Annotated in this window: 43 protein-coding genes and 3 tRNA genes (2 of these 46 cut by a window edge); 9 read left to right on the forward strand and 37 right to left on the reverse strand. The window is 31.1% G+C overall.

Going from position 1 to position 57671, the window contains the following annotated elements:
* The 34 genes from VJY32_RS01305 to VJY32_RS01470 all read right to left on the reverse strand — a co-directional run.
* Positions 1–1108: the 5' portion of an ABC transporter permease gene (locus VJY32_RS01305; RefSeq protein WP_353676069.1), read on the reverse strand. It extends 122 nt beyond the left edge of the window; 1108 of the gene's 1230 nt are visible here — the first part of the coding sequence; the start codon lies at positions 1106–1108; the stop codon falls past the left edge of the window.
* Positions 1108–2343, reverse strand: coding sequence for an ABC transporter permease (locus VJY32_RS01310; protein WP_353676070.1), 1236 nt, complete (start codon positions 2341–2343; stop codon positions 1108–1110). The genes VJY32_RS01305 and VJY32_RS01310 overlap by 1 nt, the downstream gene beginning before the upstream one ends.
* Positions 2344–2464: 121 nt before the next feature.
* Entirely contained in the window at positions 2465–3697 is a 1233-nt protein-coding gene (locus VJY32_RS01315) for an ABC transporter permease (RefSeq protein ID WP_353676071.1), read from the reverse strand.
* Entirely contained in the window at positions 3697–4935 is a 1239-nt protein-coding gene (locus tag VJY32_RS01320; protein ID WP_353676072.1) for an ABC transporter permease, read from the reverse strand. Before VJY32_RS01320 ends, VJY32_RS01315 begins: the two co-directional genes overlap by 1 nt.
* An 8-nt stretch (positions 4936–4943) precedes the next feature.
* Positions 4944–5666, reverse strand: a complete 723-nt coding sequence (locus VJY32_RS01325) for an ABC transporter ATP-binding protein (RefSeq protein ID WP_353676408.1) — start codon at positions 5664–5666, stop codon at positions 4944–4946.
* A 16-nt stretch (positions 5667–5682) separates the two neighbouring features.
* Positions 5683–6951 (reverse strand): efflux RND transporter periplasmic adaptor subunit, encoded by a 1269-nt coding sequence (locus tag VJY32_RS01330; RefSeq protein ID WP_353676073.1) that lies wholly within the window; start codon positions 6949–6951, stop codon positions 5683–5685.
* 23 nt (positions 6952–6974) lie between these two features.
* A complete protein-coding gene (locus tag VJY32_RS01335) occupies positions 6975–8315 on the reverse strand; it encodes a TolC family protein (protein ID WP_353676074.1) in 1341 nt (446 codons plus the stop codon).
* Between the two features lie 94 nt (positions 8316–8409).
* Positions 8410–9825, reverse strand: a complete 1416-nt coding sequence (locus VJY32_RS01340) for a CCA tRNA nucleotidyltransferase (protein ID WP_353676075.1) — start codon at positions 9823–9825, stop codon at positions 8410–8412.
* 39 nt (positions 9826–9864) lie between these two features.
* A complete protein-coding gene (locus VJY32_RS01345) occupies positions 9865–12057 on the reverse strand; it encodes a hypothetical protein (protein WP_353676076.1) in 2193 nt (730 codons plus the stop codon).
* The gene (gene murA, locus VJY32_RS01350) at positions 12029–13294 is read right to left on the reverse strand and encodes a UDP-N-acetylglucosamine 1-carboxyvinyltransferase (protein WP_353676077.1); all 1266 of its coding nucleotides are present in this window, start codon (positions 13292–13294) and stop codon (positions 12029–12031) included. The genes VJY32_RS01345 and murA overlap by 29 nt, the downstream gene beginning before the upstream one ends.
* A 9-nt stretch (positions 13295–13303) precedes the next feature.
* On the reverse strand, positions 13304–15211 hold the full coding sequence (locus VJY32_RS01355; protein WP_353676078.1) for a protein kinase domain-containing protein: 1908 nt from the start codon (positions 15209–15211) through the stop codon (positions 13304–13306).
* A gap of 119 nt (positions 15212–15330) precedes the next feature.
* Positions 15331–16341: a 3-dehydro-L-gulonate 2-dehydrogenase gene (gene yiaK, locus VJY32_RS01360; protein WP_353676079.1), complete on the reverse strand. Its 1011-nt coding sequence runs from the start codon at positions 16339–16341 to the stop codon at positions 15331–15333.
* 297 nt (positions 16342–16638) lie between these two features.
* The gene (locus VJY32_RS01365) at positions 16639–17871 is read right to left on the reverse strand and encodes a pectinesterase family protein (RefSeq protein ID WP_353676080.1); all 1233 of its coding nucleotides are present in this window, start codon (positions 17869–17871) and stop codon (positions 16639–16641) included.
* A 108-nt stretch (positions 17872–17979) separates the two neighbouring features.
* Entirely contained in the window at positions 17980–19599 is a 1620-nt protein-coding gene (locus tag VJY32_RS01370) for a pectate lyase (protein WP_353676081.1), read from the reverse strand.
* A 44-nt stretch (positions 19600–19643) separates the two neighbouring features.
* Positions 19644–21341: a glycoside hydrolase family 28 protein gene (locus VJY32_RS01375; RefSeq protein WP_353676082.1), complete on the reverse strand. Its 1698-nt coding sequence runs from the start codon at positions 21339–21341 to the stop codon at positions 19644–19646.
* 93 nt (positions 21342–21434) lie between these two features.
* Entirely contained in the window at positions 21435–23366 is a 1932-nt protein-coding gene (locus VJY32_RS01380; protein WP_353676083.1) for a glycoside hydrolase family 88 protein, read from the reverse strand.
* Positions 23367–23383: 17 nt separating this feature from the next.
* Positions 23384–24397: a PorV/PorQ family protein gene (locus VJY32_RS01385; protein ID WP_353676084.1), complete on the reverse strand. Its 1014-nt coding sequence runs from the start codon at positions 24395–24397 to the stop codon at positions 23384–23386.
* 21 nt (positions 24398–24418) lie between these two features.
* Positions 24419–26569 (reverse strand): hypothetical protein, encoded by a 2151-nt coding sequence (locus VJY32_RS01390; RefSeq protein ID WP_353676085.1) that lies wholly within the window; start codon positions 26567–26569, stop codon positions 24419–24421.
* 26 nt (positions 26570–26595) lie between these two features.
* Positions 26596–29877, reverse strand: a complete 3282-nt coding sequence (locus VJY32_RS01395) for a TonB-dependent receptor (protein ID WP_353676086.1) — start codon at positions 29875–29877, stop codon at positions 26596–26598.
* A 31-nt stretch (positions 29878–29908) separates the two neighbouring features.
* Positions 29909–31675, reverse strand: a complete 1767-nt coding sequence (locus VJY32_RS01400; protein WP_353676087.1) for a glycoside hydrolase family 43 protein — start codon at positions 31673–31675, stop codon at positions 29909–29911.
* A gap of 6 nt (positions 31676–31681) precedes the next feature.
* Positions 31682–33379 (reverse strand): T9SS type A sorting domain-containing protein, encoded by a 1698-nt coding sequence (locus VJY32_RS01405; RefSeq protein ID WP_353676088.1) that lies wholly within the window; start codon positions 33377–33379, stop codon positions 31682–31684.
* A gap of 351 nt (positions 33380–33730) precedes the next feature.
* Positions 33731–34492 carry an SDR family oxidoreductase gene (locus VJY32_RS01410; RefSeq protein WP_353676089.1) on the reverse strand — a complete coding sequence of 254 codons (762 nt, stop codon included), beginning with the start codon at positions 34490–34492 and terminating at the stop codon, positions 33731–33733.
* 35 nt (positions 34493–34527) lie between these two features.
* Positions 34528–35361 (reverse strand): 5-dehydro-4-deoxy-D-glucuronate isomerase, encoded by an 834-nt coding sequence (gene kduI, locus VJY32_RS01415; RefSeq protein ID WP_353676090.1) that lies wholly within the window; start codon positions 35359–35361, stop codon positions 34528–34530.
* Between the two features lie 156 nt (positions 35362–35517).
* Entirely contained in the window at positions 35518–35754 is a 237-nt protein-coding gene (locus VJY32_RS14310; protein ID WP_434968523.1) for a transketolase-like TK C-terminal-containing protein, read from the reverse strand.
* A gap of 41 nt (positions 35755–35795) precedes the next feature.
* The gene (gene tkt, locus VJY32_RS01425) at positions 35796–37790 is read right to left on the reverse strand and encodes a transketolase (RefSeq protein WP_353676092.1); all 1995 of its coding nucleotides are present in this window, start codon (positions 37788–37790) and stop codon (positions 35796–35798) included.
* Between the two features lie 112 nt (positions 37791–37902).
* A complete protein-coding gene (gene gnd, locus VJY32_RS01430; RefSeq protein ID WP_353676093.1) occupies positions 37903–39354 on the reverse strand; it encodes a decarboxylating NADP(+)-dependent phosphogluconate dehydrogenase in 1452 nt (483 codons plus the stop codon).
* Positions 39355–39373: 19 nt separating this feature from the next.
* A complete protein-coding gene (locus VJY32_RS01435; RefSeq protein WP_353676094.1) occupies positions 39374–40642 on the reverse strand; it encodes a nickel-dependent putative hexonate epimerase in 1269 nt (422 codons plus the stop codon).
* A 60-nt stretch (positions 40643–40702) separates the two neighbouring features.
* Positions 40703–41785, reverse strand: coding sequence for a PfkB family carbohydrate kinase (locus VJY32_RS01440; RefSeq protein WP_353676095.1), 1083 nt, complete (start codon positions 41783–41785; stop codon positions 40703–40705).
* A 170-nt stretch (positions 41786–41955) separates the two neighbouring features.
* Entirely contained in the window at positions 41956–42801 is an 846-nt protein-coding gene (locus tag VJY32_RS01445) for an SDR family oxidoreductase (RefSeq protein WP_353676096.1), read from the reverse strand.
* An 11-nt stretch (positions 42802–42812) separates the two neighbouring features.
* On the reverse strand, positions 42813–43460 hold the full coding sequence (locus tag VJY32_RS01450; RefSeq protein ID WP_353676097.1) for a bifunctional 4-hydroxy-2-oxoglutarate aldolase/2-dehydro-3-deoxy-phosphogluconate aldolase: 648 nt from the start codon (positions 43458–43460) through the stop codon (positions 42813–42815).
* A complete protein-coding gene (locus VJY32_RS01455; protein WP_353676098.1) occupies positions 43460–45007 on the reverse strand; it encodes a tagaturonate epimerase family protein in 1548 nt (515 codons plus the stop codon). Before VJY32_RS01455 ends, VJY32_RS01450 begins: the two co-directional genes overlap by 1 nt.
* A gap of 22 nt (positions 45008–45029) precedes the next feature.
* Complete coding sequence (uxaC, locus tag VJY32_RS01460; RefSeq protein ID WP_353676099.1) at positions 45030–46442, reverse strand: glucuronate isomerase; 1413 nt, start codon at positions 46440–46442, stop codon at positions 45030–45032.
* 19 nt (positions 46443–46461) lie between these two features.
* Entirely contained in the window at positions 46462–47790 is a 1329-nt protein-coding gene (locus VJY32_RS01465; protein WP_353676100.1) for an MFS transporter, read from the reverse strand.
* Between the two features lie 260 nt (positions 47791–48050).
* Positions 48051–48138, reverse strand: a tRNA-Ser gene (locus tag VJY32_RS01470).
* 789 nt (positions 48139–48927) lie between these two features.
* On the opposite strand from VJY32_RS01470, the gene VJY32_RS01475 reads away from it, so the two are divergent.
* Positions 48928–49016: transfer RNA gene (locus VJY32_RS01475), tRNA-Ser, on the forward strand.
* 55 nt (positions 49017–49071) lie between these two features.
* The gene (locus VJY32_RS01480; RefSeq protein ID WP_353676101.1) at positions 49072–49506 is read left to right on the forward strand and encodes a surface-adhesin E family protein; all 435 of its coding nucleotides are present in this window, start codon (positions 49072–49074) and stop codon (positions 49504–49506) included.
* Here the strand turns inward: VJY32_RS01480 and mtgA are convergent, their stop codons facing one another.
* Positions 49507–50202, reverse strand: coding sequence for a monofunctional biosynthetic peptidoglycan transglycosylase (gene mtgA, locus VJY32_RS01485; RefSeq protein WP_353676102.1), 696 nt, complete (start codon positions 50200–50202; stop codon positions 49507–49509).
* A gap of 92 nt (positions 50203–50294) precedes the next feature.
* Here mtgA and VJY32_RS01490 point away from each other — a divergent pair, with 92 nt between their 5' ends.
* Entirely contained in the window at positions 50295–50783 is a 489-nt protein-coding gene (locus VJY32_RS01490) for a ferritin (RefSeq protein WP_353676103.1), read from the forward strand.
* Positions 50784–50856: 73 nt separating this feature from the next.
* On the forward strand, positions 50857–51096 hold the full coding sequence (rpmB, locus tag VJY32_RS01495) for a 50S ribosomal protein L28 (protein ID WP_353676104.1): 240 nt from the start codon (positions 50857–50859) through the stop codon (positions 51094–51096).
* Positions 51097–51144: 48 nt separating this feature from the next.
* Here the strand turns inward: rpmB and VJY32_RS01500 are convergent, their stop codons facing one another.
* Positions 51145–52272 carry a DUF6600 domain-containing protein gene (locus tag VJY32_RS01500; RefSeq protein ID WP_353676105.1) on the reverse strand — a complete coding sequence of 376 codons (1128 nt, stop codon included), beginning with the start codon at positions 52270–52272 and terminating at the stop codon, positions 51145–51147.
* Positions 52273–52420: 148 nt separating this feature from the next.
* Here VJY32_RS01500 and VJY32_RS01505 point away from each other — a divergent pair, with 148 nt between their 5' ends.
* The gene (locus VJY32_RS01505; protein WP_353676106.1) at positions 52421–53050 is read left to right on the forward strand and encodes a thioredoxin family protein; all 630 of its coding nucleotides are present in this window, start codon (positions 52421–52423) and stop codon (positions 53048–53050) included.
* On the opposite strand, the gene VJY32_RS01510 is transcribed toward VJY32_RS01505, so the two are convergent.
* A complete protein-coding gene (locus VJY32_RS01510) occupies positions 53022–54209 on the reverse strand; it encodes a TonB family protein (protein ID WP_353676107.1) in 1188 nt (395 codons plus the stop codon). The genes VJY32_RS01505 and VJY32_RS01510 overlap by 29 nt on opposite strands.
* Positions 54210–54361: 152 nt before the next feature.
* On the opposite strand from VJY32_RS01510, the gene VJY32_RS01515 reads away from it, so the two are divergent.
* From VJY32_RS01515 to VJY32_RS01530, 4 genes are all read left to right on the forward strand, one after another.
* A tRNA-Leu gene (locus VJY32_RS01515) sits at positions 54362–54444 on the forward strand.
* A 29-nt stretch (positions 54445–54473) separates the two neighbouring features.
* Positions 54474–55775: a trigger factor gene (gene tig, locus VJY32_RS01520; protein WP_353676108.1), complete on the forward strand. Its 1302-nt coding sequence runs from the start codon at positions 54474–54476 to the stop codon at positions 55773–55775.
* Positions 55768–56430, forward strand: a complete 663-nt coding sequence (locus VJY32_RS01525) for an ATP-dependent Clp protease proteolytic subunit (RefSeq protein WP_353676109.1) — start codon at positions 55768–55770, stop codon at positions 56428–56430. Before tig ends, VJY32_RS01525 begins: the two co-directional genes overlap by 8 nt.
* 123 nt (positions 56431–56553) lie before the next feature.
* Positions 56554–57671, forward strand: the 5' portion of a protein-coding gene (locus VJY32_RS01530) for a S9 family peptidase (RefSeq protein WP_353676110.1). Its footprint extends 1036 nt past the window's final position; the window shows 1118 of its 2154 coding nt (coding positions 1–1118); its start codon is at positions 56554–56556; its stop codon lies off the right edge, out of view.

A 57671-nucleotide genomic window follows, 5' to 3' on the forward strand; every position in this document is an offset into this window, starting at 1 on the left:
TGTAAACAGGGACACCAAGTTGAACAGCAACAATATTCCCTCCAATTAATCCAAAGAAAATTCCAATCAAGCCACCAATCCAGCTCAATGCTGTTGCTTCGATTACAAATTGAGTAAGAATAGTTTTCTTTTTGGCTCCAACAGCTTTTCTAATTCCTATTTCCCTGGTTCTTTCAGTTACGCTTACAAGCATAATATTCATAATTCCGATTCCTGCTGCAATAATAGCTATAAAAGCGATCACACCTGCTCCAAGTTTAAAATATTTTGTCAGGTCATTAAATTGCTGAATAAGCTGGTCATTAGTTACAATTTCAAAATCATTTTCCTGAGAGGCTTCAACTTTTCTAATTTTTCTCAGAGCACCAATAACTTCATCTTTTGTTTCTTCAAACAAGTCTTTATTTTTTGCCATAATTAAAAAGAATGCACTTCTTTCTTCTCCAAAATATTTTTGAAATACGGTCAATGGAATACAAACAAATCCATCTTGTGATCTTCCTAAAACTGAACCTCTTTTAGCAAAAACACCAATCACCTGAAAATTGAAATTATCAATCTTAATTGTTTGTCCAATTGGATTTAAATTTTTGAATAATTTTTCTGCTACATCTGCTCCCAGTACAGCAACTGGACGCCCAAGATCTTCATCAGATTTTGAATAAATTCTTCCTTCAGCAATTTTCATATCGAGTGCAACAAAATAATCTGCATTAGTTCCAGAAATAATTACATCAGGATTTGTCTTTTCATTTCCAAATTTTACAACTTTTCCACCAATATTAAGACCTATTCCAACAGCAACAGGAAGTTCTGTCATCTCACGCAGTTTTTCCCCTTCTTCAACTGTTAAATCTTTTCGATTTCTATATTGTCTTCTTGCATGAGGTCCGCCTGCTTGAAAAGCCGGATATTTCTGAATGAAAAAATTGTTCGTACCGATTGAATTAAATACATCCTCTATATTCTGCTGAATTGCACTAATAGCAGTCATAACAATAATTATTGAAAACAATCCAATAGCAATTCCAAGAAGTGTAAGAATTGAGCGAAGCTTACTTCCCATAATTGAATGATAAGCCAATTTTATACTTTCAATTACCTGCATTATTCATACCTCAATGAATCAACCGGGTTTAAACGAGATGCTTTCCATGCTGGAACAAAACCGGAAATAACTCCGACAAAAGCGGAAATCATTAAAGATAAAATCACAATGTTTAATGGTAATGCTGTAGGTAAAAATTGATTTATAATCAAACTTAACGGGAATGAAATCATAATACCAATAATTCCACCTATCATACAAATAAGTGCTGCTTCAATAAGAAATTGCAAGAGAATTGACCATGTTTTGGCCCCCACAGCTTTTCTGATTCCAATTTCTTTTGTTCTTTCTGTAACAGAAACAAACATTATATTCATAATTCCAATTGCACCAACAAACAATGACAATGCTGTAATCACAATTCCTGCAATAGCAATCACTCCAATTGTCTGGTCATACATTTGCTTAAAAGCTTCCTGTTGATTAATTGCAAAATCATCTGGTTTATCTGGCGGAACTTTTCTAATAATTCTCATTGCTGCTCTTATTTCTTCTTTAGCATCTTCAAGTCTTGTAATATCACCAATTTTAATATCGATTCTCATTCTATTACGAGCTTCACCAATTATTGATTCAAAAGTTTTTAGAGGAATAATAATCTGGCCATCCATACTGAAAGAACCAAGAAATCCACTCCCCTGTTTTTCCAGAATTCCAATAACTCTAACAGGTACATTATTAATACGAATTTCTTTACCGATTGGATTTTCTGATGGAAAAAGTTCATTTTGAATATCTTTCCCGATAATGCAGACTCTTCTTGCTGATTTCACTTCAAGTTCGTTTAAAAATCTTCCTTCTTCCAGTACCAATTGACTGGTTCTTTGATATTCATCAGTAGTTCCAATTATTAATGCTGCTTGAACAGCTCTGTCTTTTCTTTTAACAGATGCATTAAAAGTCCTTTTAGTAGGAGCCATAGCTTCATAATTTTTTAGCATTAATTTGAGTTTTTCATATTGTTCTATTGTAATATCTTTTCTATTTCTATATTGGTCCCATCTATCCATAGCAAACCATGGAAATTTATCTACATAAAGTACATCACTGCCAAGAGAAGAAATTGAGTTCATAAATGCTTCTCTTAATCCCACAATTGCTGTAGACATAGTTGTCACAGCTACTATCCCGATAATAATCCCGAGTGTAGTAAGTACGGAACGTAATTTATTTGCCCTTATAGCCTGAAAAGCAATTAATAAAATTTCTCTAAACTCGATAAAGAAGTTTTTCATCACATTATGGATTATGAATAATGCAATATAAATTATTCAGTGAAAAATAAAAAATCTAGTTAATGTTTAAATTGGAAGTTCAAGCAGGATTATTTTACAATGTGATAAAAAAACAGAAATATTATTCATATCTGAGTGATTCTATAGGATCAAGATTAGCAGCTTTATAAGCAGGATAAGTTCCAAAACCAACTCCAATAAATATACAAAGCAAAACGCCAATAACTACCCAATCAATTGGAATAACTGCTGTAGCGTTTAGGTATGAGCCGGCAATATTTCCAGCAATAATACCAAGTATAATTCCAATTAATCCTCCAATTAAAGAAAGAGTTATAGCTTCTATCACGAACTGAGTAAGAATATTTATTTTTTTTGCTCCAACAGCTTTTCTAATACCAATTTCCTTTGTTCGCTCCGTTACGGAAACAAGCATTATATTCATTATTCCAACTCCAGCTGCAAGTAAAGCTATTGCAGCAACAACAATAGAACCAATTCTTACCCCTGATGTAATTTCATTTATTCTTGTTAATAATTGTTCATTAGACCAGATATCAAAATCATTTTCTTGGCCCGGAGGAACTTTTCTTATTGCTCTAAAATGTCCTTCAGCTTCTTCAATTAAATCATTATAAGAAGTTCTATCGAAGGACATTACAGTTATATTTATACTATGATTTCTTTTACCGTATAATGATTGGAATGTAGTTATCGGGAGTATTACAAAGTTATCGCGGCTTTGACCGAAAAATTCTCCCTGTGATTCAAGAATTCCAATTACTCTAAACTTATGACCTTCCAATGTAATAAATTGATTTAATGGGTTAGAAGTTGGAAAAAGTTTTTTTGCAATATCAACTCCAATAACTACAAAATTTTCATATCGCTGAACATCACGTTCATTTATTGCTCTTCCTTCATCAACTATCCATTGATTATTTGGAAAAGCTTCGGGTGTAACACCAGCTACCATTACATTTGGATTTGTTTCTATATTTCCTACTTTTAGTAATTTACCATACTCCCACTCTTCAGCGGCAACATATTTAGCTTTGTTCAATTTTTCTTTCAAGCTATAAAATTGTTCTAAAGTTATGTCAGCACGATTGCGATATTTTAAGCCGGAACCAGGACCCCCTGTTTGGACAGCAGGCCATTTCTGAATTTGAAATGTATTCTGTCCCAGCATAGCGGTGCCTTTTTCAATACTTGTTTGCATCATTTCAATTATTGTACTTACAGCTATTATTGAAAATATCCCTACTACAATTCCAACAATTGTAAGTATTGACCTTAACTTATTTGCTTTAAGAGAATTAATAGCAACTTTTAAAATTTCTAATATTCCCATTATTCATACCTCAATGCTTCTACAGGGTCTAATTTGGCTGCTGTATATGCAGGTGCAAATCCAGAAACTATACCAGTAACAATTGAAATAGAAATTGCAAGAATTATAGTTTCTGCTTGAACAGATGTTGGTAAAAATTGATTAACAATTTTGCTTAGCAGTATTGCAATGAACAATCCAATCAATCCACCAATCAAGCAAATAATAGCTGCTTCTGTGATGAATTGGCTTAATATAGTTCTTCTTTTTGCTCCGATTGCTTTTCTTATTCCGATTTCTTTAGTTCTTTCTTTCACAGAAACAAACATAATATTCATAATTCCAACGGCACCAACAAACAATGATAAACCAGTTATAAATAAACCTGCAATTTGAATTACACCTACAGTTTGATTAATATTTTTTAATAATCCTTCCTGTTGATTAATTGAAAAATCATCTTCCTGATTGTATTTCAAACCACGAATCTTTCTCATTATACTAATTGCTTCTTCTTTGGTCTGTTCAACCATCTGATTATTCTTTGCTTTTACAGTAATTGTAATTGTTTTATTATTTTCGTTAGCAAAGTATTTAAAAATATTTTGTATCGGAATAATTATTTGTTTATCTGGATTGAATTCCCCCATTATCCAGCTACCTTGTTCTGCAAGAACTCCAACAACAACAAACTTATGACCTTTTATTCTAATTTCTTCTCCAATTGCATTAGTATTATTAAATAAATTTTTTGCAATTTCACTTCCAAGCACTGCAACATTTCTTCCACCATTGCTCTCCAATTCATTAAAAAATCTTCCCTCTCCTAAAACTAAATTTGTTGCTCTAACATAATCGCTATTTGTTCCACGAACAACAACAGCTTCCACAGTTTTATTTTTGTATTTAACTGTTTGAGCAGTCCATGTATCTGGTGCTACAGCAGCTGGTAATTTAGCCAGCTCCTTAAATTGTTCGTAATCTTTCATTGTTATATTTCTTCTATTCCTTAATTCCCACCAGGGTTTATCATTACTAAACCACTCCCATTTATCAATATAAAGATTATCAGACCCTAGAGAAGACATTCCTGTTTGAAAGGCATTATCAATTCCATTAATTGCTGTTGACATCAAAACTACAGATGTAACACCAATAACAATTCCAAGTGTTGTTAAAATTGACCTGATTTTATTGCTTCGAATTGCATGAAATGAAATTAATAAACCTTCTTTTAATTCATATAAAAATGTTTTCATTTTTATTCCTAAAGTTTTGAAGCACCATTTTTTTGTGGGATAAATCGATTTACAACTTTTTCATCATTTTCAATTAAACCATCACGAATTCGAATAATTCTTTCTGCATGTTCTGCAATATATTCTTCATGAGTTACAAGAATTATGGTATTCCCCTGTTCATATATTTCATTGAATAATGCCATTATATCTTCGCCTGTTTTAGTATCAAGATTTCCAGTTGGCTCATCTGCAAGAATGATAGAAGGATTTGTAACGAGAGCTCTTGCAATTGCTACTCTTTGACGCTGTCCTCCTGAAAGTTCATTAGGTTTGTGATAAATTCTATCTCCTAGTCCAACATGTTCTAATGCCAATCTTGCTCTTTCTTTTCTTTCTGAGGCAGGAACACCGGCATAAATTAAAGGCAGTTCAACATTATGAAGTGCATTTGAACGTGGAAGCAAATTAAATGTTTGAAAAACAAATCCAATTTCTTTATTACGAATTTTTGCTAGTTCATTATCATTCATCTGGCTTACATTGACTCCCTTAAATTCATATAAACCATGAGTTGGAGTATCAAGACAGCCGAGTATATTCATTAAAGTTGATTTACCAGAACCGGAAGGTCCCATAATGGCAACATATTCACCTTTATTTATCCTTAGTGATACATCTCTTAAAGCATGAACTTCTTCGCTTCCTACCTGATAAATTTTTGCAACATGTTCAATGTTTATAATATTCATATTGTTACCATTCATTTTATTTCATATTTCTTTTAGTTGAAGTTATGGAAATTTTTTTGCCATTTTCTAATTCTCTTGATACTGCTCTATAAGGACCACTAATAACCTCTTCATCTCCTTTAAGACCTTCGATTATTTCAATATAATTATCATCGCTTATGCCTGTTTTTACCTCAACCATTTTTGCTTTTCCGTTATCTACTATAAATACTACTTCTTTAGGTTTATTTCGTTTTCCATTCTTTGAATTATTTTCAGGATTATCTTCTTTGTTTTGAGATGGATTTGGTTTTTCTTCTAATCTTGCTGTAACACTTTGAATTGGTACAGCAATGACATTATATTTTGTTTCAGTTTCTATATCAGCATCGCAGGACATTCCCGGTCTAATCTTATTATCAACATCGAGCAATTTAATTTTTACTTCGAAATTTACAACTTCTTCTTGTGTTCCTAATCCAGTTGTTTTTGCACTATTACCAATTTGTGATACTACACCTTTAAAAACTTTATCACCAAAAGCATCAATATGAATTCTTGCAGTATCACCAATTGAAACAAGAACTACATCATTTTCATCAACATCTACAGTAGCTTCCATATTACTCAAATCTGCAACTGTCAACAACTCAGTTCCTGTAAATGCACTACCAATAACTCTTTCACCTAATTCCACAGAAAGTTTGCTAATAGTTCCATTCATTGGAGAATAAACATAAGTTTTATTCAAAGTTTCAATTGCTTCTTTTAATGCCGCTTCGGATTGTGATACAATTGACTTTTGAGATTCATAATTACCAAGAGTTTGAAGATAAGCTGATTTAGCAGCTTCGAGGTCTGCATCACTTGCAAGTCCTTTTTGAGCCAAACCCTGAACGCGTTTATATTCAGATTCTACTTTTTCGAGTAAAGCTTTTGTGGCATTCAAAGTAGCTTTTGCTTGAGCAAGACGTGCTTCGGCACTATTTTTTTGTGCTTCATAGATATCAGGTTTGATTCTTAATAATAATTGACCTTTTTTAACTTCATCCCCTTCACGAACAGCCAGATAAACAATTTCACCTGTTGCTTCTGCAATAATTTTAACCTGATATTCTGGATTAATTTTACCCGTCGCAGTCACAACTTGTGTAATAGTTCTTCGTGTAACTTTTTCTGTCTGGACAGAAATTACTTCTTCTTTATTACCGCTGAAAGCAACAAGTAAAATCAAAATAAGAAGTAATAATCCAAGTCCACCAAATATGAAAAGCTTTTTCTTTGATTTCTTTTTGCCATTAGCCATTTTATTTAACTCCCTGAAATATTTTATTCATATTTTTTGTATTCGAGTTTACCAAGTGAATTACTGAGTTTATCGCGTTTAGTATAAAAATCATAAAGTGCATTAATTTTACTTCTTAATGCTTCGGTATAATCTCTGTCTGCCTGCAAAACATCAAGTATTGTCCCCGAACCAAGATTATATCTTTCCTGATTGATTTTTCTGTTTTCTTCGGCTGCAACAACATTCTTAGTTGCAACATCAAGACTTTTCTTAGCAGCTACTAAATCAAGATAACCTTGCTTAATTTCTATTTTTATTTGTCTTTCAAGAGCAAGCAAGTCTTCCTGAGCATTCATGTAATTTACTTGAGCAAGTTGAATTTGATTTTCTGTAGCCCAATTAGAAAAGATTGGAAAACTTAATGTCATACCAACATAAAATATTTTTCGATTAAAGAGTTTATTCATCTCAACTGCTGAAGTTGACCAGGAATAACTTCCAGAAAGCGAAGGATATAATCCTGAGCGTGCTATTGATAAACCTTTCTTTGCAGCGTTAACCGTTAATTCTTGACTTTTGAAGTCAAATCGATTATCAAGAGCAACACTCACCATAGTTTGAATATCTTCAAAATCTTTCATATAAGAATCGGTATCAACAGCTCTCTGACCACCAAATGGGTCAACAAGAACATAATCATCGAGAACATTTAAACCGAGATAGTTAAGCAAATTACTCATGGCTGTCTCATAAGCATTTTGAGCTTGAATTAAAAGAAGTTCTGCATTCCCAAGTTGAACTTGAGCTGTATAAACATCAGCTTTTGCAACTGAACCTAATTTATTTCTCTCTTGAACTGTTTCATAAAATTTTTGATAATATTTCACATTATCTTCACGAACTCTTTTTAATTCTTCTGCATTCAATACCTGATAATACAGGTCTGTAGTTTGATAAACTACATTTTGTTTAGCTTTTTCAAGATAAAATTCAGCAGCTTTTAAACTATACTCTTTCTGATTGATATAAGAAATATTTGCAAGCCCATCAAAAAGTGTAATTCCACCCCCAAATCCAAGAGAATAACTTCTACTATCAGTTTGTGAAGGCGGAATAGTCACAATGTTGCCAAAATAATCGCGTTGTGTACCTCCTGCATCATTAACTCTCTGCCAGTTCCATTGAGCCTGAGCATTTAATGTAGGAAGTAATTCTCCATAAGCATTTTTTAATTGGGATTGATTTGTTAACAAATTATTTTTTGTTTTAATAAGCGCTGTGTTTCTCTGAAGTGCTATTGAAATTGCATCTTCTAATGTTAATTTTTTTTGTGCAAACAATGGTGATATTAAAATCAAAAATAACAATACTATTTTTTTCATTGCAGCTCCTTTTTGTGCATTAACATTTAGCACTTTTTATTTTCTGGTTATTGAGACGAAATTAATTATACGAAAGTTACAAAATATTTTTCCCTCATTGTAATTTATTTTCAGCAAGATATTTATCTTTGATTGAAAGAAAATACTCATAAGCATCTTCATAAGTGTTTGGGATTTTACCATCAAGTATAGCTTCTTCAATAGCTTTTTTAATTTTTCCTACTAATTTAGAAGGAGGAATGTTACAAACTCTCATTATTTCATCACCACGCACTGGAGACTGAAAAGCTCTTAATCTATCTTTTTCCTGAACTTCTCTAACTTTTTGCATAACAATATTATAGTTTTCAAGATACTGATTAACTTTGACAATATTTTTGCTGGTTACATCTGCACGACACAAAGTTATTAAATCATCTAGATCTTCCCCCGCAGCTGCAGCAAGTCTTCTTATTGCTGAATCTGTTACATTTTCATCAACAAGTGCAATAGGTCTTAAATGTAAACGAACTAATTTTTCAACATAAGGAAGTTTATTAAAAGGTAATTTCATTTTAGTAAAAATTCCTTTCATCATTCGTGCACCAATTTCTTCATGTCCATGAAATGTCCAACCGATACCTTCAACAAACTTTTTAGTTAATGGTTTAGCAATATCGTGAACTAATGCAGCAAATCTTAGCCATAAATTATCACTTACTGCTGCAACATTATCTACAACAATACAGGTATGATAAAAAACATCTTTATGATGATAATCCTGTCTTTGTTCTACACCACCTAAATTATGTATTTCTGGAAAAATTACTTTCATAATTTCATTTTCATACAACAATTTTAATCCAATTGAAGGTTGTGGAGCAGATAAAATTTTCAAAAACTCATCTGTTATTCTTTCCTGAGCAACTATTTTAAGACGTTCTTTCATTTCTTTTGCAGCACGCAAAGTATTTTCTTCAATATTAAACTCTAATTGTGCAGCAAATCTAAAAGCACGCATTATTCTCAATGGGTCATCGTCAAAAGTTTTATATGGATCTAAAGGAGTTTTAATTATTTTATTATGAATATCTTCAATGCCATTAAACTTATCTAATAGTTCTCCAAATGAATTTTCATTCAAAGATATTGCAAGTGTATTGATTGTAAAATCTCTTCTGCTTATATCATCATCAAGAGTGCCTGGCTGAACAACAGGATTTCGGCTGTTTCTTTTATAAGATTCTTTTCGTGCCCCAACAAATTCAAGCGATATATTTTTGTATTTGAAATGTGCTGTCCCAAAATTTTTGTAAATGACTATATCTTCTATTCCTAATTGATTGGCAAATTCTTTTGCAAAAGCAGGGCCATCACCAACTATCAAGAAATCAAGTTCATCCCTTTTTCGATTAAGAATTATATCACGAACAAAACCGCCTACAAGATAAATTTCTTCTTTTCTATTCCTTGCAATTTCGGAAGCTGTTTTTATAAAATCATATTTATTTATTATTTCTTTGAAGTCCATATTTCATCTTTATAAAATTATTAAGACCGAATAAATTTTTTATTCCAAATTATTTACCCAATTAATAATTTTTAGATTGTTAACAAGTGTTTCATAAAAAAATTCATCAGCTTTATAGCTTAATGATTTAATAGCAAATTCTTTTGCGGTTTTATAATCTCCTATCACTAATGCAGCATTAGACAATTTAAAGCCAGCATAACAAGAAAAGAAATCATTCACTGTAAGCTTATCCTTAAAAAAATTTACTACTCTTTTAAGTTTAGTATAATCCGTTTTGCTTAATTCTAAAATATATGGTACAGTAAAATAAATAATATCTTTTTGATTTAAGTCCAATAGATAATTTATTTTATCATCGTATTTCATTTTCAAGAAAATTTTTAATTTTTCAACCTCACTCTTTATTATCATTTTTCTTATCAATGCATGATTAACATATTCTATATGGGGATTCTGAGTAATCAGACTATCTAATAATTTTTCTGCTGATTCAACTTTATTATTAATCAAATAAATATCAGATAATGTTAATTCTAAATTATAAAAGTAAGAACTACCCTTAAATTTATTTATCTCTTTTGCAAGAAGTTCTTCTGCTTCTATATTTTTATTTTGCTTCACTAGAGAATTAACCAAACCTGATAATGATTCATAAGTTCCTGCATAGTTATAAATTTTTGAAAAAAGTTTTTCTGATTGATTGAAATTTCCCTTCTTATAATAATTCATTGCTCGCTTTGTTTCTTCTGCTGCTGTTCTTGGACAAATTTTTTTGAATATAGGTTTATCTCCAAAATATAACTGTGCTTTACTTAGATTCTTCTTAATATTTAATTTACTTAGAAATCTGAAATATTCATTTTCTAAATCATCAACATTTTTTTTGAATGATGCATTGAAATCAGAATTTTTATAGAACTGTTTAACATTTTCAATTCCATAATTATCAATCAGATATCTAACAAATGAACCTGCATACACATACGATATTGTTGAATAATTAGAAAAAAAATTAATACCACTGAATAATTTTTTTAACTGAACTTTTATGCCTGAATCATAAGCAATTTTAGCAGCATAATGAATTGGATAATCATCAAAATTATTTTCGATTGCCATAGCAATTCCTTCAATAATAGAAGGATTGAAATTTTTGTTTATCTTAAAAATTGTAGCTCCAAATTCAGAAGCTAAGGCATGAACCATTTCGTGTTTGAGTGCACGAGTATAAGAATTAAAATCTACATAAATTTGATTGAGCCATGGTTTTGAAACATTAGCTTTGGCAGAACCGAATAATTTTCTTTTTTCTTCTTCATCATAAAAAATAAATGAAATAATTTTTCGATTGCTTTTTAGTTTTAATTCATCTTTAATTTGTTCATAAAAGTAATCGTGCATTATTCCCAAAAGTTTTATCTGATTTTCATCTTTAATTTTGCTTGAATAAAAAATAATTGAGTGTTCTGTGGTTAGAGATTTCCCTAAATTTTTTATTAGCGAACTATAAGTAGTTGAATAATGCAAAGCAGGTTTAATTAATATGAAGAGTAAAGTAAAGACCAGTACAATAAACAGAAAAATATTTTTAGTAATTCTTTTCTTTGTTAATAAAAAATCAGATACAAATGCGAGTAAAGAAAAAAAAATAATGTTAAGCAATCGATAAGATATCAGTAAAAAGTTTACTGAAATTTCTTCATCATAAATTGTCCCTGAAAAATATCCGAAGATAGGATTAAAGAAAAATAACTGTGGATTAAAATAAAATTCAAGGAATGGTATTAATAGAATAAATAAAAAAGAAATAATAAAAATTATGTATCTGAATTTTTCAAAAATTACACATATAAACTTACCAGTAACAATTCCAAAAAATGCAGCGGGAATTGTTATAATAAAATAAAATATCAATCCGTTCCATACAGGACAAACAGAAAAAAACAAGGAAGATATTAATCCAATTGCAAAGGGAATAAAACAGATAACTATTAAATAATTTTTAATGCTTTTTAATACTTGAAGAAAACCTGCACTATTATATGCATTAATATTCCAGATAGTTAATAATCCACCTGCAACAAAAAGAAGAATTGAATTAGCAACTGAATATTCATAATTAAATGTTTTTAGAAGCGGTATATTAATTAACAAAAGATTAACAAAAAATATTGTAACTATAATTATTGATGGGAATGAATTAATATTCTTCAGTTTGAACTCTTTCAATATCGGCCCCCAAAGCTCTCAATTTTTCTTCAATTCTTTGATACCCTCTGTCAAGATGATAAACTCTTAAAACTTCAGTTGTATTTTCTGCAGCTAATCCTGCTAAAACAAGACATGCACTTGCTCTCAAATCTGTTGACATTACTTTTGCTCCCTTTAGATTTTTAACACCTCTTACTATAGCACTATTATTTATCACTTCAATATTTGCTCCAAGTCTATTCAACTCTGGGACATGATTAAATCTATCAGGATAAATCGTATCGGTTATTGTAGAAATTCCATTTGCAATTGACATATAAGCAATCCATTGAGCCTGCATATCAGTAGGAAATCCCGGAAAAACTGCAGTTGTAACATCAACATTTTTAATACTAAGATTTTCTGCATCTATTATTAATAATCCATTTTCTGAAGATAACTTAGCTCCGCTTTCTTCAATTTTATTTAGCACTGCTTCAAGATGCTCTTTAACCACATTTTCAAGTTCAATTTTACTACCTGTAATAGCACCTGCAAGTAAAAGAGTTCCTGCTTCAATTCTATCAGGGATATTAATAATTTCCGAGTTACTTAATTCTTCCACACCTTCAATTTCCATAATAGTTGTCCCAATTCCAGAAATTTTTGCTCCCATTAATTGTAAGAATTCGGCAAGCAATGAAATTTCGGGTTCTATTGCTGCATTTGATATAATAGTAGTTCCTTTAGCCAATACAGCTGCCATTAAAGTATTTCCTGTAGCCCCGACTGAAGGAACATCAAAATGAATTTTTGCTCCTTTCAATTTATTTGCTTTAGCAATTATATAACCTTGATCAATTTCTATTTCAGCACCTAATTTTTTCATTGCTTCAAGATGAAGATTAATGGGACGTGGGCCCCAAGCACATCCACCTGGCATCGAAACTTTTGCATACCCAAAACGCGAAAGAAGTGGTCCTAAGACATAAATGGAAGCTCTCATTTTTTTTACAAGTTCATATGGAGCAACTTGATTATTAATGTTCGTTGTATCAATCTTTAAGTTGTTTTCAAAAAAATTAATTTTAGCACCAAGTTGTTCTAAAAGTTTTATCATAGTAAAAATATCGTTCACTTCAGGAACATTATAAATTGTGCTGATTCCAGATGTTAATAAAGTGGCAGGCATAAGTGCAAGTGAAGAATTTTTAGCTCCACTTACTGATACTCGCCCACTTAATTTTTTCCCACCTTTTATAATGAATTTATCCACAATTTCCCCTTAATGAATTTTTAACATCTGCCCATTATATCCAACCAAATAAAGATGACCATCAGGATTTAAAGTCATATCATTCATATTAGTAAAACTGTGAGTGTCAATTAAACTCCAGCTTACTCCTCTATCTTTAGAAATCATTAACGTTCCCTTACTTCCAATTAAATAAACATAATTCTTCGAAAGAAAATATACTTTTTGTAATCCACCAATATCAGCAATTCTTTTTAATTCCCATTCCTCTCCGTAATTTGTAGTTCTCAGCACAGTTGCATCTCCACCGGCAATAATTCCAAAGCCATTATTTTCGAGGTCAATTGATTTTAAGTAATTATCTGTAGAAATATTATCAACTTTCTGCCAGGTTTCGCCTCCATTTGTTGTTTTGAGAAGCAGTCCATTCCAGCCGACTGCAAATCCTCTTCGAGAATCAAAAAAATCAACATCAAAAATTAATGAGTATGTATTTGTAATTACTTTATACCAATTAATACCGCCATTAATTGTTTTTAAAATTAATCCTTTATTTCCAGTTATAAAGCCTGTTTGTTCATCAATAAATTTAATTCTAAAAAAAGTATAACCTTTTTGAACTGGAATTAATTGAAGAGTATCTAACAAATTTTTACTGTAAAAAATTGATGATGAATCTCCAACAATAATTATTTTTCCTGTAGGGAAACAGTATAAATCACTTAAATTAATTTTCTTATCAATTTGTTTTTGAAGCCAGGTATTTCCTCCATCATTAGAAAATATTATTGTTCCTGAATCTCCAACTGCAATTGCATTTTTTTCATCAATAAAAAAGATTGAATTAAGATTGTGTTTCACATTACTTTCTACTTTGTCTATCGAAGTAAATTTGAATTCATCTTCTTTTGATGAAAAGAGTGATTGTATATCATATTTCTTCAATGATTCTAATTTGTTGCTCTTAATTAATTCGTTCACCTGCTTATAAACAAAATATGAAAGCACAATTAACAATATGAAAAAAAATGCAAAAGCAGATGCAGAAGCTAACTTATAAGTTTTACTTCTTTCCTCTGTCTTCTTAAAATAACTTGTATAAACTTTTGAAATTGCTTTATCAAGCTGCTGAACATCTTCATACATTTCTTCACATGTTGCATATCGATTCAAGGGATTTTTTTCCATAGCTTTCAATATAACCTTATCAACTTCTTCTGGAATCCCTGTCAATATAGAAGAAATTTTTTGTGGTGTTTTTCTCAAGTGACTTTCCATTACTTCATATTCACTATCGTTTTCAAATGGTGGATGTCCAACAATCATTTCATAAGCAGTACAGCCAATTGAATAGATGTCGCTTCGATTTGTAACATCTCCTCCTTTAATTTGTTCTGGACTCATATAATATACTGTTCCAATCTTTGCCCCAGGTTTTGTAAAATCTTTATCATCGAACATTGATTTAGAAATTCCAAAGTCCATTATTTTGGCTATGCCTTCTCTGTTCAATATAATATTGGAAGGTTTAATATCGCGATGCACAAATCCTTTTGAGTGGGCATAACCAAGACCAAGCAAAATTTGTTTTAATATATACATTACATCATAAAGATTAAATCTGCCCTGCCGCTGAAGAACTTTCTCAAGACTCTCTCCCTCTACATATTCCATTACAATACCGAGTAAATCTTCATATTCTATAAATCCATAAACTGTAACAATATTTGGATGAGATAATTTTGCCTGGTTTTTTGCTTCTCTTTTGAATCTTTCTATAAATCTCGCGTGGTCATAAGTGTCTACATTTAACATTTTTATTGCAACATATCTATCGAGCTTAGTATCGTAAGCCTTATAAACTATACCCATCCCCCCTTTACCAAGGATAGATACAATTCTATAATTATCAATAAGAATACCGATTAGATTTTCCATTGAAAAGATTTATTCTTTGTTAAGAAATATAAAAATCTTTTTATAATATTGCTGAAATGAAAAACTCAATATATATGTAAGCCAAAAGTGTAGCGAAGTAAAATTATAATATAAATCTACTAATTCATTTTTAAACTAATTACTGCTTCCCAAATTTTTTCTTCAATTAGAATTCCATTTTTAAAATTTTCATTTCTGGTTATTAATGTTCTTTCTCCAGGATATAAAATTTGTTCTCCTTCTAATCTTTTTGAGCTTTTATAAAAAGTAATAATTTTTTCTGCTATTAAATCAATTTCTTTCTGAGAAGTAAAAACATTAGGATTAATTGCAATAAAAATTTGTGACATCCCATAATCATCATCAAACTTGCTTAAGTCTGCTGTTGAATTTCCTCCAGCTAAAACTGTTGCAAATAAATCTAATAGAAGTGATAAACCAGAACCTTTCCAAAATCCAATTGGTAAAGGTCTTTGTGTTTTATAAATTGCTTCAGGGTCATCTGTTAAATTACCATTCTCATCATAACCGCCAATAACAGGTAATTTCTTTCCTTCATATATAAATGTGGCAAGTTTACCATAAGAATACTGCGATAAAGCCATATCAAGAACAATATTACCATTTGAACATGGTAAAGCAAAAACGATTGGATTATTCCCTGTTTTAGGTTCTATTCCACCCCATGGAGGCATATTCGGAATTGTATTTGTCCAGCATATAAATAAAAATCCTTCATTTGCAGCTTTCCAGCCATAAGTAGCAGCACGCATCCAGTGATTTGTATTTTTTAACGCTATTAATCCTATTCCGTATTCTTTTGCTAATTCAATTGCTCTCGCGGTCATTCTCCATGCATTTAATGGTCCAGCTCCATAATTCCCATCCCATCTTTCTATTGAATTAAATGAAATAATCTTTTCTAATTTTGACTTAGGATTAATTTTCCCTTTTTGAACTAAATCAATAAACAAAGGAAATCTATTAATGCCGTGCGATAAAACTCCACTTAAAGTATTTTCCGTGAAAATTTCAGCACATAATTCTGCATCATCTTCTTCAAAATTATATTTCAATAAAATTTCCTTGAGTGTGGTTTTTAATTCTATATAACTAACATATATCTTCATTTTATATTTTTTTGTTTTAATTTGATGCTAACAAATTAGTAAAAGTAATCTATAAAAATCTGTTATCGAATCAGACAAGCCAGTTGAATGTTTGCGTTGTGCATCCCATTTTTAATTGTAAACAGCTCCTAATTACAAAAAATATTTTCACAGTATTATTAATGAAAAAAATTCTGTTTTAAATTATCGTATGACAATTATCTTAAATATGACTATTCTATGTTTTTACTACAATCTAAAACCTGCAATTATTCAGCACAATAATTTTTATAATTTTCTGAAATAAAATTATTTACTTCAAAAACTTAGAGTTATAGTTCTTTCATGAATTGATGCAATACTACTAATTATTTTTGCTTCGTTGATTATTTTCAAACCCTTTAAATCATCTTTTGTAAAATTCTTATCAGCAATCAATTGAATTGTATCGTTTTCTCCACCAAAATTAAATTGAAGTGTAAGCCCATTATCAGTTTTAAAAACTGGTTTGCCTATCACTGTAACAGGTTCTTCAAATTGAAGTATTAATAAATTATTTTTTATAAAATAATTTTTTAATGCGATCGGCAAAGTAGATTCTGGATCCCAAAGATTATTAAATGTCCATTTAGGATTAATTTCTTCTGCTTGTGGAGAACCTTCGGCTTCATTCAAATTATTTTTGAACCAATCATAATTTACTGAATCACCTTTACAATTGTAGAAATAATATCTTGGTCCCCAAATAAATTGTCTATCTCTACTGGGGTCATCTTTATAAGTTACACGATAAATTGGTTTATCAGCCATATTTTTTGAGAAAGAACAATTGATCAAATAGAATTGTGATTCGTAATGATGTCTTCCTAATTCAAAATTTTTTACACCGTCAAAATGAGAATTTACGATTACAAATTTTTGACTTTTATCATAAGAGCCTGCATGCCAGATTGAAGCTGTTTCTTTTACTTCATAAAATTTTGAATCTCTTATAAAACACCATCCTCTTGGACAAACAAAATCGACAGCACCTTCGAAATAACAATTTGCGTGATAATACATCCCAGTTTTATAATCCCACAGAGAAACTGTATCGCCACCTTTACTTATTACATTACAATTATAAATTATCGTTCTCGTTCCAAATCCATACACTGCAAATGCATGTGGACCAATTTGCGGTTGTGAATTTTCGATTGTAAGATTTTCTAAGATAATATCATCACCATAAATATTAATTACTCCAGGACCAATTACATCCATATTTTTATTCCAATCTTCTCTCAATTGGCTGAAAATAATTTTTGTTTTTTCTCTGTCTTCTCCTTTTAATGTAATATAATCCTGTTCAATACGGATTTTTTCATTATAAGTTCCATTCTTAATATAAATCACAACTCGGTGATAATTAAACATAGGAAGCGATGCAATTGCCTCTGTTATTGTTTTAAAGTTTCCACTTCCATCAATTGCAACAATAATATCATATTGTATTTGCGAAAAACAAGTAAGATTAAATAAAAAAATAAAAAGGATGATATTCTTTTTCATAACTCTATCTCACTAAGTTATTTTTTCTCTCGCAGATTTCGCAGATTTGCACTGATTTATGCTGATTAATTTTATCTCTGTGAACATCTGCATGATTCTAAGTGAAATTTAATTAACAGTTTTAAGATATCTCAATAAATATGATACATTCTCTATAAACAATCTTGTTGAAATAAATTTTTCATCGGTATCGTTTGGGAATGGAGATGTATCAAATTTATCACCAGCATATGTTTTGCTGTACATTTCAGAATTTTCATCTCCTGTAATTTCTCCTTTAATATACGGATTAGAAATAAATACATTTTTAGTCAACCATCTATTTCTATCATCAAGTTGAGAAATTATTTCATTAACTTTTTCGATCTTGATATCGCTATTAAAATTATTAAAGATTTTTTCACTTGGTAATCTCAGGTAATCATTAATAATTTTATAAACCTCATTATTATTGAACATTTTAATATCGAAAGGAAATTTCAAATCATTATTACTGATAAGATTTAGTTCTTTTGCTGCATTAAATTGTCTGTACAAATCTTTTATATTAATTATTCTTTTACAGGGATAGTGTATTGGTGTATTTTCATTATTATAATCATAAAAATATTTTCCAGATTTTACATTTGTTCCTTTACGGTGGATATACAATGGTTTATTAGAACCAATTTCAACAAATTTAGGAATTATTACTAATGAATCTCTCCTTTCAAGAATAGTAGATTCAATCCAATTCAATGCGTCAGGAATTCTTTCAATAAATTTTTTATCACCAGTCATTTCATAAAATTTAATCAGTATTTCAATATGTCTTGCTGTGTATTGTGGGTCAAGAGAAGCAGGTTCATAAGTTCTTGCTGAAGCAGGTTCTAAATTAAAATTATATTGTTGAGCCCAGCCAGCTTGTGGATTTTTATATTGTGAAAGAAGATAAAAATTCATCCCTTTCTTAATTGGTTCAATCAAATTTTTGTAGTCTAATGTTTCATAACACAAAATCAAGAATTTTATGTTATTCCATATGACATTATCATTGAAAGTATAATAACAAGTATAATTTTTTTGACAATTTACATTATTGAGTGGAAAACGCTGAGGCCAAGCTCCATTGGGATACTGACTTCTCAATATAAATTTAATTGCTTTATTCAGAGCTTTTTCAACTTGTCTATCTTTCTTCAATAAATAAAATCTCAATAAGAATTTTGAAGCTCCAGCAGTTACATCATCATCAAAAGTAGCATTGCCATAATAATGTTGAAATTCTTCTAATCTCCATGCATTAGCCCCAATAGTTGAATACCATTTTCTCAATGATTTCTCTCCAGCAAAATCAATCATATAATTCCAGCCACCGCATTTCAATTGACCTTGAATTAATGCGAAGGCAGATTTCTTTGCTAAGTTGTAATAATATTCATCTTGAGTTATTTCATAAGCATCAAGAAAAAGATGTCCCATTTCAACAGTTCCAGGTCCTTGTACCCAAACCATAGATGGATAAGCTTCCATTTCACCCCATCGACGAGATAAATCCTTTTTGTAGACCCAAACATAGCCACCATTTACAGAAAGATTTTTATCAAAATATTCTGCAGCTTTTTTAATTACATCTCTAATTTGATTTTTTATATCATATTCTGTTTTTGCAAATAAATTTACAGTAATAATAGTATTAATAATAACAGCGAAAATAAATTTTAACAAAAAAGAGAAATATTTTTTCATAAAAATATTTTATCTTAAGATTTTATCACGAAGAATTAATTAAATTATTTCACAATTAAAACATCTTTTTTAACATCATCAGCAAATTTTGTTTTATTCATTATTTCACTTGCATTAATCCCTTTTAAATAAATCGCAGCTGTTTTATCTCCTTGCAATTGTAATAAGACATTATTCAAACTTGGTGAATCAAAATTTTCAATTGTTACATTTTTACTCTGGCTTATTTTAATAACAGGTTCGTTAGAAATAATTTTGGTGTCTTTAATAATAATTTCTTCAGCATCAAACATTGAAATTCCTTTTTTAGAAGTCATAAAGACATTATTCAAGACAATATTTTTAATTGGCATTTCGGGTAAACCTTGAAGAACTACAGCATCTTCAGCTCCAATGCAATAAATATTCTTTAAGAATATATTTCTGAAAATTGGGGTACCTTCATTAACTTCAAATGCAACAGCTTGTTTTGATTTTTCTTCTAGTGGGATATCTTCTGTAGGTGCTGCACCACCATAATACATGTTAAAACTTACAGCTTGAGTAGGAATATCTTTCATATAAATATTTTCGATAAAAATGTTTTCAACTACTCCACCTCTACCACGTGTGCTTTTGAATCTTAGTCCCACATCAGTTCCAATAAAATTGCAATTCATTACTTTAATATTTTTTACTCCACCTGACATTTCACTTCCTATTGTAAATCCGCCGTGACCATGATATACAATACAATCTGCAATAATTATATTTTCAGTTGGAATTCCTCTTTTTCTTCCAAACTCATCTCTGCCGGATTTCATACAAATTGCATCATCACCTACATCAAATTTTGAATTGTATATTATCACATTTTTGCATGATTCTACATCAATACCATCTCCATTTTGAGAATACCAGGGATTTCTAACTGTAACATTTCTAACAATAATGTTTTCACTCATTAAAGGATGTAAATTCCATGCAGGAGAATTTTGAAATGTAACTCCGTCGAGCAAAATATTTTTACATTTTACAAGATTAACCATTACAGGTCTTAAAAAATCTCTTACTTTTTCATAATCTTCCTTTGTTAATTGTTTTTTTGATTTTAATAATTCAGATATAATTTTTTCACCATTCATAGCCTGTTCAGTTGGCCACCAGGTATTTCCGGATTTATCAACCACACCACCTGAAGCAACTAATTCTTTCCATTGGTTTGCAGTTAATTTATATTTTTTTACTGGCCGCCATGCTTCTCCTCCACCATCAATGATTCCATAGCCAGTAATTGCAATATTTTCTAAATTAAATCCGCTAATTGGCGAAGTGCATCTATACTGCTGGGTACCTTCATAAGTTGTTTCTACGAGTGGGTAGTCATCAAAATTTTTTGTGAATTGAATGTGTGCACCTTGCAATAAGTGTAAATTAACATTACTCTTTAATGAAATTGGACCTGTAAGCCATAAGCCTGCTGGAACTATAACTTTACCGCCGCCACTTTTTGAACAAGCATCAATAGCTTTTGCAAATGCTTCTGTGTTGATTGTCAATCCATCCCCTTTTGCCCCAAAATCTGTAATATAAAATTCTCTATCTGGGAAACTTGGAACATTTAATTCCGGCATTTGAAATTCCAGTCCTCTGTAATATTTCTTAATCTCTTTTTTAATATCATACTGCTTTGACATTGCTGCCTGTGCAGAAAATAAACTTATGCAAAGAATGAACAATGTAATTAAAGTTGTTCTTTTCATTTTTATTCCCTTTCAAATGTTATTATAAAAAAGGGGAAGAGAATTTCTTTCCTTCCCCTGTATTTTTTTATTAAGTTCATCTTTCAAAGTTACTTATTTCAAGTTAGCTAATTGCAAAATCCATTTAACTAAATTTTCTGCAGCTCTTAGATTCTGAAAATCTTTTGGTAATCTCCGATTATCAATGTATTCATTGTAAAGCCATGGGTCACCAATTGCAATAACAAATCCATCCCCATATTTCTTAAATATAACTACAGGTTCATTCTCTTCTTTCAGCAAAATATAAGGGAGTTCATTAAATTTTATTGTGGATATTTCTTTCATGTAAATCTTATCAACACCAGCAAATATTGGATTGAATGGCAAATTAACAAACGCACCCATATCATATTTATCCCCTTCTACTCTATTCAAACTAACTTCGTTGAAACTAAATCCAAACTTATTTGCTAATTTGTTAAAATGTTCGAACTCACAATTGCCTTTATCATTAGCAAATAGTAAAAGTATTCCGCCTTTTTTTACAAATCTTTCAATTTCATTTATGCTTTTTTCATCGATATAATTTGGTTTTTCTGTTTCTGCTGGAGTATCGGGATCAACAATTATATATACATCAGCTTTTTGTAACTTTTTAAATTTAGGAGCTTCCTTTAATTCAGAAATTTTTGCACCATATTTTTCAAATAATTTTCCTAAAACATAAAATCCAGAATTTGTTGTATCTTCCCATATGTAATGATATCTCTCTTTTGTTCCTTGTTTGTTAGTTCTGAATTCATTATTAAAAAAATTATCGAGGATAATACTAAATTTCTTTTTAGAAAGAGCTTCTGCTTTTTCAATTTCCATTGCAGATAAGATTAAAGGGCCATAACCTTTAAAATCATTTGTTCTGGGTTTTTCACTTACATAATATTCATAAGAACCATCACGATAAGGATTGCCGCCAAGTCCAGCCCCTCTGCAAGTTCCATATAAATTGTAATAACCATCTTTATCAAGTTTAACAAATTCTTTTAATGCTCCCTTGAAAGATAGTTTTGCTTCTTCAATAAATTTTTCAGGCAGATAACCGTTGTTGTAACCTTTTGCAAAAGCATAGATATACATTAATGTAGCAGATGCTTCGAGATAATTTCCTTCACGATTTCCTTGATCTAAAACTTGATACCATACTTTTGATTTAGTATCTCTTACTTTTAATAATGCATTACAAACATTGTTAAGAATAGAAATTAATTGTTGTCTGTTAGGATGTTCAACTGGAAGAAAATCTAGGACATCAACCAGAGCCATAACATACCAGCCAATTGCACGTCCCCAAAAATGAGGTGAACGACCTGTAACAGGGTCGGCCCATTTTTGTTGTTTACTTTCGTCCCAGGCATGATAAAGTAAACCTGTTTTTTCATCAAGAGTTTTTTCATAAATCAAAATTATTTGTTTTGTTATATCATCAAAATCCTGTGGACGATTAAATACTTTAGCATACTCAGCATAAAAAGGTTGACCCATATAAATTCCATCTAACCACATTTGATATGGATAAATTTTCTTATGCCAGAATCCTCCGCTTTCTGTTCTTGGCATTCCAACTAATTGCTTATGTAATGTATCAACTGCAGTTTTGTATTTTTCTTCGCCAGTTACTTGATAAACAAAAAGAACAGCTCCTGCTGGTTTAATGTTATCAATATTATATTCAGAAAGCTTGTAAGTATTAATATTGCCATTATCATCAATATACTGGTCTAAATTTCCTTTAATGAAATCAAAATATTTTTTTTCTCCAGTGTAATAAAACATTCTTCTTAATGTTTCGAGCATTAAACCCTGTTCATAATTCCATTTTTTACTTGTCATAAAAGAATCATAAGTAACATTACCGGGATGACGAACTAAAAATGATTCGGCAAATTTAATTGACCATAAATCTTTGCTGAATTTCCCTTTGGGATAAATATTTGTAATCATCCCAAGAATCAGGAAAAACAACATTAAATTTTTTAGTTTCTTCATAATTATTATCCTTTTTTTTATAAAGCAAAGTTCAAAGAAATTCTATTAACATTATCAAATACTTTTATATGAGAATATGAATAATTAATTTCAACAAGATTACCGGCAATTTCTGTATTTAAACCAATACCAGCAGACCACGAAGCAATATCTCGATTTGTTTGATAACCAGCTCTTAATGAAATCATGTTCATAAATTTATATTCGAGTCCTAAGTTGACACGTTCAGAATAATTATTAAAATGAGCAAAATCTAAAGCAAGAGTTAATTGCTGGTTTGAATTTTTCTCGTCAACAAATTTCCAGAGGTCAATTGCTGTTCCAAGTGTAAATACTAAAGGGAGTTGTTCATCAATTTCTTCGCGTTTAATATTCGAAGAAAAATTTCTAATTGCCATACCAAATCTAAAATCTTTATAACCTGTGTTATATAAAACTCCTGCATCAAAGACAAGCTTGGTTGCGTTATTCTTTTTTGATGTTCCGTTAATAAAATAATTTTCACCTAAGTTTTGGCCGACTATCCTCGCATTTCCACCAATAGAAAATTGAGTGCTAATTCTTTTTGCATAACTTAATCCAACTGAATAAGCACCAACATTACTAAGTTTCCCATTATCTATATAACCATCAGGATATAAAGCCTGTTGAGATGGGTCAATCAAACTTGTTCCAATAATTTCACCATAATCAACTGTAAGAATATGAAAACCTAATGTGCCGTAATTTTCTAAATTATAAGTAGCTGTTCCAGCTAAATATTTTATATCAGCAATCCATTGAGTATAATTAAGACTAATATCGAATGCATTGCTTGTATTGGCAATTCCAGCAGGATTATAAAAAATTGCTTCAGAAGAATTTCCAACAGCGTAGAAAGCTTCGCCCATTGCACTTGCTTTTGGGGAGACACTGACTAACAAAAAGTTCATCGTGCTCTGTGCTAATTTATTCAAACCAACTTGTGCCTGTAAATTAATTCCAAGAACTAAAATCATAAACAAAGTCAAATAAAATTTATTTGTTTTCATTATTCTAACTCTCCCATTTAATTATCTGACTACAATAAATTTCTGATAAGAAATTTCACCATTAGGTTTTTCAAACACTGCAATGTAAACACCACTGCTGATTACCTGTTGGCTTGAAGTTAACATATCCCAGGTTTCGGAACCAGATTTAGCAGGATTATCGTGAATTATTGTTTGAATCAAATCCCCATGTTCAGTATAAATTTTTATTTTGCATTCAGGTGGTAAATTGAAAAAGATAATTCCACGCTGGTCTGTAAATCCATATGTTTTTAACAATGGGTCATTGATGTTATATGGATTAGGAACAATTCTAATTTTTGTCATATCATCATAAGCAAGTCGTGGTGGATTAATCCAGTAAATATTTGGCACAAGAACACGAGAACTATACATAATTTTTCCTCTTGTAGTTGGGTCAGCATTAGGGTCATTGCTTGCAATTCTTGCTTTTGATTGAACATAGTAATAATACTGTGCACCGAATAAAATTGATTTATCTTTATAAACATGTTCAACTGCTTTATCAGAAGCATCGGAATCATAAATTGTTTCATAAAAAACTGTATCTTGATTTGATACTCTTCTCATAATTCTATAGCCGGCAAAATTTGGCATTGCTTCTGCATCTGGACATTTCCATTTAATTTCAACACCATCACCATAACCAGTAATTGTTAATTCAGATGGTGGAGGCGGAGCTTGAGGAATTTTATAACCAGTTTTAAAATTCCATTTAGCTCTGTAAGCTGTTAACATAACAGAATCAATTCCAGAACTAATCCATCTGTCTTTCCTTTTATCAATTTCTTTTGCATCCGGAGGAAATGCAAATTCTTTTGGCAGCCAGCCTTTCTCAGGGTCAGGCATATTAGGTGGATTTTCGAGAGTTCCTTTCAACCATTTTCTTCCAACTTCTATTGCTTTTTCAAGTGATAAACCTGCAATTCCAGATGCATAAACAATTCTAATTTTTTTACCAGGTGCAAAATTTCTGTAAGGACCAAATACACTTACCATCAATGGATTAGGACCTTGTTTTGTTCCTCCAGGATAATTTGAATAATCACTCGTACCTAATTCATCAGAGTTTCCACCATGATGAGTTCCTGGATGAACATTTCCACTCATTGGGAAATAATCAGAAAATCCACCAGCTAAAGCCCAAAAGTTTTTGTTGCCATACTGGTCATTTTCTGCCGTGTATGGAATATAAGTTGCAGTTGCAGCATAAGTTACTTTCGGTTGCAAGAAATCATCTTTGTCTTCTGCAGAATTGCTAAAAGGTTGTTCTGAAGCATGAAGAATTGTATAAAAATAAATATTACTAAACAACAATCTGCCATCTTGAGATGTTACTGGAGCTCCCATATCATCACCAGGTTTATCAGGGTCATCAGCACTATATTGATAATAAACACGAGCAGTATCACCTACTCTTCCTCCATAATAATGATTCCACACACGAGTAAGCATTGGAACTTCATTAGATGGAACAGAAGGATTTATGCCAATTGAGTAATAACTATTAGCACCGTTACCTTCCATTTTTATATAAACAGAATCAAAAGTAAAATTGGATTTATTCTCAAATGTTACATCAAATATTATGTAATTATCATTATAATTTTGACTCCATGCCATAATTTTACGAGTCATTTCTATTCCATAAATATATTCATTACCTACTTCAATAATCTGATCATAAGTTCCACCAGTAAATTTTGAAGGATTGTATTCTCCAAAATCCTGTAAATCAACTGATTGGAAATTTGTAACTTGTTTGGGATACTTGTAACGAATATAATTTGTCATTGGTTTAGTTACTTTACCAATCTGTGTCCATTGAGTTGTAGGACCATAAATTGGAAGAGTATCAATAGTTCCAGAGTAAGGATTAGGCCAGTACGAAGTTGTTCCGATTTGAAAACCCGAACCAGTATTAAGTTCACGATATTGACCTCTAAAACCAACAATGTTATAATCATTTGGAAAGAACCCGGCACGGTAATCAAAATTACCTTTATCAGCATTTGCAGTAACGCCAATCCATACTCTTCCGACTTTCATCATTGCAGTTTTTGTTTCCTCAGCCTGCTGAGCTTGAATTTGAATTAGTGAAAAAACAAAAACAACAGCGAAAATTTTCAAAAATATTTTTTCTAATTTCATTTATATATCTCCTTTTATTTTCAAAATTAAAAATCAATTCTAAAGCCAACCCAGATATCGCGTGGCTGCCCATAAAGCCAGAATGAATAATTAGGATCGTTTATATAAGGTTTTTCATCGGAACGTAAATCGCCAACTTTATCATTCCCTGGAATATAATATCCGGGTTGAGATTGACGTAATTGATCAAATTCTGGTGAATCATACATAGGAAGATGCAATGATGCTAAATATTTGTTGAAGTCGTTGTTATCCTGGAATGCATATCTTCTATTCAGTAGACTAACTTTTAAATTCAGCACATTACTTATATCAACATAAAATGTAGATTTTAATCCATAGATATCAAATGACTTAGTTAGTTTTAAATCAACCATGTAATAATCGGGCCATTTCATATTATTGCTAATATGAAGTTTACTAAGCGGATTATAAGTGAAATAATCTCCCGCTCTCCATTCACCAAATATAGTCATACTCCAGCCGCCTAAAATTTTATGACCTAAAATTGAGGGACCAAAATCTCTTGGTGAACGGAATGTAATATTTGCATTTAATCTTGGTCTAGGTAAAGCTCTCGATTCCTGTCCTTGATATAATCCCTCTCTGTCATTATTAATTGTTACATCAGAAATAATTTGTTTTCCTGTTAAACCAGTTTTACTGAGCATGTAATTAAAGTTTATCCAGAAATTAATCCATGAATTATCATTTTTTGATAATGTAACTTCAAAACCCTGTATATCTTGATATTCATTGTTTGCACGACCTGTATAATTTAATGTTCCACTCGATGTTTGATAATTAACTTCTCCAGCTTGTCCAGTAATATCCTTATAATATCCAGAAAGTTGCAATAAATAATTATCAAGGAAATTATAAGCTACACCTAATTCATAAGAAATTGTTCTTGGTGGTTCTAAGTTTGGATTGGACATATCATACAATCCGTTTTTGTCGTAACGATAACGGAAAAGATACATTGTGTAATAAGGAGGATTCGAACGGAAATGTCCATAATTGAAATAAAATTTAGAATTCACTGTTACAGGGAAAGAAACACCAATACGAGGACTTATGGTAAAGAAATTTTTTACTGGTTGCAAAAATCCGGGATGAGTTTCATTATATTTTAGCCAAGTATCCCAGATGTATGAACCGCCTTTTTCAAGATAGCGATAGAGACTTGTATCAACTTTCTGAGGACGAAATACTTCTTCAGCAAATGGATCACCTGTTGGCCAAAGACCACCGCCGCCATTATAATAATCAAATCTTACTCCTAAATTAGCAATCAAACCTTCAAAACTAATCTGGTCTTGAATATAAGCTGCTGCCTGACTTGGCCATCGATGGTAATTAAATTCGTAAGTGTTATAAGCATTGTTATTCCATTTTTCCCAGAAGTTATGATTAATATCGATGTAATTATATTCGAAGCCGCCTTTAATAAAATTATGTTCATCAATCTGTGAAGCTAAATCAAATTTAACCTGAAGCTGGTTAATTTTTGTGTTGTCATATAAATCTCCTTCCTTTCCGCGAAATCTTCTTGCCATACCTGGCGGGGCATCATAGCTCGGGAAAGTAAAATAATCTTTTGTATTTGGATTATATACTTTATGTGTTGTAGCAAATTGCCACTTGCCATAAGGAGATTCATCTACATAAATTGGTCCAAAGTTAGTAATAAAAGTTGTATCTCTATTATCACCAGTAGGAGTATGATTTTTTATATGCAAATAACCTACAGTTAATTCCCAGTAAGTTTTATTGCTAATTATTTTATTAATAGTAACACCATTCATCAAAATTGTTTGATTTAAGATTGGGTAGAATGGCGGGTCATACCAGTATTCAGGATTATTATAAACATAACGAATATTATCAAGAGGCATGAAACCACCTGCATTGCCGGCATTTGGAGCATCGCCCCATGGTGGACGAATTGGGCTTAGGCCAATTTGTCTTTTCCATAAAGCATTATAAGTAACACTCAAACTTTGAACCGGCTGAGATTTAATTGTAGCAAATGTTGTGTATGATTTTTGACTTCTTAATGTAAGCGGCATTACATAATGTCTTTCGCTTGAATTATTAGAAATATAAAAAGTAGCATCTCCTAAATATTTTCCAATGAAAGGAATTGGACCGCCAAAACCACCATCAAAATTCCAATCAGAACCATCTTCTTTCATTCTGTGATTTTTAAATAATCTTTTTTGTTCTTCAGAAAGTTCGTAATAACCAATTTGTTGTTTTAGTTCAGGAGATAAATTTGCAAGTCCTTCATAATCAGGTTCTGACATATGCATCCATACAGCAAATAAATATAAATCAAATGGAGTAACCTGTTTTTCTGGAGCTTTGCCTTTATTATAAATTGATGCTTGATTAATCCATCCTGTAAACTTTGGATTCTGTTCTTTCATGTAAGGATTATTTGCCCAAGCAGCATCAGTTCCTATAAATGCTACAGAAGCATCTAAGTAAGAACGTAAAGCATCATTACGCGGGTCATAAAAAGATGCACCAAATCTTCTCATATGTGAATTATCTCTTGAAAATGAAAAACTTCCATGATAACCATCTTTTGAACCACTTTTGGTTGTAATATTAATTAAACCAGACCTGAAATTTCCATACTCAGCATTATAACCACCTGATAAAAGAGAAACCTGGTCAATTGCACTAAGAGGTATTGAAGTTTCTGCATTTCCTACAGCAGCATTAACATATGACAATCCGTTAACTAATGAACCAGTCTGGTCTGCACTTCCACCACGAATTGTTAGAAAACCATTTTCAGTTGAAACTCCCGGTAATTTAGAAAGAAACGCATTTATTTCACGCACACCAGACGCATCTTGTAACTGTCCAGATGAAACAACCATTTGTGTATTTGATACTTCTTTATGAAGTTCATCTCTTTTTGCAGTAACAACAACTTCCTGTCCTTGAATTACTGTTGGTTGAAGTGCAATTTCAAGATTTGTTACTCTATCTGCTGAAACAATTACTCCAGTTAAAATCTGGGATGTATATCCAATCATCGATACTTGAATATCGTAAGTTCCTACGGGTACATTAACAATAAAAAATTTACCATTATCATCAGTAGCTGCACCAAGATAAGTTCCTTTCACAATTACATTAGCACCAAATAATGGTTCATTTGTTTGTGCATCTCTTACTGTCCCAATAATTCTACTTTTTGTTTGGGCATAATTATCCCAAGGCATATTAATAAACATCAATAAAGCAGCAATTGAAATCAACCTAACCATTAAAATAAATTTGTTTTTCATAAATCACCCCATTTATGGTTATTAAATATTATCATTTTTTAATTGATTCAAAACGAAACCAATCAAAATCTGCATAACCAGTTTTATCAGAATTATATGGAGCTAAAGAAAATATTCCCACTTTAGCACCGACCCATTTACCTTCCCTTGCATTAAATTCCTTGCCTAATTTAATGAAATGTTTTCCATCAAAGCTATAGTAAAAAATGCATCTTGCATTTTCACCGACATCAACTCTTAAATAAATTTTATTTTGTTTTATATTTTTTGAGTCAATTATTTCCTCATTATTTTTTTCAGCATTAATATTAACAGCTTGATAAATCTTAAACCCATTTTTAATTTTTTCTATTCCTATGTATGAATAATCTAAACCAAAAATTACAAGTCCAGCTTTTTCACCAATTTGTACTAAATTGAATTCAAGTTTTGTTGTAACTCTAAATTTTTCTGCTGGGAATTTTTGCATCAATAGTTGAGGAACATTCCACAGGTTCTTTGTTGAATCTATTTGACTATAAAATCTCAGCCATCCTTTTCTTTTGGAAAGAGAAATCCACGAAGAATCAAAATTTGCCTGCCATTGCCATTGCAGTCCCAATTTTAATGAATCAAATTCATCACTTGTTTGAGGAACACAAATCGGGAAAATTTTTCCTACATCAGGCTTTTTAAATTTTGATACAGGTTCGCCAATTCCATTGCCATCATAATCAATTCCCATTAGAGGCCAATCATTTTCCCATTTAATTGGTTGAAGGTGAACAATTCTGCCATAAGCACCTCTATCCTGAAAATGAACAAACCAGGATTCACCTGTTTGTGTTTCAACCCAGCCACCTTGATGAGGTCCATTAATTTTTGTTGAACCCTGTTCGAGAACAATTTTATCTTCATAAGGACCATAAATATTTTTTGATCTTAAAACTACCTGCCAACCAGTTTTTACTCCACCTGCTGGTGCAAAGATGTAATAATATCCATTTCGTTTATAAAATTTTGGACCTTCCATAGTAGGATGTTTAATTGAATCACAGAAGACTAAAACACCTTCGTCTAAAATTTTTTCTCCATCGGGGGACATTTTATTTACAGTCAACCGATGTTTAATTCCGGCACGGCTTCTTGCCCATGCATGAACAAGGTAAGCATTTCCATCATCATCCCATAGTGGACATGGATCAATCCAGCCTTTTGCTTTCTTAATTAATTTTAATGGAGTCCACGGACCTTCTGGATTTTTTGATTTAGTCATAAAAATTCCATAATCAGGGTCACCATAGTAAATGTAAAATTCCCCTTTATGAAATCTAATGCTTGGCGCCCAAATTCCATTACCATGCTGTGGTTTATTAAATTCTTTGATTGGGTACTGAATAGCTGCATGAGAAATAATTTCCCAATTAACTAAATCTTTTGAATGAAGAATTGGTAATCCAGGAAAGTGAGAAAAACTTGATGATGTCATATAAAAATCGTCTCCAACACGAATCACATCCGGGTCAGAATAATCTGCAAATATAATTGGATTGCTGTAAGTACCATCTCCATTGTCTGGAATCCAAACAGCACCTTTCTTTTTGAGTTTTTCAATTTGATCTTTTGATGAGCTATTAGATATGCAATCATCAAGATGAATTTCATTATGTACAGAAAAATTTCTGACACGAATCCAATTATTAGATTCTTCATCACTCCTATCTATACAGGCTGGTCGCAACTCAGAATTGTAATAAAAATGATTCTCTGAAAATCCCAGGATTAAAAGCACTATTAGAATTAATTTTTTATTCATCATAAAAAATTATTTTGTTAATAACATTTTCCTTGAATAAACTTTTCCATTATAAAAAAGAGAATAAATGTAAACGCCAGAACTTAAGTTTGAGCCATCAAATTTTATTACATGAATACCAGCATTTTTTTGTTCATTAATTAAAGTAGAAATTTTTCTTCCCAATAAATCATAAACTTCTAATTTCACAAATCCATTTGCTGGAATTAAGAATTCAATACTTGTAACAGGATTAAATGGATTTGGATAATTTTGTTGTAATTCAAAATTTTCTGGTAATGATATTTCATTTTTTTTTACATCAGTAATTACATCGACCAAGCTGTTTAAGTAAACTTCAAGGTTTGTATAGCCTTCAGAATTAACAATATTTCTGTCATTAGGGTCATTGGGATTTAATTGATGAGAAATTTCCCAATCATCTGGCATTCCATCGTGGTCAGAATCAATTGGGACATTATAAGTATTAAGAACGGGCCAGCCGCCTACTTCATTTTGAGAATCAATGATACCTTTTCCGCCACCGCCAAAAGTTTTTCCATATTTTGCTGTTCCAGTTCTTACTTCTTCAATTATTCGCAAATCAACAGAATCTCTTTTAGGTAATATTGCACCAGCATATTTTAGAACTAGCTCATAAGCTTCTTCAGGTGATTGAGTAGTAACATCAGCAATTGGGAATGGAGTATCAACTTTAATTTGCTGCTTTATTGTATTTGAAACACCCTGAACACCAATGCCCCAATTATCTGCTGTTGCATCTGGATAACCAAAAACAAAATTGTCTGCTACATAAAATTTCCCATAACCTGTGTTCGTTCCGCTATCCTGAGTAGGATTCAAAATTCTTTTTACAACACCTGAATTGGTCGCTGGTCCTGGTTTATAATAATTTAACCTCACATTTTGATTTCCTTCTTCGCCACCATAAACACTGTTTCCACCCCAGTTATAAATAACGTTATTAACAAAGTCTACAATTTCTTTGGCAGGCTGTTTATGATATCGGCTACCGTTAAATCTTGGATTTCGACTAGAATGATGCGCCAATAAGTTATGATGAAAAGTTGCACCCATTCCGCCCCAAATTCCACCATAACCATGAGCACCTTTACTATGGTAAGAATTATATAATGATTCAGAAATTATGCACCATTGCATCGTAAAATTTTGATTGTCATAAAAGCTTGCTGTTTCATCAATACTCCAGGACATTGAGCAGTGGTCAATAATAATATTTTTATAAGGTACTCTTATTGAAGCCGAATCTTTACCTGTACCAGAAATTGCATCACTCTCAAGTTTATAAATATCTCCCAATCTAAATCTTAAGAATCTAATAATAACATTGTTTGCGCTAAGAATTACAGGATAATCAGCAATACAAATTCCATCACCTGGTGCTGTTTGACCTGCAATTGTTAAATCACCATTTTTAATTGATAAATTCGATTTTAATCTTATTGTGCCGGATACTCTAAATACAATAGTTCTTGGACCTTTTTGATTTATTGCATATCTAAGACTGCCGGGATTATTATTATCTTCAAGAGTGGTAACTTCATACACAGCACCACCACGACCACCAGTAGTAAATCTTCCATAACCTTCTGCACCGGGGAAAGCTAAGGTCTGGGATAAAGATTTACTGTTAATTAAAAATGATATCAGAATAAAAATTTGAATAAGGTAATTTTTACGTAACATAAATTTCTCATTTAATAATACATTTTTATTTGAAGATTCTTCAATTGATATATTAACAATTTTCTTCCAAATTTCACTGCTAACATCTGCTGTATCTGCGTAAAAATTTTTTCTTGCTGATTTCGCAGAGATTTACGCAGATTAGGATATTGTTATTTTAGATTCTTCGTCCGCCTAATGGCGGACTCAGAATGACTTTATTATATTTTACTGACCGGTATCTTTAAAGAACAAGTATAAATACTTTTATAAAAATCTTTTCTTTTACTTTTTTCCTCATACACATAATAATTAAATAGCTACATTCCAATTTATGCTTTACTTAAACGCTAAAATGATTATCGAAAAAAATTATCTTCCCATCCAGCCGCCATCAACGACAAGCACTGCACCATTAACATAATTTGAAGCATCTGAACAAAGGAATACCATAGCACCCATTAAATCTTCTGGTGTTCCCCATCTTCCTGCTGGTATTCTATCAAGTATAGCTTTATTTCTTACAGGGTCTTCTCTTAATGGACGAGTATTTTCTGTTGCTATGTAACCTGGTGCAATTGCATTAACTGTCACACCTTTTGAAGCCCACTCATTTGCAAAAGCCATAGTTAATTGTTTAACACCACCTTTAGATGCAGCATAACCAGGAACTAAAATTCCACCTTGAAATGACAACAACGAAGCAACAAAAACAATTTTGCCATAACCACGAGCAACCATATCTTTTCCAAATTCTCTTGTCAAAATAAATTGTGCTGTAAGATTAATTTCAATCACTCTATCCCACCAATCATCTGGATGTTCAGCTATTGGCTTGCGCATAATTGTTCCTGCATTGTTCACCAAAATATCAATTCGTGGAAAATCTTTTTTAACTTGATTAATAAATTCATAAGTCGATTCTCTTTTTGAAAAGTCTGCAACATAATATTTAAATTTTCTGCCAGCAGCTGTAACTAATTTTTCTGTTTCTGCAAAATCATCAACATATGATACACCTATAATATCTGCACCAGCTTCTGCTAAAGCTTGGGCATATTTTTGCCCTATGCCTTGATTGGAACCAGTTACAATTGCAACTTTTCCATCCAATCTAAATAAATCTAATATCATAATTTATTCTCCTTTTTAATTGACAATATTGATTTCTATCTTAAATCTGTCATTGCAATCCAATCCATATCATCAAATACTTGATTTTCACCGCCCATTGCCCAGATGAAAGAATAACTTTGAGTTCCACAACCTGAATGTAATGACCAGCTTGTTGAAAGCACTGCCTGTCTATCTCGGATTATCAAATGTCTTGTTTCTGTTGGTTCTCCAATTAAATGAACAACAAATGCATCAGGTTTTAAATTAAAATACATATAAACTTCCGATCTTCTTTGATGTGTGTGAGCGGGCATAGTATTCCAGACACTTCCATCTTCAAGTTCTGTTAATCCCATCGCAATTTGACATGTGGGTAAAATCTCTGGCAAAATATATTGATGAATTGTTCTTTTATTTGATGTCTCTACAGAACCAAGATGACGATGAATTGCATCGTCATATTTTATATGTTTTGATGGATATTCCTTATGAGCTGGATAACTTACAAAATAAAATTGAGCTGGATTTGATTCATTATCGCTTTCAAAAATTACCTCTTTAGTTCCTCTTCCAATATACAAAGCATCTTTGTTGTTCATTTCATATTCTTTACCATCAAGAATAATTTTACCTTTGCTGCCAATATTAATCACACCAATTTCCCTTCTTTCACAAAAATATTCAGCAGCCATTTCTTTTTTCGAGGCTGTTAATTTTAACGATTGACCAGATGGTACTGCAGAACCTGTAATTGAACGGTCAATATCTGAGTAAACCATTGGAATTTGATTTACTTGAAATAAATTTTCTATTAAAAAAGATTTACGAAGTTCATCAGTTGTCATCTTTTTAAATCCATTAGGATCAGGTGAGTATCTTACTTCCATAATTTTCCTCTCAATTATTATTAAAATGTTGGAACACAGATGACACTGATAATACAAGATTTACACAGATTTATCCTGTGGTCATCTGTCTAATCTGTGTCATCTGTGTTCTATTTTTATAACCAGTTTTTAATTTTTCAGCTACTTGCTTCCCAGTCAAACCAAATTTTTATGCTCTCCCCATCCTGTCATACTTGCTGCTTCAATAATTACCACAGGAACATTATTCGGGAACAATGATTTTTTATATTCATCACTTTGCTTTTCAAACAATTCTTTTGATGGAATTGACACAACTCTTATTGATAAATCATTCGAAAGAATTTTTTTAGCTTCAACAGCAACTGGGACTTCACAGATGACACTGATAATACAAGATTTACACAGATTTATCCTGTGGTCATTTGTCTAATCTGTGTCATCTGTGTTCTATTTTATAACCAGTTTTTAATTTTTTCAGCTACTTGCTTCCCTGTCAAACCAAATTTTTCTGCTAAGATTTTATAAGGTGCTGATGCACCAAATCTTTCTATTCCTACTCTTAATAATTTTTGTCTGAATAAATCTCCCCATCCTGTCATACTTGCTGCTTCAATAATAACCACAGGAACATTATTCGGGAACAATGATTTTTTATATTCATCACTTTGCTTTTCAAACAATTCTTTTGATGGAATTGACACAACTCTTATTGATAAATCATTCGAAAGAATTTTTTTAGCTTCAACAGCAACTGGGACTTCAGAACCACTTGCCGCAATAACTAAATCAAGTTTACCTTCTTTTTCTCTGGAAACTATATATGCACCTTTTTGAATATCCTTTGGATTAAAATCAGAATCTCTTTCAAAAGCATCAATTTTTTGTCTTGTTAAAATTAAAGCAACTGGACCTTCTTTGTGTCTTAATGCAATTGACCAAGCCATAGCAGTTTCAATTCCATCAGCAGGACGAATAACTGTAACATTAGGAATTGCACGCAATACTGCTAAGTGCTCAACTGGTTGATGAGTAGGTCCATCTTCACCAACAAAAATTGAATCGTGTGTAAAAACATAAATTACTGGAATTTCCATAATTGCAGCAAGACGAATAGTTGGTCGCATATAATCAGAAAATACAAAGAATGTTGCACCAAAAGGTCTAAATCCACCATAAAGAGCAATACCATTAATTATAGCACCCATAGCATGTTCACGAATTCCGAAATGGAAATTTCTTCCGTTAAATTTGTTTGGTGCAATTGACTCAAAATCTTTCATGTAAGTATTTGTTGATGGAGCTAAATCTGCAGAACCACCTATAAAATTAGGAACTAATTGAGCAATCTTTTGAATTACTTTACTTGAAAGTGAACGAGTAGCATTTGGTTCTTTTGGAGCAGCTGCTAATAATTCTTCTTCAAGATTTTCTGGCAGCCAGTTATTTAAATATTTATTCAGCAATTCTGCTTTTTCAGGATTTGATTTTTTCCAGTTATCAAAATCATTTTGCCATTGGTCATAAATTTTTTTCAGTTCATTTTTTCTATCTTCAAAAAGTTTTTTTACTTCATCAGGTACATAAAATTCTTTATCAATTGGCCAACCAAGATTTTTCTTTGTAGCTAATAATTCATCTTCACCTAGCGGAGCTCCATGAACTTCTGCAGTATCAACTTTATTTGGACTGCCGTAACCAATGTGAGAACGAGTGATAATTAAAGTTGGTTTTTCTTTTTCATTCTGAGCTTCGATAATTGCTTTTCGAATTCCATCGTGGTCATAAGCATCAGTTTTTAAAACCTGCCAGCCATATGCTTCAAATCTTTTTTGAATATCTTCGGAAAAAGTTATTTCAGTGTTACCTTCTATAGTTATATGATTATCATCATAGAAATAAATAATATTTCCTAATTTTAGATGACCGGCTATTGAAGCAGCTTCGTGAGAAATTCCTTCCATTAAATCGCCATCGCTAACTATAGCATAAATATAATGATTGCCAAACAATTGATTTTTTTCATCATTAAATCTTGCAGCAATCATTTTAGCTGCTATAGCCATACCGACACCATTTCCAAAGCCTTGACCAAGAGGACCAGTTGTAGTTTCAATACCAGGCAATAAACCATATTCAGGGTGTCCAGCAGTTCTGCTTCCCCATTGTCTAAAGGATTTTAAGTCGTCAATTGTAACATCATAACCGCTCAAATGAAGTAAAGTATAAATTAACATTGAACCATGACCAGCAGAAAGGATAAAACGGTCGCGATTATACCACTTTGGGTCATCTGGATTGTGTGTAAGAAATTCAGTCCACAAAATCATAGCAACATCAGCCATGCCCATTGGCATACCAGGATGACCAGAATTTGCCTTTTGAACACCTTCTGCAGCTAAGATTCTTATAGTATTTGCTGCTAATTTTTTTAACTCGGTATTAGTCATTATTATAGTCTCCTAATTTTAATAGATAAATCACACAAATCTAATAATTTTATCATTTAGTCAGAACCTAAAACATAAATTCAATAATAATTTTTATAAAAAAGTGTCAAAATTACACATTATATGTTGTTGAAGAAGTAGTTCCACCTCTTCCTGTCCAATTTGTATGGAAGAATTCACCTCTTGGTCTATCAACTCTTTCATAAGTATGAGCACCAAAATAATCACGTTGAGCTTGCAATAAATTAGCAGGCAGTCTTCCATTTCTATAACCATCAAAGAAATTTAATGCAGTCGATAAAGCTGGAATCCAGATTCCATTTGATATAGCTGTTGTTACAACTCTTCTCCAGGATTCTTGAGAAGATTCAACTTTTTCTTTAAAGAATGGGTCAAGAATTAGATTAGATAGATTTGGATTTTTATCAAATGCTTCTTTAATTTTTCCCAAAAATATAGAACGAATAATACAACCACCGCGCCACATCAAAGCTATTCCACCATAATTTAAATTCCAGCCGTATTCTTTTGCAGCTTCGCGCATAAGCATAAACCCTTGAGCATAAGATATGATTTTGGAAGCATAAAGTGCTTTTCGCAAATCATCAATAAATTGTTTTTTATCTCCATCAAATTTGGGTCTAGGACCAGAAATTACTTTTGAAGCCTCAACTCTTTCTTCTTTTAATGCTGAAAGAGCACGAGCATAAACAGCTTCGCCAATTAATGTTAAAGGAATTCCGGTATCAAGAGAAGCGATTACTGTCCATTTGCCTGTACCTTTTTGTCCTGCGGCATCAAGAATTTTTTCTACAAGTGGTTGACCATCTTCATCTTTATAAGCAAGAATATCGCGGGTAATTTCTATCAAATAACTTTGGAGTTCACCTTCATTCCATTCTTTAAATATGTTATGCATTTCTTCATAACTTAACCCGAGCAAATCTTTCATAATTTGATAAGTTTCACAAATTAACTGCATATCACCATATTCAATTCCATTATGAACCATTTTAACAAAATGACCTGCACCATTTTCACCAACCCAATCACAGCAAGGACTGCCATCTTCAACTTTTGCTGCAATAGCTTGAAAAATTGTCTTTACATGTTCCCATGCTTTTGGTGAACCACCTGGCATAATTGAAGGACCTCTTAATGCACCTTCTTCGCCACCAGATACTCCAGTACCAATAAAAAGAAATCCTTTTTCTTCCAAATATTTTGTTCTTCTAATTGTATCAGGAAAATGTGAATTACCACCGTCAATGATTATATCACCTGGTTCTAAATGTGGAATTAATAATTCAATAAAATCATCAACTGGTTTACCAGCTTTGACCATTAACATTATCTTACGAGGCTTTTTCAAATTAGCAACTAATTCTTCAATTGAATGAGTACCAATTATATTTTTTCCTTTTCCTCTGCCATTAATAAAATTATCAACTTTTTCAATTGTACGATTATAAACTGCTACAGTAAAACCGTGACTTTCCATATTCAAAACTAAATTTTCTCCCATCACTGCAAGACCAATCAATCCAATATCTGCTTTACTCATTATTATCCTCCTTTATTTTTTAATTAAATTTTCCTTTATAAGCCCATAAACCTAAGGCTGGATTAGATATAAAAAATATTTCTTCACCATCAACTTCATTAAAGCCATCTTTTAATTTTTCTGGATTATACTTTTTAATCATAGTATTCAAATCAGCATAATTGAAATTAACGCTTTCAATTTCTTCTTTTGATAAATGACCTGGACAATAAGTTATTGTAAATCTATTTTCAGAAGAACCATGAATTAAATGAGCAGCTGCACTTAAATTATTTTTTAAGTCATCATTTTCTTCAACATACTTTAATATTTCAGGAGTTGTTTTATAGCCATATTTTCTAATCAATCGATCAATTTCTTTATCTTCTCCAAATTCCTTTAAGCCAGGAGCTAATACGATTAATTCACCATTATCTGCAATTGCCATTCTTGTTCTATAAATGCTTTTATTGCCAAGCCAAGTACTTTTAAATTCATGAGGGTCGAGATACACAACAATTTTTTTCAGTGGTTCATCGAGCATTTCAAAATTTACCTTCAATGAAAGTTCAGATGCAAGTTTGAAGCATTCAAAATCATCACCTATGTATAATCCCCGCATTACTAAATTGTCATTTTCATCTTTTCCGATTACAGTAAGTATATAGATAATTGGAAGATTATTAGCAAAATTTTCAGATGCATAATTCAAAACTTGACGGACAGGATTTTCAGCTCTTCCCATTATTCTTTCCATTCCATAAACAGCTCCAAGGAAATGGCTTTTGTTAATTCCTTCCTTGCCACCTGTACCAACAAAAATATTTTTATTATAATTAGCCATTCCAATTACTTCATGTGGCACAACTTGACCAATTGATAAAATTAAATCAAAGTTACCTTCCACAAGTAATTTATTAACTTGAGCCGGCCAGGAATAATTCAATTTGCCTTCTGAAACTTGATAAACAAATTCATAAGGAACTTCACCTAAAGTTACTAAATCTTCTCTCCATCTATGCACTCTAAATAAATTTTTAGGAACATTGCCAAACATGGTTTCAATTTCATAATCAGTCATTGGGGCATGAGTTCCTAAAGCTGGAAGAATATCAGTTAAATTATTTCGATAATATTCGTAAACATAACGAGTTATATCTCCAGCCTTAGAGTGATATCGAGTGAAATCTGGAGGAATAGCAAGTACTTTTTTCTTTTTGCCTAATTTATCTAAAGCTGAAAAAAGTCCATGTATAACATCATTTTCAGAAAGTATTGTATCAATTGAACCACATGCAAAATAAATCATAGCTGCCTCATAAAATAGAGTTGCTCCCAATAATTTTATGTAAACAACTCTTTTCTAAAATTATCTTTGAATACGAGCAGAACCACCTTTAGCAAAGGCTTTAACTTCTTCCAAGGTAGCCATTGTTGTATCACCTGGATAAGTAGTCAATAATGCACCGTGAGCCCAACCAAGTTTTACAGCTTCTTCTGGTTCCGCTCCAGTTAAAATGCCATAGAAAAATCCAGCAGCAAAACCATCGCCACCACCTACACGGTCATAAACATCAAGTTCTGCAGTTGGTGCTAAATAAGTTTTTCCATTAATCCAGGCTACTGCACTCCAGCTGTGTCTATTTGTTGAATGAACTTCTCTTAAAGTTGTTGCAACTACTTTTACATTTGGATATTTTTTAACAACATCATCAATCATTGCAATAAAAACTGATGGGTCTAATTTTGACTTAGCAGTCACTTCAGGACCAGGAATTCCTAAGCCTTTTTGCAAATCTTCTTCGTTCCCAACCAATACATCAACATGTTCAACAATTTTATGAATTACTTCCGCTGCTTTAGATTCTCCACCCCAAATGTTCCATAATTTAGCTCTATAATTCAAATCGAAACTTGTAACTGCACCGGATGCTTTAGCAGCTTTCATTCCTTCAATTATGAGTTGACCTGTAGTTTCTGATAAAGAAGCAAATATTCCCCCACTGTGAAACCATTTTACACCCTGAGTGAAAATGGAATTCCAGTCAATATCCCCGGGTTTTAACAATGCAGCAGCTTCATTACTTCTATTATAAAAAACAACTGGAGCTCTTGAACCAAATCCACGGTCACTATAAACAGTTGCCATATTAGGACCATTAACACCGTTATGTTGAAATTCTTTTGCAAATAATTTTACACCCATTGCACGAACACGTTCTGCAATTAAATCACCAATTGGATATTTAACAATCGCTGTTACAATTCCAGTATTCATTTTAAAACAATCAGACAAATTAGCTGCAACATTATATTCACCACCGCTTACATGAATTTTGCATTCAGTAGCTTTTCTAAATGGAATTATTCCAGGGTCAAGACGATGAACTAGGGCACCTAATGAAACAAGGTCAAATGCTGCTTCCTTTTTAATATTAAATCCATAACTCATTTTATTTAATCCTCATTTTTTTATTGCATTACATTTGAATTGTATTCAAAAGCATTATAAAAGTTTTTGAAAATCTATTAATTTATTGTCAACTGCCTGATTCAGGCAGGTATGTGTTTTAATTTTTATTTTAATTTTAGGGTAAATAGTTTATCAAAAAAACTTAATTCTTAAACGCCACAAAACGCATTGAATCCTCCGTCAACAGGGATAACAACACCTGTAACAAATTTTGAGATATCAGAAATCAAATAAAGAAGAGTTCCAACAATTTCATCAGGTTCACCAAAGCGTCCCATTGGAGTATGAGCAATAATTTTTTTACCTCTTTCTGTTAATTGATTTGTTTCTTTATCAAGAAGTAGGAATCGATTTTGTTCGGTTAAGAAAAATCCTGGAGCTATAGCATTAACTCTAATATTTAATTTTGCTAAATGAACTGCTAACCATTCTGTTAAATTATTAACTGCAGATTTTGCTGCCGAATATGCCACTACTCTCGTAATCGGTCTATAAGAACTCATAGATGAAATATTAATAATAGAGCCACCACGACCAACCATATCGTTGGCAAAAATCATTGTTGGTAAAACTGTACCTAAGAAATTCAAATCAAAAACCTGACGGAAGCCATCAAGTTCCAATCCAAAAAATCCTTTTGACAAATCATTTATATCATCATTAGTAAGAAATTCAGCTTGTGTAGTAGCAGCAGGATTATTACCACCAGCGCAATTAACCAACACATCTATCACACCAAGTTTCTCATTAATTTCCTTTTTTGCATTTATCAATGCTTCCTTATCAAGTACATTAGAAATCACAGCAATTGCAGAATTGGGATACTTATTATTTATTTCTTGAACAACTGCTTCGGCTTTTTCTTTTTTTGTCCCAATAACAGCAACTTTAGCTTCAGCTTCAGCTAAACCAAAAGCCAAAGCCCGTCCAATTATTCCACTGCCGCCTGTTATTACACAAACTTTCCCTTTAATATCATCCATTGAATATTTCATTTGTGTTCCTCTTATTTGTTGATTACTTCATTAATGGATTTCATAACAAGTTTTGCATTTTCTGTTAATATTTCATATTTCTCATTTTGAATTGCTTCTTTATCAAGCAAAGCAGAGCCAATACCAACTGCACAAGCACCAGCTTTTAACCATTCACCAGCATTTGTTAATGTAACACCTCCAGTAGGCATCAATTTGAGATGAGGCATTGGAGCTAAAATTCCCTTGAAGAACGCCATTCCTAAAACATCAGCTGGAAAAACTTTTATAATGTCTGCACCTTCTTCGTAAGCTGTCTGAATTTCTGTTGGTGTAAAACAACCTGGCATTGCAGGTACATCATATTTGTGTGCTGTTTCAATTATTTCTTTTTTGAATATAGGACTTACAACATACTTTGCACCAGCTTTTATTGCATCTTCAGCAACTTGTTTATTGAGAACAGAACCTACTCCAACAATAATATTTTTATCCAGTGCATTACTCATCTTTTCAATTAACTGAATTGCATTTGGAACAGTCATTGTAATTTCTGCAATTGTAATTCCGCCATCTGCTAATGCTTCGATTACTTTTTTTAATTTTTCAGATTCTTTAATTCTAAGAACTGCAACTGCTTTTCTTTTTAATATTTCTTCAATTATTAATTGTCTGTTCATTACTTAAAAGGCTCCAAATGTTTTTTGAAATGATTAACAATAAATTCATAGTGAGTATCTTCGTTTTCAATTAAGCATTTAAGAATTTTATCTTTGAATAAAAATTTTCCTTCTGAATCTTTTTCGGTTAATACTTTTCCAAATGTAACATGAAGCACTTGTCGAACATCATTAGAATTAAACAGATTTAATATTTCTTCATCAGAATATTCTTTCCCTGCTTTTATTTTATTAATATCAGCTGAAACATGATAACTTCTTTTTTCGGTTTCATAAAGACCTTTGCTGAAATCTAAGATTTCTCTAAACAAATTAGGCTCTTTTGCTGCAACAACTCTCAATGCTTCGAGATAACTTGTACCTGCAGTTTTAACATGTGTATATGCATCTTTCAATGAACCAATAACACGATATGCAGAAAACTTATCACTTCCTGAATGTAAACTAATTTTATATTTACCAAAATATTTTGTTATTGCAAGATGTTTTTCATATTCTTTTTTAAATAAATCTAAATCACCTTTATAATCAATACCCTTTTCAAAATCACCAACAAATCTTGGAGCCAGGCTGATATATTTTACACCAAGTCGATTTAGTTCATTTGCAAAAAAGAAATGTTCGAATGGAGATGTAACAGATTCAGTTTCATCAACAGAAACTTCAACTTCGAATTTACCACTTTCACATTTAGAAGCAAGATAATCATACATTTTTTTAATATGAATAATTGCTTTGCCATATTTTGCATAAGCTCTAAGAAAATTTTCTTTTGTAACTTCGAGAGTTAATTTATCAGAAATATCAAATTTCATATTAACATATCGTTTCTCTGCTTCTTCATAAGAATCTTTCAATTCATCCCAATTAATTGATTTTACTTTTTCAATTAATTCATTTTCGTTGTAATGGTCTGCATTATTATCAACATGTTCGCTTGGATCAAAAGTAAACATTGTAAAATTTGCACTCAGCATTAAATCAATATCATCAAAAGTTTTAAGATGGTCAGCGTCTGAACCAAATCCATCTTTGTAACCTTCTTGAAATACTGCCCAAACAGCAGCATCCATTACTTCTTGAGGAGTTCTTTGAGTACGGGTTAATTCTCTAATTGATTGTTGAGCTAAGATTGGTTTAAAATGGGAATCTTTTACTGCACGAATGTGTCCTGGATTTGCAAGTCCTAACCTATCGCCACAACCAAATGAATTACATAGTCCAAGTGGTTTAGCTACAGTAAAGTCAAATAAATTTTGTAATTCAATTCTATTTTTAGTAATAAGATTACATTTTTTCAAAAATATTTGTTTTCCTGCATCAATAACTTCACCTTCAAATTTTTTTGCAATACTATCATCTGAATAAACAATAAAAAGAAATTTTTCAAAATTTTCTTTACCCATAAAGAAAAAAGTATCGTCAAGTTTATTTACTGAAAATGGGTAAGCTTTTATTTTAATTGAATCTCCAATTTGAAGTTCTACTAATTGATTGTTTACTATATTCTTATTTTTTACTTCTTCCATTAAATTTGATAGTTCCATGATATACCTTTATAATTTGTTATTAATTCCAAAAGTCGAAATAATTTTTTGCATTATTGTACGAAATATCTTCAACCATTTTTCCAATTAATTTGATATCATTTGGTATCAAGCCTTTTTCAATTTCTTCACCTAAGATGTTGCAAAGAATTCTTCTAAAATATTCGTGACGAACATACGATAAGAAACTTCGTGAGTCTGTTAACATACCAATAAATCTGCTAAGCAAACTAAGATTAGAAAGCGCATCAATTTGTTTTTCAATTCCACTTTTTTGATCTAAGAACCACCATGCGCTGCCATATTGCAGTTTGCCAGGAATAGTTCCATCCTGGAAATTACCAATCATTGTAGCGATTAATTCATTATCAGCGGGATTAAGATTATAAATTATTGTTTTTGTTAATTTGTTTTCACTATCAAGCCTATCTAAAAATTTTGCAAGTGGGCGGGCAATTTCAAAATCGCCGATTGAATCCCAGCCAGTATCTGGTCCCAGAGTTCTATACATTCTTGAATTATTATTTCTCAAAGCGCCAAGATGTAGCTGTTGCACCCAACCTTTTTCATGGTCCATGATTCCAAATTCATACATCATTGCAGATTTGAATTTGAGTATTTCACTTTGTGATAATTCCTTCTTGGATAAAATTTTTTCAAAAATATTTCCAATTTCACTTAGGGTATAATCTTCTGCATAAGCTGTTTCAATTCCATGGTCAGAAAGACGACAGCCATTTTCATGGAAATAATCATGACGTTTTCTTATTGCTTCAATAAAGCTTTGAAAATCTTTAATTGATGTGTTTGATGCTTGCTCAAGTTTTTTAAGATAATTTAAGTACTCACTTAGGTTTTCTACAGCCATTGCTTTATCTGGACGGAAGGCGGGTATTACTTTGGTTCCAAAAGGATTTTCTTTTAATTTCTTGTGATATTCAAGAGAATCAATCGGGTCATCAGTTGTACAAATTACTTCAACATTCCATTGTTTGATTATACCTTGAGTAGAAAAATCATCTTTCTGAAGTAATTCATTGCATTTATTCCAGATTTCTTCAGCAGTATCTAAGTTTAGTAATTTATCAGAAATACCGAATGGCTTTTTCAATTCCATGTGAGTCCAGTGATACAGAGGATTTTTAATAGTATGCGGAACTGTTTCAGCCCATTTGAAAAATTTTTCTTTATCAGATGCATTTCCTGTAATAAATTTTTCGTCTACTCCATTTGTGCGCATTGCACGCCACTTGTAATGGTCGCCATAAAGCCAAATTTGTGTAATGTTTTCGAACTTTTTATTCTCTGCAATTTCATTTACCGGTAGATGACAGTGATAATCAACAATGGGCATTTTTGCAGCATATTCGTGATATAGAATTTGAGCAGTTTTATTTGTTAATAAAAAATTTTCTGTTATAAATATATCTTTCATAATAAAAACCCATTTTATTTTATAATTCCACTTTTTTCATTTGAGGAGCTAATAAATTAAAGATTATCCATGCACCTAAATAAGCTGTACCACAAATAATAAACATTATGTAATAACCTGTTTCAATTGTTCCTAATTCTTTAAAATGGTCTAATAAAACTCCAGCCAATCTTGATAACAATATTCCGCCAACAGCTCCAGCCATTCCGCCAATTCCAGTTACAGATGCTACAGCTTTTTTAGGAAACATATCTGATGTAGTAGTAAAAATATTAGCTGACCATGCTTGATGAGAAGCAGCTGCAAGTCCAATAATTAAAACAGCAAACCAATAACTATACGAGCCCAAAGCTTGAGCAAAAACTACAGGAACTACTAACAAAGCAAATATTAGCATTGCAGTTCTTCTGGCTTTATAAACAGGCCAACCTTTACCAATAAAATAACCAGAAAGCCAGCCACCAAAAATACTTCCTACAGTTGTTAATGTATAAACTACAGCTATTGGCAATGCAAATTCAGTTTTAGTCATTCCATACTGTTTATTGAGAAATGATGGCAACCAGAATAAATAAAACCACCAGATTGGATCAGTCATAAATTTTCCTATTACGAAAGCCCATGTTTGACGATATGTAAGTAATTTGAACCAGCTAACCTTTTCCTTATTTTGATTTTCAATAGCTTCATCCTTATCGCTATGAATATATTCAAATTCTTCTTTGCTTAACTTTTTATGTTTAGAAGGAATTTCATACATAGTAAACCAGAAAATTAGCCATATAAATCCAACTGCTCCAGTAATAATAAAAGCTTCTTGCCAGCCCCAAGCTGCAGCAATAAAAGGAACTGATAATGGAGCTATTATTGCTCCAACATTAGTACCTGAGTTAAATATTCCTGTTGCTAATGCTCTTTCCTTTTTAGGGAACCATTCAGCCACAGTTTTAATAGCTGCAGGAAAATTTCCAGCTTCACTTATTCCTAAAAATCCTCGTGCAACCATAAAACCTACGGTACTTTTAGCAAATGCATGTCCAACTGCAGCCAGGCTCCAAATAGTAAGTGAGAGTGCATAACCTAATTTTGTTCCAACTTTGTCGATAAACCAACCAACGACCAACATTCCCAACGCATAACAAAGTTGAAATACTATAACAATATTTGCATAATCAGTTTCTGTCCAGTTAAATTGTGGTTCAAGGTAATCATCCTTGAGAAGACTTATAACTTGACGATCGAGATAATTCACAGTTGTAGCAAAAAATACAAGAGCTAAAATAATCCAGCGATATTTTCCAATTTTGGATTTTACCTTGGGATTCGATGTGATTTCTGAAGCTGTCATTTTAACCTCTTAATTATTTTTTATAATGAAATACAGCTTTTTTATATCGTAAACTTTATCGATTACTAAATTATATAAAAATTATACTTATTCCAAAAGAAAATTATAATTAATAAAAATTTTATTTCTTTTCATTAACATATGACTAAGTCAAAAGAAGAATCTTTTCATTAAGCTAATCTTTATTTCTAATTGTGCGAATTTTTTAAGAGGTAATAAGTAAATGGTAATTTATCAGCAGATTAATTACTAAATCTTTGCGGAGAGAGTGGGATTCGAACCCACGGTACCCTTGAGGGGTACACACGCTCTCCAGGCGTGCCAGTTCAACCACTCCTGCATCTCTCCAAATTTTTAGAACTATAAAATTCAGGCGTGCCTGTTTCCGCCAAAAAGATGGGCGGACAAGCAACCACTCCTGCATCTCTCCAATTTTTTTAGAACTATAAAATTCAGGCGTGCCTGTTTCCGCCAAAAAGATGGGCGGACAAGCAACCACTCCTGCATCTCTCCAAATTTTTAGAACTATAAAATTCAGGCGTGCCTGTTTCCGCCAAAAAGATGGGCGGACAAGCAACCACTCCTGCATCTCTCCAAATTTTTTAGAACTATAAAATTCAGGCGTGCCTGTTTCCGCCAAAAAGATGGGCGGACAAGCAACCACTCCTGCATCACTTTAATTTACAGAACTAAAACGTAAAAGTTATACTTAATAATTATCTTCATAAAAAGATTGCAAACAAAAATCTAATTCTATTATATATCCCAATTAATGCTTACATTACTTCAAAAGAATTTAATTGTAAGCATAAAACTAAGAAATACTAAATAATTTTTTCAAATATTTATTGCAAATATAGAAAATGAATAATTACTAAAAAATTTTTTATAAATAAAATTTCCTGCCAAGAATTTATTTAATATGTTTTTTAATTTTGTATTAATAATTTGACGATATAAGTCATTTATTTAGAATGTTTATTTTTCCTAAGCAAGTTAATTTTTAATAATGTTAATTTGTGAATGAAAACTTTCCCAGTTCTTTTATAATAAGAATAGTTAGCAGGTTGGTTTTACGAAGACATCCCTTTGGAAAAATGTAGTGGTTTTGAAAATTTATAATTTAATTAAGAATATGGAGAGGTGGCAGAGTGGCTGAATGCGGCGGTCTCGAAAACCGTTTGGTGCAGTTTTGCGCCACGGGGGTTCGAATCCCCCCCTCTCCGCTTCCTTTTCGAAATAATTTTTTATTGATTAATTTAAACAATTGAGGGAGAGTTTATGAAATTTATATATACAACATTATTTATCTTATATGTAATAACAATTAACACTCCATCACAAGTATTACAAGAAGATTGGATTGAACTAAAAACTAAAGGGAATGAAAAAGTTTTTATAAACTCATCAAACATTATAATATCAAATGATGATATATATGTTTGGGTTTTAGAAAATCATTTAAAGCCAATTTCAATGGAGATGATTGATAAAGAAATTTATAAAACTAAAACTTATTACCTTCTTAATAAGGAATTAAAAAGATACAGCATTCTTCAAATAATTTATTACGACAAAAATAATAATGTAATAAAAAGTTATTCTTACAATTATAATGATAACGACATCAATTATAAGTATAGCACTCCAATTCTTGAGGGCTCAACCGTTGAAAGTATTTTATTGAAATGCCTTGAACTCCCCTCTAATAAATAATTACAAATTATTTTTTATAAAACTAATTCCACCTATTAAATCCATCTGTTCCATAATTTTATTTCTTCTATACAATAAATAATTACTTGGCTTCACTGGATTTCGTTTACGAGGATTGGGTAAAATTGATGCAATCGTAGCGGCCTCCAATTTTGTAAGCTTTGCTGGATTTTTTTTATAATATATTTTCGATGCACTCTGTATCCCATAAATTCCTTTTCCCATCTCTGCAATATTAATATATACTTCTAAAATTCTTTTCTTAGACCAAATTAGTTCAATTAATAATGTGTAATAAGCTTCCATAGCTTTTCTGAAGAAAATTTTTGATGGGAATAAAAATAAATTTTTCGCTGCCTGCATTGTAATCGTACTCGCCCCTCTTATTCTTTTCTTATGTTCATTTTCTTTCATTGCTTTTTCTATTTGAATAAAATCAAATCCAAAGTGTTCAAAAAATCTCTGATCCTCCGATGCAATAACAGCTAATGGAACATATAACGAAACTTTATCAATCGGTACTGGATTATATTTAATATCTTCACTGTTAAACAGCGAACTTAAAGAATTATCAACATAAGAATACATAAAGGCTGACGATGCCGGATTTATAAATCTAAATACAGTTAATATAAAAATAATCCATAATGTAAAAATCAAAAAAGTTTTTACAAGTAAGGCAAAGATTTTAACCATAATTTTATTTTTTAATGAACTAAAAAAAATTTTTTATGTTTGAAAGAGTAATAATTTATAAAATTAACTACAACTAAAAAAAGAGGTGTATTATGATTTCAAACAAAATGGAAAAGGCATTAAATGAACAATTAAATGCAGAATTATTTTCTTCATATTTATATTTATCTATAGCCGCTCATTTTGAAGCAAATAACTGGAGAGGTTTTGCTAATTGGATGAAAAAACAATCAGAAGAAGAATATGAACATGCAATGAAATTTTTTGAATTCATTAATGAAGTTGGAAAGAAAGTAACATTAGACAAAATCGAAAAACCTAAGTTAGAATGGAATTCTCCTCTTGAAGCTTTCGAAGAAGCATTAAAACATGAAGAATACATAACCAAAAGAATAAACGACCTCGTAAATTTAGCAATTGAAGAAAAAGACCATGCAACGAACAACTTTTTACAATGGTTCGTCAAAGAACAAGTAGAAGAAGTTTCAACTGTTCAAAAAATCGTAGAAACTCTGAAATTAATTGGTGACAGTACTGGAAATCTATTTATGCTTGACTACGAACTTGGCAAACGTGAATAATATTCTTCCATATTTTTTATTTTTAGATAAATTTGTTATGTTTGCATACAAAAAAAATTAAAATGGATAAATAATGGCTCGTAGATGTCAAATAACGGGTGTTGGTCCAGTAAGCGGTCACAATATCTCACATGCTCATAACAAAACTAAAAGAAGATTTTTACCAAATCTCCAGAAGAAAAGAATCTGGATTAAAGAACTTAATAGATTTGTGACAGTTAAATTAACGACCAGCGCTTTGAGAACACTCGCAAAAAACGGCACTGGAGAATTAGCAAAACTTATAACTGCTAAAAAAATTAAAGTGAGATAAAAGAAACCCCGTATAATCGGGGTTTCTTTTTGATTTCATTAAAGATTCCTATCTGTTTCTTTTTACGCTGTTGGAATTTCTTTCCTTTCTATCGTAATTCATTTTTCTTTCTGCATTTTCATTTTCTCTGGTTTTTGTCTCTTTAATATTTCTTTCCCTCTGCTTTTCAAATTCATCATGTCTTTCAAAAATTCGATTTTGATCTAAAGACTTATTTCTTTCGTTATTGTAATTTTTATCTGATTCTGGATTTCTTTTTTCTATATTAAAAATTTTATCTTCTCTATTGTCCCTTGGTCCAAAATTATTTTCATAATCATTTTTTCGGATGATTTCTCGTTCTGGCAAAATTAATTTTTCATGCTCAAGTGTTGTTTTTCTATCTGCTATTCTTAATTCAAAATTTCTATCATTTCTAATTTGATAATCTTTTTCTCCTAATCGATATGCATAAATTCTGTAATTATCTTTATCTCTTAATCTTCCAGTATTTTTATAATCATCAATGTTATTAATTTCATATTCCTTAATTCTAAATCTTGATTTTCTTTCAACGAAACTTTTATCAACCCCTGCATTAATGATTCTGCCATCACGATAATAATAATCATTTCGATATTTTGTTCTTTCAAATATTTCTGGTATCCGTCTTGAATCCACGACATAATATTTAGCATTGTGATTATAAAAATGCTCATATCTCACAAAGTTCCAGTATGAATAATTTGAACGCCAGCTGATTGTAAAATGAATACCTATATCAATTCTAAAATATGCATAAGGAGGTAATGGGGCCCAGCCAATATAAAAATCATCATAACGCCATTCGACCCATGCTGGTCCCCATTGATTGTCAGGTATCCAAATCCAACCATAATAATCATCATAATACCATCTACCATAATGATAAACTGCCCAGCCAAAAGGTTCAAACGAATCCCAATACCAACCATATTTTGTCCAACACCATCTTCCTACTAAATATGGTTTCCAATCAATTCGAATTTTTACAGGACGCCATACAACAATACCATCTTCAATTTCAATCCATTCTCCATAAGGTTTTAGTGAATAATAAAACATTTCATAAGAATGATGTCTTAATAATGGCTTAGCATTATGAGATGTATAAACTAACCCGATTAATATCAACAAATAAATTATTTTCCGTTTCATATTTCCTCCAGGGTTTTGTAACTTTTTTACAATAACTATACCAAAATTTTTTATTAGAAACTTATTATAAAAACAATGTGTTATTTAATATAAAGTTCATTAAAAAGGACATTTATTTTATTTTTGAATACAATATTTAGGAGTAAAAATGGTTCATCAATTCTTTTTAGAAAAAAGACCTCATAATGCTATGAAATATCAGGAATACATTGATTCATTAAAACAAAAAATTGAATTAATAAACAAAAATAATTTAACTGAATATGAAGGTATATCAGCTAATCTTCTTAAATTAAATTATCAACGGTCTACAAGAATTGAAAAAACTTATAAAGTGAATAAAGATTTATGTGAACAAATTAAAAAAATTCAGAAACCACAGTTGTGGTTGATACTTTCTGAACACTGGTGTGGAGATTCTGCTCAAATAATTCCATACATTTCAAAATTTGCCGAATGCAACAACTTAATTGATTTAAGAATTTTAGAAAGAGATAAAAATCTTGATATAATGGATTTATATCTAACTAATGGTACAAGAAGTATTCCTAAACTAATTGCATTTGATAATCATGGTAATGAACTATTTCAATGGGGAGCCAGACCAAAAGAAGCACAGGATTTAGTAAATAAATTAAAAGCAGAAGGAAAAACTAAAGAAGAATTTCTTGAGCAACTTCATATTTGGTATGCTAAGGATCAGGGCAAATCAATCGAAAAAGAATTTTATGAAATTATATTTAACTTAGTTAATCATTATAATCAAATGGAAAAATAATTTTGACTACTGCATCAACATCTTTATTCGATAATCTTGCAGGATTAAATTTTGTACGCATTAATGCAGATTCAACTGCTTCATCGCAGCCATATCCAATACCCTGTATTACTTTTGTATCTCGAACTATTCCAAATTTATCAATTGCTGCTTCAATTATAATTTCTCCTTTTAGTTTCAGTCTTTTTGCAATAAATGGAATTTCTAAATGGTCATTAATACTTCTTAATCCTCCGACGGGATAAGGGCATTCATCATAATTGCAAATTATCTCAGTCTTCTTTCTAATATCTTTATAGGTTTGATTTTCAGATGTCACTTTCGATTGGATATCAAATTTTAATGAAATATCCGTTTTTTCTACTTTGTTTTTTTCATTATTTAAGCCATTATTAAGAACAACCGTTTTATCAAATATTTTGAATTCCACTTTCAATGTTACTCTTGAAGGAACTACTTTTCCATCTTTTTGACCGGGTATGAATTTAGTTTTTTTAACTGCTTCTTCTGCTGCCTCGTTACAACCCAATCCCAAACCTTTAATCACTTCTGTATTGATTACATCCCCTTTTTCATCGATTGATGCAATTAAAATTACCTCCCCTTCCAATCCATACATTAATGCATGTTCTGGATAAATTAAATTATCCTGAATTGTTTTCATGCCACCAATTGGAATTGGACAAATATCAACATCACAGATTAATTCCTGCTTTTTCTTTTTAAGTAGTTCCTGCTGTCTGTTACCGGCAAGATATGATTCAGGCGGGGCAATATAATTTGGGTCATATTCAAATTTATTTGAAGATAAAAGTTTACCTTCTTCGTAAATATTAATTTCTTTTAATGCACCATTTTCATAATAAATTCGATGTGTCCCATCTTTAATTCCATCTTTAACATAAAACTCTTCTTTAATTAATCCACTTTCATAAAATTCGCGTACATATCCATTAAGTTTTCCTTTACTGAATTCTTTCATTAACTTTAAATTACCATTTGGATAATACCAATAAGAAGTTCCATCAAGTACATCATTTACATAAGAAATTTCATAATATAAATTCCCATCAGGGTAATAACTTCTAATAATCCCATTCTGCGGATAAAAAATTCTTACTGAAAACAATATAAATATTATAATTAGATGTTTTTGCATAGAACTCAAAAATTTTTAAAAAAATTAAACGATTTTTAAAATTAAATTTATATAAACCAAATTTTCGAATGTATAATGAACTTAATAACACTGTTAAAATCAAGTTTAACTTTTTGATATTTCTTAAGTTTTACATAATTTTGCAAGCCAATGCGAGAGTGGCGGAATTGGCAGACGCGCTAGACTTAGGATCTAGTACCCAAAAGGTGTGGGGGTTCGAGTCCCCCCTCTCGCACAGTATAATCAATAAATTAAGAGGTATAATTGGAATACAAAGTAAATCAACTCGAAGACTCAATTCAAGAAATCGAAGTCAATCTGACTTATGATGAGATACTGCCTGAAATCGAAAAGGCATATGAAGAAGAAAGAAAAAATATAACCATAGATGGTTTTAGAAAAGGAAAAGCCCCGCTTTCACTTATAAAAAAATTCTATGGTGATGCAATTGAATATGATGCAAGTGAAAAAATTGCTAATAAGCGATTCTGGGAAATTGCTGAAAAAGAAAACATTAACCCTATTAACACTCCTACATTAACACATATTGATTTTGTTAAAGGGGATAAACTTTCCTTCAAAATAAAATATGAAATTACTCCCAAAATTGAATTGAAGAACTATAAAAATCTTGAAATTGAAAAACCAATGTTCAAAGTAAAGGATGAGGAGATAGAAAAAGAAATAGAATATTATCTTGAGTCTAAAGCTCGTTTTGAAGAAGCTGAAAAAGTAGAAGATAATAATTATCGAATTACCGTTAACTTACAAAGAGTTGATAATTCAGGATTACCAATCATCGGACAAAAAACAGAAAATGTAATAATAGATTTAAGTGATCAAAGAGTTAATCAACAAATTCCTGAAAATGCAATTGGGAAAAAAGTTGGGGAAAAATTTCCATTTCATTTTGTAGATGAACACACTCATGGAGAAGAAATTCACCGTGAAGAATATCATTATGAAGCAGAAATATTGAAAGTAGAAAAGAAAATAATTCCAGAACCAACAGAAGAATTAATTAAAGAAATCACGAATAATAAAGCATCAAATCTTGAAGAATGGAAAGAGCTGATAAGAAAAAATCTAAATGAATATTATCAATCACAATCCGAAGAAATTTTTATAAATAATATTTTAAATGAAGTGGTTAAGAATAATGATTTTTCTCCTCCACCAAGCCTTGTTGAATCTTTGCTTAAAAGATTTGTTGAACAGGAAAAAGAAAATGCAAAAAGATATCGACAAAGCATTGATGAACAAGCAGCAACTGAATATTACAAACCAAGAGCTGAATGGAATGCTAAATGGCAGATTATTTTAGATAATATTGCAAAAACTGAAAACATAACTGTTGATGATTCTGATATTGAAAAACTTGCTAAAGAAGATTCAGAAAAAACAGGGATAAGTGTAGAAAAATTGATTAAATATTATAAAGATTCTTATAAACCATATATGCTTCTTGAAGAAAAGGTAATTAACTTCTTGAAAGAAAATACAAAAGTAAAAGAAATAGATGCAGAAAAATACTTAAAAGAAAAAAAGGGAAAAGGAGATGAATAATTTCTGGAATTTACACCTCTCAAAAAACTATGAAATATTTAATCAATTAGTTCCTTATGTTATTGAGCAGACAGGACGAGGCGAACGTGGGATGGACATCTTTTCACGCTTGCTTCGTGAAAGAATTATTTTTCTTGGAACAGCAATCGACGACCATATTGCAAGTCTGGTAATTGCTCAATTATTATTCTTAGAAGCAGAAGACCCTGAAAAAGATATTTTCCTTTACATCAATTCTCCTGGCGGAAGTGTTTCAGCTGGATTGGCAATTTATGATACAATGAGATATATAAGGTCAAAAGTATCTACAATATGTGTTGGTTTAGCAGCAAGTATGGCAGCAGTTCTACTTGCAGGAGGTGAACCTGGGAAACGCTCTGCTCTGCCACATTCCAAAATTTTAATTCATCAACCATGGGTTGGTGGATTACAGGGACAAACTACAGACATAGAAATTCACGCAAGAGAAATGATTAAAACTCGCGATACTATTTATAAAATCTTATCTGAACATACAGGAAAACCTTACGAACAAATAGCGAAAGATTGCGACCGTGACTATTTCTTATCCGCAGAAGAAGCAAAAGAATATAATCTTATTGATAATATTTTGACTCATCGTGCTGCACCAACTAATGAAAAGGATAAGAAATAATTACAAGTGAAAAATGTTAACCGAGTTAATAATTTTATAAAAAATTTTTTAGAGGGGTTTTGATAAACCCCTTTTTATTTTTATGTTCTTAAAATATTATAAACGATGTTCGAAGAGGAACTTATGAGCAAAATATCATTTCTCTTTTTGATTTCATTTATATGGGTAAGTTTTTCTTTCCCTCAAGATAATCTTTTAACTGTCGAAGATGTTGTTATTAATTCTTACACAAAATTATCCCCTGCTAATCTAAAACTACTTAACTGGATACCGAAAACAAACAGTTATGTTTATTTAGATACCAGAACAAATACTAATCTGTTAAAATGTTCGATAAAGTCTGATAAGCTTGATACTATTTTAACACTGAATGAATTAAACAAATTGCTTCAATCCCAAAACTTAACTGAAATAAATTCTTTCCCTTTAATTCATTGGATTGATAATGTTTCGTTTAATTTCTGGATAGATAATAAATTACTCCTTTATAATCTAAAAACTAAAAAACTTGCATTGGTTAATTCAATAGATGATAATGCAGAAAATAAAACTATAGCACCAAATTCAAAATATGTGGCTTATACAAAAGCGAATAATCTTTTTGTCAATCTTGATCCATCAAAAATAATTCAAATTACTTTTGAAAAAGATACAAATATTGTTTGCGGACAGGCAGTCCATAGAAATGAATTTGGAATCGAAAGTGGAATCTTCTGGTCACCTAATTCAAACTACATTGCTTTTTACAGAATGGACCAAACAATGGTTACTGATTACCCGATTATTGATATATCTTCTGTCCCAGCAAGATTAAAAAACATTAAATACCCTATGGCTGGACAAACTAGTCATAATGTTACTGTTGGAATTTTTGATATAAAAACAAATAAAACTATTTTTCTTAAAACTGGCGAATCATTAGACCAATATTTAACATGTTTAACATGGTCACCAGACGAAAAATATTTTTATATAGCTCACTTAAATAGAGACCAAAATCATCTTCAATTAAAAAAATATGATGCAAAAACAGGTGAACTAATAAAAATTTTATTTGAAGAAAAAAATGAAAAATATGTTGAACCTGAAAATCCATTATTATTTCTTCCAGATAATAATTCGAAATTTTTATGGTTTTCAAAAAGAGATGGTTTTAAACATCTTTATCTATATGACAGCGATGGAAATTTAATTCGCCAGGTAACAAAAGGAAGCTGGGAAGTTACAAACTTCATCGGATT

Source organism: Rosettibacter primus, assembly GCF_036860675.1.
Taxonomy (GTDB): Bacteria; Bacteroidota; Ignavibacteria; order Ignavibacteriales; family Melioribacteraceae; genus Rosettibacter; species Rosettibacter primus.

Bases quoted from the DNA above. Each gene is read 5' to 3' on its own strand.
- VJY32_RS01310 (WP_353676070.1), bottom strand. From the start codon at position 2,343: ATGAAAAACTTCTTTATCGAGTTTAGAGAAATTTTATTAATTGCTTTT.
- VJY32_RS01315 (WP_353676071.1), bottom strand. From the start codon at position 3,697: ATGGGAATATTAGAAATTTTAAAAGTTGCTATTAATTCTCTTAAAGCA.
- VJY32_RS01320 (WP_353676072.1), bottom strand. From the start codon at position 4,935: ATGAAAACATTTTTATATGAATTAAAAGAAGGTTTATTAATTTCATTT.
- VJY32_RS01325 (WP_353676408.1), bottom strand. From the start codon at position 5,666: ATGAATATTATAAACATTGAACATGTTGCAAAAATTTATCAGGTAGGA.
- VJY32_RS01330 (WP_353676073.1), bottom strand. From the start codon at position 6,951: ATGGCTAATGGCAAAAAGAAATCAAAGAAAAAGCTTTTCATATTTGGT.
- VJY32_RS01335 (WP_353676074.1), bottom strand. From the start codon at position 8,315: ATGAAAAAAATAGTATTGTTATTTTTGATTTTAATATCACCATTGTTT.
- VJY32_RS01340 (WP_353676075.1), bottom strand. From the start codon at position 9,825: ATGGACTTCAAAGAAATAATAAATAAATATGATTTTATAAAAACAGCT.
- VJY32_RS01355 (WP_353676078.1), bottom strand. From the start codon at position 15,211: ATGGAAAATCTAATCGGTATTCTTATTGATAATTATAGAATTGTATCT.
- yiaK (WP_353676079.1), bottom strand. From the start codon at position 16,341: ATGAAGATATATGTTAGTTATATAGAATTAAAAACCACACTCAAGGAA.
- VJY32_RS01365 (WP_353676080.1), bottom strand. From the start codon at position 17,871: ATGAAAAAGAATATCATCCTTTTTATTTTTTTATTTAATCTTACTTGT.
- VJY32_RS01370 (WP_353676081.1), bottom strand. From the start codon at position 19,599: ATGAAAAAATATTTCTCTTTTTTGTTAAAATTTATTTTCGCTGTTATT.
- VJY32_RS01375 (WP_353676082.1), bottom strand. From the start codon at position 21,341: ATGAAAAGAACAACTTTAATTACATTGTTCATTCTTTGCATAAGTTTA.
- VJY32_RS01380 (WP_353676083.1), bottom strand. From the start codon at position 23,366: ATGAAGAAACTAAAAAATTTAATGTTGTTTTTCCTGATTCTTGGGATG.
- VJY32_RS01385 (WP_353676084.1), bottom strand. From the start codon at position 24,397: ATGAAAACAAATAAATTTTATTTGACTTTGTTTATGATTTTAGTTCTT.
- VJY32_RS01390 (WP_353676085.1), bottom strand. From the start codon at position 26,569: ATGAAATTAGAAAAAATATTTTTGAAAATTTTCGCTGTTGTTTTTGTT.
- VJY32_RS01395 (WP_353676086.1), bottom strand. From the start codon at position 29,877: ATGAAAAACAAATTTATTTTAATGGTTAGGTTGATTTCAATTGCTGCT.
- VJY32_RS01400 (WP_353676087.1), bottom strand. From the start codon at position 31,675: ATGATGAATAAAAAATTAATTCTAATAGTGCTTTTAATCCTGGGATTT.
- VJY32_RS01405 (WP_353676088.1), bottom strand. From the start codon at position 33,379: ATGTTACGTAAAAATTACCTTATTCAAATTTTTATTCTGATATCATTT.
- VJY32_RS01410 (WP_353676089.1), bottom strand. From the start codon at position 34,492: ATGATATTAGATTTATTTAGATTGGATGGAAAAGTTGCAATTGTAACT.
- kduI (WP_353676090.1), bottom strand. From the start codon at position 35,361: ATGGAAGTAAGATACTCACCTGATCCTAATGGATTTAAAAAGATGACA.
- tkt (WP_353676092.1), bottom strand. From the start codon at position 37,790: ATGACTAATACCGAGTTAAAAAAATTAGCAGCAAATACTATAAGAATC.
- gnd (WP_353676093.1), bottom strand. From the start codon at position 39,354: ATGAGTAAAGCAGATATTGGATTGATTGGTCTTGCAGTGATGGGAGAA.
- VJY32_RS01435 (WP_353676094.1), bottom strand. From the start codon at position 40,642: ATGATTTATTTTGCATGTGGTTCAATTGATACAATACTTTCTGAAAAT.
- VJY32_RS01440 (WP_353676095.1), bottom strand. From the start codon at position 41,785: ATGAGTTATGGATTTAATATTAAAAAGGAAGCAGCATTTGACCTTGTT.
- VJY32_RS01445 (WP_353676096.1), bottom strand. From the start codon at position 42,801: ATGAAATATTCAATGGATGATATTAAAGGGAAAGTTTGTGTAATAACA.
- VJY32_RS01450 (WP_353676097.1), bottom strand. From the start codon at position 43,460: ATGAACAGACAATTAATAATTGAAGAAATATTAAAAAGAAAAGCAGTT.
- VJY32_RS01455 (WP_353676098.1), bottom strand. From the start codon at position 45,007: ATGGAACTATCAAATTTAATGGAAGAAGTAAAAAATAAGAATATAGTA.
- uxaC (WP_353676099.1), bottom strand. From the start codon at position 46,442: ATGAAAGATATATTTATAACAGAAAATTTTTTATTAACAAATAAAACT.
- VJY32_RS01465 (WP_353676100.1), bottom strand. From the start codon at position 47,790: ATGACAGCTTCAGAAATCACATCGAATCCCAAGGTAAAATCCAAAATT.
- VJY32_RS01480 (WP_353676101.1), top strand. From the start codon at position 49,072: ATGAAATTTATATATACAACATTATTTATCTTATATGTAATAACAATT.
- mtgA (WP_353676102.1), bottom strand. From the start codon at position 50,202: ATGGTTAAAATCTTTGCCTTACTTGTAAAAACTTTTTTGATTTTTACA.
- VJY32_RS01490 (WP_353676103.1), top strand. From the start codon at position 50,295: ATGATTTCAAACAAAATGGAAAAGGCATTAAATGAACAATTAAATGCA.
- rpmB (WP_353676104.1), top strand. From the start codon at position 50,857: ATGGCTCGTAGATGTCAAATAACGGGTGTTGGTCCAGTAAGCGGTCAC.
- VJY32_RS01500 (WP_353676105.1), bottom strand. From the start codon at position 52,272: ATGAAACGGAAAATAATTTATTTGTTGATATTAATCGGGTTAGTTTAT.
- VJY32_RS01505 (WP_353676106.1), top strand. From the start codon at position 52,421: ATGGTTCATCAATTCTTTTTAGAAAAAAGACCTCATAATGCTATGAAA.
- VJY32_RS01510 (WP_353676107.1), bottom strand. From the start codon at position 54,209: ATGCAAAAACATCTAATTATAATATTTATATTGTTTTCAGTAAGAATT.
- VJY32_RS01525 (WP_353676109.1), top strand. From the start codon at position 55,768: ATGAATAATTTCTGGAATTTACACCTCTCAAAAAACTATGAAATATTT.